53 protein-coding genes (2 of these 53 only partly in view) are annotated in these 57145 nt (G+C 72.7%); 9 read left to right on the top strand and 44 right to left on the bottom strand.

Going from position 1 to position 57145, the window contains the following annotated elements; translation table 11 throughout:
- The 11 genes from coaBC to carA form a co-directional block, all read right to left on the bottom strand.
- Positions 1 to 683, bottom strand: partial view of a bifunctional phosphopantothenoylcysteine decarboxylase/phosphopantothenate--cysteine ligase CoaBC gene (coaBC, locus tag MUB56_RS15050; RefSeq protein WP_244927835.1) — the 5' portion only. 550 nt of this gene lie to the left of the window's left edge; 683 of the gene's 1233 nt are visible here — the first part of the coding sequence; it begins with the start codon at positions 681 to 683; the stop codon falls past the left edge of the window.
- Between the two features lie 37 nt (positions 684 to 720).
- A complete protein-coding gene (rpoZ, locus tag MUB56_RS15045) occupies positions 721 to 1050 on the bottom strand; it encodes a DNA-directed RNA polymerase subunit omega (RefSeq protein ID WP_244927834.1) in 330 nt (109 codons plus the stop codon).
- A gap of 10 nt (positions 1051 to 1060) precedes the next feature.
- Positions 1061 to 1636 carry a guanylate kinase gene (gene gmk / locus MUB56_RS15040; protein ID WP_244927833.1) on the bottom strand — a complete coding sequence of 192 codons (576 nt, stop codon included), beginning with the start codon at positions 1634 to 1636 and terminating at the stop codon, positions 1061 to 1063.
- Positions 1637 to 1703: 67 nt separating this feature from the next.
- Positions 1704 to 2030, bottom strand: coding sequence for an integration host factor, actinobacterial type (gene mihF, locus MUB56_RS15035; RefSeq protein WP_244927832.1), 327 nt, complete (start codon positions 2028 to 2030; stop codon positions 1704 to 1706).
- A gap of 102 nt (positions 2031 to 2132) precedes the next feature.
- On the bottom strand, positions 2133 to 2594 hold the full coding sequence (locus MUB56_RS15030; protein WP_244927831.1) for a hypothetical protein: 462 nt from the start codon (positions 2592 to 2594) through the stop codon (positions 2133 to 2135).
- 10 nt (positions 2595 to 2604) lie between these two features.
- Positions 2605 to 3420 carry an orotidine-5'-phosphate decarboxylase gene (pyrF, locus tag MUB56_RS15025; protein WP_244927830.1) on the bottom strand — a complete coding sequence of 272 codons (816 nt, stop codon included), beginning with the start codon at positions 3418 to 3420 and terminating at the stop codon, positions 2605 to 2607.
- Positions 3421 to 3433: 13 nt separating this feature from the next.
- Complete coding sequence (locus MUB56_RS15020; protein ID WP_244927829.1) at positions 3434 to 4234, bottom strand: HisA/HisF-related TIM barrel protein; 801 nt, start codon at positions 4232 to 4234, stop codon at positions 3434 to 3436.
- Positions 4231 to 5034: a hypothetical protein gene (locus MUB56_RS15015; protein WP_244927828.1), complete on the bottom strand. Its 804-nt coding sequence runs from the start codon at positions 5032 to 5034 to the stop codon at positions 4231 to 4233. The genes MUB56_RS15020 and MUB56_RS15015 overlap by 4 nt, the downstream gene beginning before the upstream one ends.
- A complete protein-coding gene (locus MUB56_RS15010) occupies positions 5031 to 6107 on the bottom strand; it encodes a quinone-dependent dihydroorotate dehydrogenase (protein ID WP_244927827.1) in 1077 nt (358 codons plus the stop codon). Before MUB56_RS15010 ends, MUB56_RS15015 begins: the two co-directional genes overlap by 4 nt.
- A gap of 42 nt (positions 6108 to 6149) precedes the next feature.
- Positions 6150 to 9491: a carbamoyl-phosphate synthase large subunit gene (gene carB, locus MUB56_RS15005; protein ID WP_244927826.1), complete on the bottom strand. Its 3342-nt coding sequence runs from the start codon at positions 9489 to 9491 to the stop codon at positions 6150 to 6152.
- 3 nt (positions 9492 to 9494) lie between these two features.
- The gene (carA, locus tag MUB56_RS15000) at positions 9495 to 10646 is read right to left on the bottom strand and encodes a glutamine-hydrolyzing carbamoyl-phosphate synthase small subunit (protein WP_244927825.1); all 1152 of its coding nucleotides are present in this window, start codon (positions 10644 to 10646) and stop codon (positions 9495 to 9497) included.
- 94 nt (positions 10647 to 10740) lie between these two features.
- Between carA and MUB56_RS14995 the strand changes: the two genes are divergently transcribed.
- Positions 10741 to 13332, top strand: a complete 2592-nt coding sequence (locus MUB56_RS14995; protein WP_244927824.1) for a LuxR family transcriptional regulator — start codon at positions 10741 to 10743, stop codon at positions 13330 to 13332.
- 73 nt (positions 13333 to 13405) lie between these two features.
- On the opposite strand, the gene MUB56_RS14990 is transcribed toward MUB56_RS14995, so the two are convergent.
- The 3 genes from MUB56_RS14990 to hrpB are packed head-to-tail and all read right to left on the bottom strand — an operon-like array spanning position 13406 to position 18328.
- Positions 13406 to 13594: a YbdD/YjiX family protein gene (locus tag MUB56_RS14990; protein WP_244927823.1), complete on the bottom strand. Its 189-nt coding sequence runs from the start codon at positions 13592 to 13594 to the stop codon at positions 13406 to 13408.
- Positions 13591 to 15789, bottom strand: coding sequence for a carbon starvation CstA family protein (locus MUB56_RS14985; RefSeq protein WP_244927822.1), 2199 nt, complete (start codon positions 15787 to 15789; stop codon positions 13591 to 13593). Before MUB56_RS14985 ends, MUB56_RS14990 begins: the two co-directional genes overlap by 4 nt.
- 31 nt (positions 15790 to 15820) lie before the next feature.
- Positions 15821 to 18328, bottom strand: a complete 2508-nt coding sequence (gene hrpB / locus MUB56_RS14980; protein WP_244927821.1) for an ATP-dependent helicase HrpB — start codon at positions 18326 to 18328, stop codon at positions 15821 to 15823.
- 150 nt (positions 18329 to 18478) lie between these two features.
- Here hrpB and MUB56_RS14975 point away from each other — a divergent pair, with 150 nt between their 5' ends.
- Positions 18479 to 19318, top strand: coding sequence for a methyltransferase domain-containing protein (locus tag MUB56_RS14975; RefSeq protein ID WP_244927820.1), 840 nt, complete (start codon positions 18479 to 18481; stop codon positions 19316 to 19318).
- Between the two features lie 208 nt (positions 19319 to 19526).
- The gene (locus MUB56_RS14970) at positions 19527 to 22220 is read left to right on the top strand and encodes a glycoside hydrolase family 3 C-terminal domain-containing protein (protein ID WP_244927819.1); all 2694 of its coding nucleotides are present in this window, start codon (positions 19527 to 19529) and stop codon (positions 22218 to 22220) included.
- Positions 22221 to 22267: 47 nt separating this feature from the next.
- Here MUB56_RS14970 and MUB56_RS14965 read toward each other — a convergent pair whose 3' ends face one another.
- The 4 genes from MUB56_RS14965 to MUB56_RS14950 all read right to left on the bottom strand — a co-directional run bounded on the left by MUB56_RS14965 (position 22268) and on the right by MUB56_RS14950 (position 25510).
- Positions 22268 to 23572: a dihydroorotase gene (locus MUB56_RS14965; RefSeq protein WP_244927818.1), complete on the bottom strand. Its 1305-nt coding sequence runs from the start codon at positions 23570 to 23572 to the stop codon at positions 22268 to 22270.
- Positions 23569 to 24519 carry an aspartate carbamoyltransferase catalytic subunit gene (locus MUB56_RS14960; RefSeq protein WP_244927817.1) on the bottom strand — a complete coding sequence of 317 codons (951 nt, stop codon included), beginning with the start codon at positions 24517 to 24519 and terminating at the stop codon, positions 23569 to 23571. Before MUB56_RS14960 ends, MUB56_RS14965 begins: the two co-directional genes overlap by 4 nt.
- Positions 24516 to 25100 carry a bifunctional pyr operon transcriptional regulator/uracil phosphoribosyltransferase PyrR gene (gene pyrR / locus MUB56_RS14955; RefSeq protein WP_280637288.1) on the bottom strand — a complete coding sequence of 195 codons (585 nt, stop codon included), beginning with the start codon at positions 25098 to 25100 and terminating at the stop codon, positions 24516 to 24518. Before pyrR ends, MUB56_RS14960 begins: the two co-directional genes overlap by 4 nt.
- A gap of 68 nt (positions 25101 to 25168) precedes the next feature.
- Positions 25169 to 25510: a hypothetical protein gene (locus MUB56_RS14950; RefSeq protein WP_244927816.1), complete on the bottom strand. Its 342-nt coding sequence runs from the start codon at positions 25508 to 25510 to the stop codon at positions 25169 to 25171.
- A gap of 385 nt (positions 25511 to 25895) precedes the next feature.
- Between MUB56_RS14950 and MUB56_RS14945 the strand changes: the two genes are divergently transcribed.
- A complete protein-coding gene (locus MUB56_RS14945; protein ID WP_244927815.1) occupies positions 25896 to 26627 on the top strand; it encodes a dienelactone hydrolase family protein in 732 nt (243 codons plus the stop codon).
- Positions 26620 to 27636 (top strand): LLM class flavin-dependent oxidoreductase, encoded by a 1017-nt coding sequence (locus MUB56_RS14940; RefSeq protein WP_244927814.1) that lies wholly within the window; start codon positions 26620 to 26622, stop codon positions 27634 to 27636. The genes MUB56_RS14945 and MUB56_RS14940 overlap by 8 nt, the downstream gene beginning before the upstream one ends.
- Before the next feature lie 46 nt (positions 27637 to 27682).
- Here the strand turns inward: MUB56_RS14940 and MUB56_RS14935 are convergent, their stop codons facing one another.
- From MUB56_RS14935 to MUB56_RS14915, 5 genes are read right to left on the bottom strand one after another with little or no spacing between them, the layout of a single operon-like run.
- Positions 27683 to 28849 (bottom strand): lipid-transfer protein, encoded by a 1167-nt coding sequence (locus tag MUB56_RS14935; RefSeq protein WP_244927813.1) that lies wholly within the window; start codon positions 28847 to 28849, stop codon positions 27683 to 27685.
- Positions 28846 to 29223, bottom strand: coding sequence for a MaoC family dehydratase (locus MUB56_RS14930; protein ID WP_244927812.1), 378 nt, complete (start codon positions 29221 to 29223; stop codon positions 28846 to 28848). Before MUB56_RS14930 ends, MUB56_RS14935 begins: the two co-directional genes overlap by 4 nt.
- Positions 29223 to 29666 carry an OB-fold domain-containing protein gene (locus MUB56_RS14925; protein ID WP_244927811.1) on the bottom strand — a complete coding sequence of 148 codons (444 nt, stop codon included), beginning with the start codon at positions 29664 to 29666 and terminating at the stop codon, positions 29223 to 29225. Before MUB56_RS14925 ends, MUB56_RS14930 begins: the two co-directional genes overlap by 1 nt.
- Complete coding sequence (locus MUB56_RS14920) at positions 29663 to 30154, bottom strand: MaoC family dehydratase N-terminal domain-containing protein (RefSeq protein WP_244927810.1); 492 nt, start codon at positions 30152 to 30154, stop codon at positions 29663 to 29665. The genes MUB56_RS14925 and MUB56_RS14920 overlap by 4 nt, the downstream gene beginning before the upstream one ends.
- The gene (locus tag MUB56_RS14915) at positions 30151 to 32355 is read right to left on the bottom strand and encodes an acyl-CoA dehydrogenase (RefSeq protein ID WP_244927809.1); all 2205 of its coding nucleotides are present in this window, start codon (positions 32353 to 32355) and stop codon (positions 30151 to 30153) included. Before MUB56_RS14915 ends, MUB56_RS14920 begins: the two co-directional genes overlap by 4 nt.
- A 102-nt stretch (positions 32356 to 32457) precedes the next feature.
- Between MUB56_RS14915 and MUB56_RS14910 the strand changes: the two genes are divergently transcribed.
- Positions 32458 to 33369 (top strand): alpha/beta fold hydrolase, encoded by a 912-nt coding sequence (locus tag MUB56_RS14910; RefSeq protein WP_244927808.1) that lies wholly within the window; start codon positions 32458 to 32460, stop codon positions 33367 to 33369.
- Positions 33370 to 33562: 193 nt separating this feature from the next.
- Here MUB56_RS14910 and MUB56_RS14905 read toward each other — a convergent pair whose 3' ends face one another.
- Entirely contained in the window at positions 33563 to 34996 is a 1434-nt protein-coding gene (locus MUB56_RS14905) for a wax ester/triacylglycerol synthase family O-acyltransferase (protein WP_244927807.1), read from the bottom strand.
- Positions 34997 to 35087: 91 nt separating this feature from the next.
- Between MUB56_RS14905 and MUB56_RS14900 the strand changes: the two genes are divergently transcribed.
- The gene (locus tag MUB56_RS14900; protein ID WP_244927806.1) at positions 35088 to 36350 is read left to right on the top strand and encodes an alpha/beta hydrolase; all 1263 of its coding nucleotides are present in this window, start codon (positions 35088 to 35090) and stop codon (positions 36348 to 36350) included.
- On the opposite strand, the gene yidC is transcribed toward MUB56_RS14900, so the two are convergent.
- The 4 genes from yidC to MUB56_RS14880 form a co-directional block, all read right to left on the bottom strand.
- Complete coding sequence (gene yidC, locus MUB56_RS14895) at positions 36299 to 37090, bottom strand: membrane protein insertase YidC (protein ID WP_244927805.1); 792 nt, start codon at positions 37088 to 37090, stop codon at positions 36299 to 36301. The genes MUB56_RS14900 and yidC overlap by 52 nt on opposite strands.
- 55 nt (positions 37091 to 37145) lie before the next feature.
- The gene (locus MUB56_RS14890) at positions 37146 to 37418 is read right to left on the bottom strand and encodes a hypothetical protein (protein ID WP_244927804.1); all 273 of its coding nucleotides are present in this window, start codon (positions 37416 to 37418) and stop codon (positions 37146 to 37148) included.
- A 9-nt stretch (positions 37419 to 37427) separates the two neighbouring features.
- The gene (locus tag MUB56_RS14885; protein WP_244927803.1) at positions 37428 to 38057 is read right to left on the bottom strand and encodes a 2'-5' RNA ligase family protein; all 630 of its coding nucleotides are present in this window, start codon (positions 38055 to 38057) and stop codon (positions 37428 to 37430) included.
- A 427-nt stretch (positions 38058 to 38484) separates the two neighbouring features.
- Positions 38485 to 40563 (bottom strand): acyl-CoA dehydrogenase, encoded by a 2079-nt coding sequence (locus tag MUB56_RS14880; RefSeq protein ID WP_244927802.1) that lies wholly within the window; start codon positions 40561 to 40563, stop codon positions 38485 to 38487.
- Positions 40564 to 40672: 109 nt separating this feature from the next.
- Between MUB56_RS14880 and MUB56_RS14875 the strand changes: the two genes are divergently transcribed.
- Positions 40673 to 41326 (top strand): class I SAM-dependent methyltransferase, encoded by a 654-nt coding sequence (locus MUB56_RS14875; RefSeq protein ID WP_244932415.1) that lies wholly within the window; start codon positions 40673 to 40675, stop codon positions 41324 to 41326.
- Here MUB56_RS14875 and MUB56_RS14870 read toward each other — a convergent pair.
- Genes MUB56_RS14870 through MUB56_RS14860 form a run of 3 tightly spaced genes read right to left on the bottom strand, consistent with a single transcriptional unit; the run spans position 41297 to position 44415 of the window.
- On the bottom strand, positions 41297 to 42391 hold the full coding sequence (locus MUB56_RS14870) for a prenyltransferase (RefSeq protein ID WP_244927801.1): 1095 nt from the start codon (positions 42389 to 42391) through the stop codon (positions 41297 to 41299). The two genes, MUB56_RS14875 and MUB56_RS14870, sit on opposite strands and share 30 nt — an antisense overlap.
- Complete coding sequence (locus MUB56_RS14865) at positions 42384 to 43130, bottom strand: class I SAM-dependent methyltransferase (protein ID WP_244927800.1); 747 nt, start codon at positions 43128 to 43130, stop codon at positions 42384 to 42386. Before MUB56_RS14865 ends, MUB56_RS14870 begins: the two co-directional genes overlap by 8 nt.
- Positions 43117 to 44415 (bottom strand): glycosyltransferase family 4 protein, encoded by a 1299-nt coding sequence (locus MUB56_RS14860; protein WP_244927799.1) that lies wholly within the window; start codon positions 44413 to 44415, stop codon positions 43117 to 43119. The genes MUB56_RS14865 and MUB56_RS14860 overlap by 14 nt, the downstream gene beginning before the upstream one ends.
- 187 nt (positions 44416 to 44602) lie before the next feature.
- On the opposite strand from MUB56_RS14860, the gene MUB56_RS14855 reads away from it, so the two are divergent.
- Positions 44603 to 45205 (top strand): TetR family transcriptional regulator, encoded by a 603-nt coding sequence (locus tag MUB56_RS14855; protein WP_244927798.1) that lies wholly within the window; start codon positions 44603 to 44605, stop codon positions 45203 to 45205.
- Between the two features lie 44 nt (positions 45206 to 45249).
- Here the strand turns inward: MUB56_RS14855 and MUB56_RS14850 are convergent, their stop codons facing one another.
- The 13 genes from MUB56_RS14850 to MUB56_RS14790 form a co-directional block, all read right to left on the bottom strand.
- Positions 45250 to 45747 carry a PPOX class F420-dependent oxidoreductase gene (locus MUB56_RS14850; protein WP_244927797.1) on the bottom strand — a complete coding sequence of 166 codons (498 nt, stop codon included), beginning with the start codon at positions 45745 to 45747 and terminating at the stop codon, positions 45250 to 45252.
- A 53-nt stretch (positions 45748 to 45800) separates the two neighbouring features.
- Positions 45801 to 46559 carry a glucose 1-dehydrogenase gene (locus MUB56_RS14845; RefSeq protein WP_244927796.1) on the bottom strand — a complete coding sequence of 253 codons (759 nt, stop codon included), beginning with the start codon at positions 46557 to 46559 and terminating at the stop codon, positions 45801 to 45803.
- On the bottom strand, positions 46556 to 47467 hold the full coding sequence (locus tag MUB56_RS14840; RefSeq protein ID WP_244927795.1) for a 3-oxoacyl-ACP reductase: 912 nt from the start codon (positions 47465 to 47467) through the stop codon (positions 46556 to 46558). Before MUB56_RS14840 ends, MUB56_RS14845 begins: the two co-directional genes overlap by 4 nt.
- A gap of 4 nt (positions 47468 to 47471) precedes the next feature.
- Positions 47472 to 47663: a ferredoxin gene (locus tag MUB56_RS14835; protein ID WP_244927794.1), complete on the bottom strand. Its 192-nt coding sequence runs from the start codon at positions 47661 to 47663 to the stop codon at positions 47472 to 47474.
- Between the two features lie 9 nt (positions 47664 to 47672).
- Complete coding sequence (locus MUB56_RS14830) at positions 47673 to 48650, bottom strand: NAD(P)/FAD-dependent oxidoreductase (protein WP_244927793.1); 978 nt, start codon at positions 48648 to 48650, stop codon at positions 47673 to 47675.
- 165 nt (positions 48651 to 48815) lie between these two features.
- Entirely contained in the window at positions 48816 to 49580 is a 765-nt protein-coding gene (locus MUB56_RS14825; protein ID WP_244927792.1) for a hypothetical protein, read from the bottom strand.
- 10 nt (positions 49581 to 49590) lie between these two features.
- Positions 49591 to 50154 carry a hypothetical protein gene (locus MUB56_RS14820; protein WP_244927791.1) on the bottom strand — a complete coding sequence of 188 codons (564 nt, stop codon included), beginning with the start codon at positions 50152 to 50154 and terminating at the stop codon, positions 49591 to 49593.
- Positions 50151 to 51422, bottom strand: coding sequence for an MlaD family protein (locus tag MUB56_RS14815; RefSeq protein ID WP_244927790.1), 1272 nt, complete (start codon positions 51420 to 51422; stop codon positions 50151 to 50153). The genes MUB56_RS14820 and MUB56_RS14815 overlap by 4 nt, the downstream gene beginning before the upstream one ends.
- Positions 51419 to 52846: an MCE family protein gene (locus MUB56_RS14810; protein WP_244927789.1), complete on the bottom strand. Its 1428-nt coding sequence runs from the start codon at positions 52844 to 52846 to the stop codon at positions 51419 to 51421. Before MUB56_RS14810 ends, MUB56_RS14815 begins: the two co-directional genes overlap by 4 nt.
- Positions 52843 to 54078, bottom strand: coding sequence for an MCE family protein (locus tag MUB56_RS14805; RefSeq protein WP_244927788.1), 1236 nt, complete (start codon positions 54076 to 54078; stop codon positions 52843 to 52845). The genes MUB56_RS14810 and MUB56_RS14805 overlap by 4 nt, the downstream gene beginning before the upstream one ends.
- Before the next feature lie 3 nt (positions 54079 to 54081).
- A complete protein-coding gene (locus MUB56_RS14800) occupies positions 54082 to 55065 on the bottom strand; it encodes an MCE family protein (RefSeq protein WP_244927787.1) in 984 nt (327 codons plus the stop codon).
- Positions 55062 to 56210, bottom strand: a complete 1149-nt coding sequence (locus MUB56_RS14795; RefSeq protein WP_244927786.1) for an MCE family protein — start codon at positions 56208 to 56210, stop codon at positions 55062 to 55064. The genes MUB56_RS14800 and MUB56_RS14795 overlap by 4 nt, the downstream gene beginning before the upstream one ends.
- Positions 56207 to 57145, bottom strand: partial view of an MCE family protein gene (locus MUB56_RS14790; protein WP_244927785.1) — the 3' portion only. 366 nt of this gene lie beyond the right edge of the window; only the last 939 of its 1305 coding nucleotides appear in the window; its start codon lies beyond the right edge, outside the window; the stop codon is at positions 56207 to 56209. The genes MUB56_RS14795 and MUB56_RS14790 overlap by 4 nt, the downstream gene beginning before the upstream one ends.

Below are 57145 nucleotides of genomic sequence, written 5' to 3'. Positions count from 1 at the left end.
GCGCGGGCCAGGGCGTAGCCCTGCAGGCCCGAGGAGCGGTTGCCGAGGAAGCGGACCGGGTCGAGGTACTCGCGGGTGCCGCCGGCGGAGACCACCACGTGCCGCCCGGCGAGGTCTGGTGCAACGGCCCCCCGGGTCAGGACCTCGAGCGCGAGCTCGAAGATCTCGCCCGGCTCCGGCAGCCGGCCCTTGCCGGTGTCGGCGCCGGTGAGTCGCCCCTCCGCGGGCTCGATGACGATCGCGCCGCGAGCGCGCAGCGTGGCGACGTTGGCCCGGGTGGCCGGGTGCTCCCACATCTCGGTGTGCATCGCCGGGGCGAACACGACCGGGCACCGCGCGGTGAGCAGGGTGTTGGTGAGCAGGTCGTCGGCCAGGCCGTGGGCGGCCTTGGCCAGCAGGTCGGCGGTCGCGGGCGCGACCACGACCAGGTCGGCGCTCTGCCCGATCCGCACGTGCGGGACCTCGTGGACGGCCGACCAGACGTCGCTCGCGACCGGCTTGCCGGACAGCGCGGCCCAGGTCGGTGCGCCGACGAACTCCAGCGCGGATGCGGTCGGGACCACCGTCACGTCGTGGCCGGACTCGGTGAAGCGCCGCAGCAGCTCGCAGGCCTTGTACGCCGCGATCCCGCCGGAGACGCCCAGGACGACCCGCGGCCGCGACCCCGAGGGGGTCGCGGCCACGTGGTCAGAACCGCCTGCAGTCAACTGAGTCAGCGAACTACTCGCTCGCGGGGAACGCGTCCGAGGCCCCAGCCTTGGCCGCGGCCTCCTCGGCGGCAAGCTCGGCAGGGTCGATGTCCTCGCAGGTGAGCAGGTCATCGTTGATCTCGCGCAGCGCGATGGAGAGCGGCTTCTCCTGGACGTGCGTGTCCACGAGTGGACCGACGTACTCCAGGAGGCCCTCGCCCAGCTGGGAGTAGTACGCGTTGATCTGCCGGGCGCGCTTGGCGCTGTAGAGCACCAGCTTGTACTTGCTGTCCGTCTTGGTCAGCAGGTCGTCGATCGAGGGGTTCGTGACGCCCTCGGCGGCGATTTTCGGAGAAGACACGCGGTACGCCTCACAGATCTGTTGGGGGTTGCATCATCAAGGTTACCAACTCGTCCGCAGCAGCGTGAACTTCGTGGTTGACGATGGTCACGTCGAACTCCGGTTCGGCGGCCAGTTCCTCGCGCGCGGTGACCAGGCGCCGCTCGCGTTCCTCGGCCGTCTCGGTGCCGCGACCGACCAGCCGGCGGACCAGCTCGTCCCACGACGGCGGCTTGAGGAAGACGAACAATGCGTCCGGCATCGTCGTACGCACCTGGCGCGCGCCCTGCAGATCGATCTCGAGCATGGCGGGGTGGCCGGAGGCCAGGGCGAGCTCGACGGGCTGGCGCGGCGTGCCGTAGCGGGCCCGCTGGTGCACGACCGCCCACTCCAGCAGGTCGTTCTCGGCGATCATCTTGTCGAACTCCTCGTCGGAGACGAACCAGTAGTGGACGCCGTTCTCCTCCCCCGGCCGGGGGTTGCGGGTGGTCGCCGACACCGAGATCCAGACCTCGGGGTGGGCGGCACGCACGGCGGCGGCGACGGTCCCCTTGCCGACGGCCGTGGGGCCGGCGAGTACGACGAGCCGGGAGCGGTGCCCGATCACGTCGGGGTCTCCGCACCATCGTGCGCGGAGGAGCGCAGCGGAGGAAGCGCGCGATTGCGGGGGGCGGTCACGCGGGGTCGCGAGGCGCGAACTCGGCCTCGAGGGCGGCGACCTGCTTGGTGCCGAGCCCCCGGACACGGCGGCTCTCGGCGATGCCCAGGCGCTCCATCACCTGACGCGCCCGCACCTTGCCCAGGCCGGGCATCGACTGCAGCAGGTCCACGACCCGCATCTTGCCGACGACCTCGTTGGTCTGGCCCTGGTGCAGAACGTCGACGATGGAGGCACCGGAGTTCTTCAGCCGGTTCTTCACCTCGGCCCGCTCCCGCCGGGAGGCGGCGGCCTTCTCGAGGGCCGCCTGGCGCTGTTCGGGGGTGAGAGGGGGCAGTGCCACGTGTCGGGGTCCTTCGTGAGGGGGCGGCCGGTGCGAGGTCAATCTAGTCAGAACCGGCAACGCCGGGCAATCGGCGACCAGGAACAAGTTCTACCCATTGGCTTACAGCGTGAGCGGCGTTTTGCAGACGTCACGGGCCTGTTGCTGCAGGCCTTCGAGGGCCTGGCCGGTCTCCGCGGAGACCAGGGCCGACGCCGCCGCCTCGATGCGCGCGCGCTCCCCGGCGTCCAGGCCCGGGGGCGGCGCGTCCCGGTCGTAGGTCGACGGGTCGACGTCCGCGGAGTCCAGCTCGTCCTCGAGATCCGTCAGCCGGCCGACGACCTGCTGCCACTCGTCGGCGATGTCGGCCGGGGCCCGGTCCTGGAGGTCGCGGAACGCGTCGAGCGCCGCCAGCAACGCGGTCGGCCCGCCGTCCGCGGCGATCTCGGTGAGCTCCTCCTGATGCTGCTTCACCGTCGCGCAGTAGTCCTCGACCGGGTCGCCTCCGCAGCCCGTCAGCGGGAGCACGGCCAGCGCGACGAGGGGTGCGAGCAGACGCGCCCGGGCCCGCCGTCGTCTGCTCATCACGCCGAGGCTACGCGGTCAGCTCGTCGTTGGTCCGACGTACGGCGTCGCGCATCGCGGCGGCGTCCGGACCGAGCCGGAGCACCTCGCGCGAGGAGCTGGCCAGCACGGCGCCGGCGGTCGGGCCGAAGATCCGGCGGAGGTCGGCGGTGGTGCCGCCCTGGGCGCCGTACCCGGGGGCGAGGACCGGGCCGTTGAACGCGAGGTCCTCGTCCGACTCGCCGATGGTCGCGCCGATCACGGCGCCGAAGCTGCCGAGCGGCTCGGCGTCGGCGTTGAGCCGGCGCAGGTGCTCCAGGACGGTGCCGGCGACGGTGGGACCGGCGTCGGTGCGGGCGTGCTGCACCTCCGGGCCCTCCTTGTTGGAGGTCAGGGCGAGCACGAAGACGCCCGCGTCGTGGCGACGGGCGGTGTCGATCATCGGGTCCAGCGAGCCGAAGCCGAGGAACGGGCTGGCGGTGATCGCATCCGAGGCCAGCGGCGAGGCGGGATCGAGGTAGGCATCGGCGTAGGCCTGCGAGGTGGAGCCGATGTCCCCGCGCTTGACGTCCAGCAGCACCAGCGCACCCGCGGCCCGCGACTCGGCGATCACCCGCTCGAGGACGGCGACGCCGCGGCTGCCGAAGCGCTCGTAGAACGCCGACTGCGGCTTGACGACCGAGGAGTACGGCGCCACCGCCTCCACGACCGTCAGCGCGAACCGCTCCAGCCCGGCCACGTCGTCGTCCAGGCCCCAGTCGTGCAGCAGGGCGGCGTGCGGGTCGATGCCGACGCAGAACGGGCCGCGGGCGGCGATCGCGGCGTGCAGGCGCGCTCCGAAGGTCATGGGGGGGTTCTCCTCAGGTGAGCTCGGCGGCGATCCGCGCGGCGGTGGTGGGGTCGTGGAGCAAGGCGGTGCCGAGCTGGACGGCGACGGCGCCGGCGTCGAGGAAGCTGCGCGCGTCGGCCGCGGTGGTGATGCCCCCAGCGCCGACGACCTGGGCGTCCGGGAGCGCGGCGCACACCTCGGTGACGCAGCGCAGGGCCACCGGGCGGATCGCGGGCCCGGACAGTCCCGCGGGGCGGCCGTCGGGCAGCGCGGCGGCCTGGGCGTCGGCGAGCACGACGGCGGCGGCACCGGCCTCGAGGACCGCTCGCGCGGTCTCGACGACGCGCAACAGGTCGGGTCGCAGCTTGGCCAGCACCGGCAGCCCGCGCGGCAGGTCGCGGACGACCGCCGCGACCAGGCTCGCCGCGTGGAACGGCTCCCCGCTGACCCCGACCTCGATCGCCGACAGACCCGGCGCCCGGCCCAGCAGCCGGGCGAGCTCGGCGTGCTCCCCCAGCGTGCGGCCGGTGATCGAGACGATCACCCGGGTGCCGGAGCGCACCAGCCACGGCAGCTCGGTGGCGAGGAACGGCTCCAGGCCGGGGTTGGCCCCCTCGGCGTGCAGCAGCCCCGACGGGGTCTCCACGACCCGGGGCTGCCGGGCACCGGGCCGCGGGTCGAGGCTGATCGACCGGGTGACGAAGCCGCCGAGACCGGCGAGCCCGTCCTCGCCGAGGTACGGCGTGAGCTCGCGGCCGGTGCCGCCGCAGCCGGAGGCGACCAGGACGGGGTTGGGCAGCGTCAGCCCGGCGAGGGTCGTGGGGTTGCTCATGCCAGCTCTCCCCAGCGGACCCGGTCGCCGCGGACGACCGGTCCCTCGGTGCAGGCGCGGACCGTGCGGGCCACCCCGTCCTCACCGACCACCGGCAGGGCGCAGCCGTGGCACAGCCCGGTGGCGCAGGGCTGGGGCAGCTCCACGGCGGTCTGGCTCCAGGCGCCGTGGTCCTCGGCGGCCGCGGCCACGGCGTGCAGGGTGTCGTGGCGGCCAGCGGCGTACACGACCTCCGCGCGGGCGCGGCCCAGGGTCTCGGCGATCACGTCGGCGACCCGGCCGCGCTGACCGACCGAGCCGTCGGCGGTGACGACCGTGACGGCGCGCGCCGAGCGCCGCGCCTCCAGGGCCGAGAGCAGGTGTGCCTCGTCGCGCCCGGCGACGAGCAGGGTCACCGCGCAGCCGCGCTCGCGCAGCCGCTCGGCGAGGGGGAACAGCGGAGCGGCGGAGTGGTCCTCGCCCACCAGCAGGCACGAGACCGGCTCCTTCGGCAGCGCGAACGGCCGACCCAGCGGTCCGGTCAGCTCGAGCTTCGAGCCGACCGGCAGTCCGGCCAGCCAGCTGCCGCCGCCGCCGACGGGCTCCACGACCAGCTGCAGCGCGGGGCCGTACCCTCCCACGGGCCGGACCTGGTGGATCCAGTACGACCGGCGAGCCAGCCGGGCCGAGTCGGCCAGGGTGATCGCGACGAAGTTGCCGGGCCGGAACCGCTCCGCCACCCCGGGCGCCACCAGGGTGAGGTGGCGGTAGGCACCGGTCCGCTTGGTGTCGAGGACCTCCCCGGTGACGTGCAGGGTCATGACCTGGCCCGGAGCCCTCGGACGATCCGTCGCGGCCACCCCGGGCCCTCGTAGACGAACGCCGTGTAGCCCTGCAGCAGGTCGGCACCGGCATCCAGGCGGTCCTGGGCCTCCTCGACGGTGGTGATGCCGCCGACGCCGATCAGGGTCAGGTCGGGACCGACCCGGCCGCGGAGCAGCCGGATCACCTCCAGCGACCGCTGGGTGAGCGGTCGGCCGGACAGGCCGCCGGCGCCGATCGCCTCGACCTCGGCGTCCGGACTGGCCAGCCCCTCGCGGGAGATCGTGGTGTTGGTCGCGATGATGCCGTCGAGGCCGATCGCCACGGCCAGGTCCGCCACGCCGAGCACGTCGTCGTCGGCGAGGTCGGGAGCGATCTTGACCAGCAGCGGCACCCGGGCGGCCGTCGCCTCGTCGGCGACCCGGCGGACGTGCTCCAGCAGCGGCTGCAGCTTCTCGACCGCCTGCAGGTTCCGCAGTCCCGGGGTGTTGGGCGAGCTGACGTTGACCACCAGGTAGTCGGCGTGGGGTGCCAGCAGCCGCGCGGACCGCTCGTAGTCGGCCTCGACCGCGGCCTGGTCGTCGTCGGGCACGACCTTGGTCTTGCCGATGTTCACGCCGAGGACCGGTCTCGATACGCCCGCCGCTCGTTCCTCGCGACGGCCTACTCGACCACCGAGAGACGCCGCGCGCGCGGCGAGGCGACGCGCCACCGCCTCGGCACCGTCGTTGTTGAAGCCCATCCGGTTGACCACCGCACGGTCCTCGGGGAGGCGGAACAGCCGCGGCGTGGGGTTGCCGGGCTGGCCGTGGCCGGTGACGGTGCCGACCTCGACGTGCCCGAAGCCGAGCGCGGCCAGCGCGTCGATGCCGACGGCGTTCTTGTCGAAGCCGGCCGCCAGGCCGAGGACGTTGGGGAAGGTCAGCCCGAGGGCCTGCACCGGCGTGCCGGGCGTGTGCCGCCGGGACAGCACCGGCCGCGCCGCCCGGACCGCCCGGAAGCCCAGGTGGTGGGCCCGTTCCGGGTCGATCCGGGTGGCGACGTGGTCGAAGAGGACGTCGTACGCCGTCACGCGGGCGTCCTGGGGTTTCGAGACGGTCGCTGCGCGACCTCCTCAACCACCGGCGACCTCGACCCCCGTGCGACGCGCTGCCCACTCCTGCAGGCTGCGGACACCGATGTCGCCGCGCCGGACCGCCTCGATGCCCTGCACGACCGCGCCCAGGCCCTGGACGGTGGTGATGCACGGGACGTTGGCGCGCACGGCGGCGGTGCGGATCTCGTAGCCGTCCAGGCGGGCGTGGCCGCCCGTGCCGGCGCCGTACGGCGTGTTCACGATCAGCTGGATCTCGCCGTCGTGGATCAGCTGGACGGTGGTCCGCTCGCCGTTGGGCCCCTCGCCCTCGAAGTGCTTGCGCACCACCGTCGAGGGGACGCCGTTGCGGCGCAGCACCTCGGCGGTGCCCTGGGTCGCGAGGATCTCGAAGCCCAGGTCCGCGAGGACCTTGACCGGGAAGATCATCGAGCGCTTGTCGCGGTTGGCCATCGAGACGAAGACCTTGCCCGAGGTCGGGAGCGGGCCGAACGCCGCGGCCTGCGACTTCGCGAACGCGGTGCCGAAGTCGTCGTCGAAGCCCATCACCTCGCCGGTCGACTTCATCTCGGGGCCGAGCACGGTGTCGACCTGGGCGCCGTCGGGGGTGCGGAACCGGTTGAACGGCATCACCGCCTCCTTGACCGCGATCGGCTGGTCGGCGGGCAGGTTGCCGCCGTCGCCGGTCGCGGGGAGCAGGCCGGCCTCGCGCAGCTGCGCGATCGTCTCCCCCAGCATCACCCGGGCCGCGGCCTTGGCCAGCGGCGTCGCGGTCGCCTTGGACACGAACGGCACCGTCCGCGACGCGCGCGGGTTGGCCTCCAGGACGTAGAGGATGTCCGAGCTGAGCGCGAACTGGATGTTGAGCAGCCCGCGCACCCCGACCCCGCGGGCGATCGCCTCGGTCGCTTCACGGATCCGACCGATCTCGTGGTCGCCCAGGGTGATCGGCGGCAGCGCGCACGAGGAGTCGCCGGAGTGGATGCCGGCCTCCTCGATGTGCTCCATCACGCCGCCGAGGAAGAGCTCGTCGCCGTCGAAGATCGCGTCGACGTCGATCTCGACCGCGTCGTCGAGGAACCGGTCGACCAGCACCGGTGCCTCGCGCGAGATCAGCCCGGCGGCGACGTACTTCTCCAGGTAGGCCTGCAGCGCGTCGTCGCCGTACACGATCTCCATGCCGCGGCCGCCGAGGACGTACGACGGACGCACCAGCACCGGGTAGCCGATCTCGGTCGCGATCGCCTGCGCCTCGGGGTACGAAGTGGCCGTGCCGTGCTTGGGCGCCACCAGACCGGCCTCGGCGAGCACCCGCCCGAAGGCGCCGCGCTCCTCGGCCAGGTCGATGGAGTCGGGTGAGGTGCCGACGATCGTCACGCCGTTCGCCGCGAGACCCTGCGCGAGCCCGAGCGGGGTCTGGCCGCCGAGCTGGCAGATGACGCCCGCGATCGGCCCGGCCAGGGTCTCGGCGTGCACGACCTCCAGCACGTCCTCGAGCGTCAGCGGCTCGAAGTAGAGCCGGTCGGAGGTGTCGTAGTCGGTGCTGACCGTCTCCGGGTTGCAGTTGACCATCACGGTCTCGTAGCCGGCCTCGCTGAGCGCGAGCGAGGCGTGCACGCACGAGTAGTCGAACTCGATGCCCTGCCCGATCCGGTTCGGCCCGGAGCCGAGGATGATCACCGCCGGCCGCTCGCGCGGGGCGACCTCGCTCTCCTCGTCGTACGACGAGTAGTGGTACGGCGTCGCCGCGGCGAACTCGGCCGCGCAGGTGTCGACGGTCTTGAAGACCGGGCGGATGCCGAGCGCGTGCCGGACCCCGCGGACCACGTCGGGGGTCATCCCGCGGATCTTGCCGAGCTGGACGTCGGAGAAGCCGTGCCGCTTGGCCAGGCGCAGCAGCTCGGGGGTGAGCTCGGGCGCGGCGGTCACCTCGGCGGCGACCTCGTTGATCAGCATCAGCTGGTCGACGAACCACGGGTCGATGCCGGTGGCCTCGAAGATCTCCTCGGGCGTGGCGCCGGCGCGGATCGCGTCCATCACCCGCTTCAGCCGGCCGTCGGTGGGGACGGCGATCTCCTCCAGGAGGGCGGCCTTGTCCAGCTCGACGTACTCCTGGTGCCAGTCGAAGACGGCGTCCTTCGACTCCAGCGAGCGCAGCGCCTTCTGCAGCGCCTCGGTGAAGTTGCGACCGATGGCCATCGCCTCGCCGACCGACTTCATGTGCGTCGTCAGCCGCTTGTCGGCGCCGGGGAACTTCTCGAAGGCGAACCGCGGCACCTTCACCACGACGTAGTCGAGGGTCGGCTCGAAGGCGGCCGGGGTGCTGGAGCCGTCCGCGCGGACCGTGATGTCGTTGGGGATCTCGTCGAGGGTGTAGCCGATCGCGACCTTGGCGGCGATCTTGGCGATCGGGAAGCCGGTGGCCTTCGACGCCAGCGCGGACGAGCGCGAGACCCGCGGGTTCATCTCGATGACGATGACCCGGCCGTCGGCGGGGTTGACGGCGTACTGGATGTTGCAGCCGCCGGTGTCGACGCCGACCTCGCGGATGATGCCGATGGCCAGGTCGCGCAGGTGCTGGTACTCGCGGTCGGTCAGCGTCATCGCCGGGGCGACGGTGATCGAGTCGCCGGTGTGCACGCCCATCGGGTCGAGGTTCTCGATCGAGCAGATGATGACGACGTTGTCGGCCTGGTCGCGCATCACCTCCAGCTCGTACTCCTTCCAGCCGATGATCGACTCCTCGATGAGGACCTCGGTCGTCGGGCTGGCGGACAGTCCGGAGCCGGCGATCCGCTCCAGGTCGGTCGCGTCGAAGGCGATGCCGGAGCCGGTGCCGCCCATCGTGAACGACGGCCGGATCACGACCGGGTAGCCGAGCTCGCCGACGGCCTTCTCGCAGTCGTCCAGCGAGTGGCACACGAAGCTGCGGGCGGTCTCGCCGCCGACCTTCGCCACGATCGCGTTGAAGAGCTCGCGGTTCTCACCGCGGTGGATGGCCTCGAAGCTGGCGCCGATCATCTCGACGCCGTACTTCTCCAGCACGCCGTTCTCGTGCAGCGCGATCGCCGCGTTGAGGGCGGTCTGGCCGCCCAGGGTCGGCAGCAGCGCGTCGGGGCGCTCCTTGGCGATCACCTGCTCGACGAACTCCGGGGTGATCGGCTCGACGTACGTCGCGTCCGCGAACTCGGGGTCGGTCATGATCGTGGCCGGGTTGGAGTTCACCAGGATGACCCGGATGCCCTCGTCCTTCAGGACCCGGCAGGCCTGGGTGCCGGAGTAGTCGAACTCGCAGGCCTGGCCGATGATGATCGGGCCGGACCCGATCACCAGGACGGACTTGATGTCCTCGCGCTTGGGCATGGCTCAGGCCTCGCTTCCGGTGGTCGAGCCCGGTCGGGACTCCATGAGTTGGACGAACCGGTCGAAGAGGTACGCCGCGTCGTGCGGGCCGGCGGCGGCCTCGGGGTGGTACTGGACGGAGAAGCTCTTCAGGGCGCCGGCCTCGTCACGCAGCTCGAGGCCCTCGACGACGTCGTCGTTGAGGCAGACGTGGCTGACGCTCGCGACGCCGTACGGCGTGGTCGTCTCGCCGGTCAGCGGTGCGTCGACGGCGAACCCGTGGTTGTGGGCGGTCACCTCGACCTTGCCGGTGGTGCGGTCCATCACGGGCTGGTTGATGCCGCGGTGGCCGTACTTCAGCTTGTAGGTGCCGAAGCCCAGCGCGCGCCCGAACAGCTGGTTGCCGAAGCAGATGCCGAAGTAGGGCAGGTCCTGGGCGAGCGCGCCCTGGAGCACCTCGATCTGCTGGGTGGTCGCGGCGGGATCGCCGGGGCCGTTGGAGTAGAAGAGCCCGTCGGGCTGCACGGCGAGGACGTCGGCGAGGGTCGAGCCGGCCGGCAGCACGTGCACCTCGATGCCGCGCTCGGCCATCCGGTAGGGCGTCATGGTCTTGATGCCGAGGTCGAGGGCGGCGACGGTGAGCTTCTTCTCACCCTGCGCCGCGACGACGTACGCCTCCTTCGTGCTGACCTCGGTGGCGAGCTCGGAGCCGCTCATCTCGGTCGAGGCCCGGACCCGCGCCAGCAGGGCCGCCGGGTCGGTCTCGACCGAGGAGATGCCGACCCGCATCGCACCGCGCTCGCGCAGGTGGCGGGTGAGCGCGCGGGTGTCGATGCCGGAGATGCCGACGACACCCTGGTCGCGCAGCTCGTCGTCCAGCGAGCGCCGCGAGCGCCAGTTGGACGGGCGGCGGGCGGGGTCGCGGACGACGTACCCGGCCACCCAGATCCGCGAGGACTCGGTGTCCTCGTCGTTGACGCCGGTGTTGCCGATGTGCGGGGCCGTCATCACGACGACCTGACGGTGGTACGACGGATCGGTGAGCGTCTCCTGGTAGCCGGACATGCCGGTGTTGAAGACCGCCTCGCCGAACGTCTCGCCGGGGGCGCCGTACGCCTCGCCGGTGAAGGTGCGACCGTCCTCGAGGACCAGGATCGCGGGGGCATGCAACGGCACGCCGACCTCCTTCTCCGCCTCTCAGGACGGATCGTTAAAGGATGTTCGAACAGGGCTGACCCTATCAGCGGCGGGTCGGACCTACGATCAGCCCATGCTGTCCCGGACGGCGGTGCTGGAGCGCGACGACGAGCTCGCGGCACTGGCCCGCGCCGCGCGGCTGGCCGCGGGCGGCGCGGGCTCGGTGGTGCTGGTCTCCGGCGAGGCCGGGATCGGCAAGTCCAGCCTGGTCGGTGCGCTGCACGACGCACTCCCGGACGCCCGACTGCTGACCGGTCGCTGCGACGACCTGGCCACTCCCCGGGTGCTCGGCCCACTGCGGGACCTGTCCGGAACGGTGGGCGCCGACCTGGCCCGGGCGCTGCGGTCGCCGGGCGAGCGCGACGCGCTCTTCACCGCGCTGCACGAGGAGCTCGACTGGGCCGGGCACGCGACGGTGCTGACGGTCGAGGACGTGCACTGGGCGGACGAGGCGACCCTCGACCTGCTCCGGTGGCTGGCCCGGCGGGTGTCCGACCTGCCCGCGGTGCTGGTGCTGACCTACCGCGACGACGAGCTCGACCGGGCCCACCCGCTGCGCCGGCTGCTCGCGGCCATCGCGACCGCCCGGTCGGTCGTCCGGCTCCCCCTCGGTCCGCTCTCGTCCGACGCGGTACGCACCCTGGCCGGCCCCGGGTGGGCCGACACGGTGCTCGCGGCCACCGGCGGGAACCCGTTCCTGGTCCACGAGCTGCTGGCGTCGCCGGACGCCGTACCGTCGAGCGTCGTCGACCTGGTGCTGGCCCGGCTGCACCGGCTCGACCCGGACTCGCGCGACGCGGTCGAGCGGCTCAGCGTGATCACCTCGACCGCCGACCGGCCGCTGGTGGACGCGCTGGTCCCGGGCGGGCTCGCCGCGCTGGCGGGCGCCGAGGAGCACGGGCTGCTCCTCGTCGAGCCGCGGCAGGTCGGCTTCCGCCACGAGCTGACCCGGCGCGCCGTCGTCGACGCGCTGCCCGCCGCCCGTCGTACGACGCTGAACGCGGCCGCGCTCGCCGTCCTGGAGGCCCGGCCCGACCACGACCCGGCCCAGCTGGTGCACCACGCGATCGAGGCCGGGGACGCCGTCGCGGTGGTACGGCACGGCCCGGCGGCCGCGACCGCCGCGGCGACCGGCCGGGCGCACCGCCAGGCGGCCGACCACCTGCGAGCGGTCCTGGCGCACCGTGACGAGCTCGCTCCCCCCGAGCTGGCCGACCTCCTCGAGGCGTCGGCCCGGGCCTGCTACACCGTCGGCGACCGGGAGCGCAGCGCGCTCGCCGACCAGGACGAGGCGGTCCGGATCCGGCGCGACCTCGGCGACCCGGTCGCCCTCGGCGCCTCGCTGCGGTCGCTGTCGCGGATCGCCTGGTGGGTCGGCGACCGGCGGCGGGCCGAGACTGCGGCGGTCGAGGCGGTCTCCGTCCTGGGTGGCACCGAGGACCGTCGGGAGCTGGCGCTCGCGCTGAGCAACGTCTCCCAGCTGGCGATGCTGGCCGAGCGGATGACGGAGGCACGGGAGACCGCCGAGCACGCGATCGCGCTGGCCCGCGAGGTCGACGACCGGGCGGTGCTCTCCCACGCGCTCAACAACCTCGGCACCGCCCAGTGGGCGCAGGGCGACCCCACGGGGCGCGAGCTGGTCGAGGAGTCCCGCGACGTCGCACTCGAGGCGGGCCTGTCCGAGCACGCGAGCCGGGCCTGGTGCAACGTCGTGTGGCAGCTGCTCGTGCACCTGCGCCCCGACGAGGCGGGCGAGGAGCTGGTCGCGGGGATCGAGCACGCCGAGGCCGACGAGCAGGTCGTCTTCTGGAAGTACCTCACCGTGGAGCGCGGGCTGGTCGCGCTCGCCGGCGCCCGCTGGGCAACGGCCGTCGCCGACGCGGAGGTCGGCCTGGACGCCACCAGCCCGATCCGCTGCACCGCCCTGTTCGTGCTCGGCCGGGTGGCGCTGCGCACCGGGGAGCCGGCCGACGAGCTGGTCGAGGAGTGCTGGCGGCTGGGCCGCGAGCTCGACGAGCTGCAGCGGACCGCTCCGGCCGCGGCGCTGGCCTGCGAGGCCGCCTGGCTGCGTCGCGACGACGAGCAGGTCCGCCGCATCGGCCGCGAGGTGTACGCCGAGGCCTGCCGGGTCGGCTCGCTCCCCTGGCGGGTCGAGCTCGCGCACTGGCTGCGGCTCGCCGGCGACCCGGTCGACCCGGCGGACCTCGCGGGAAGCACCCACCCGCACGCGCTGTCGGCCCGCGGCGACTGGCGCGGCGCGGCGGACGCCTGGGCCGCGGCCGGCTACCCGTACGAGGCGGCCGCGGCACTCACCTGCAGCGACGACGACACCGTGGTGCTCAGCGGGCTCGCGGGCCTGGACGCGCTCGGCGGGGTCCGGCTCGCGGACCGGGTCCGCGAGGACCTGCGCCGCCGGGGCGCCGTCCGGGTTCCGCGTGGGCCGACCTCCACGACCCGGGTCAACGTCGCCGGGCTGACCGCTCGGCAGGTCGACGTCCTCGCGCTGCTCGCCGAGGGCCTGCCCAACGCCGCGATCGCCGAGCGGCTGGTGCTCTCGGTGCGCACCGTCGACCACCACGTGGGCGCCCTGATGGCCAAGCTCGGCGCGGGCTCACGGCACGAGGCGGTCGAGCGGGCCACGGAGCTGGGCTGGTCGGCGGGGTAGGGAGCAATGCCGAGTCAGCACCAGTGGTGCTGACTCGGCCCACTACTTCTGCTGACTCGGCGGGGAAATGGGGTCAGCAGCACCGGCCCTGCGTCGAGCGCTCCCGGTGCTCGTCGCGGTGCCGCTCGAACGCCCGCCGGCTCATCGGCTCGGTGCCGTCGCGCTCGCACCGCTCCAGGTAGGCGTCCCACTTGGCCTCGCCGCTGAGCTCGCGGAGGTACCAGCGGACGCCGGCCAGCACGCCAGGCCGGCCCGCGGTCATCGCCGCCCCCCGATCTTCTCGCGGCGTTCGGCCTCCCAGGCCGACACGGCGGCCTTCTCCTCGCGGGTGGCGATGAACCCGGCCGGCGCCACGAGGTGCGAGGGCTGTGCCGGGACCTCGGTGGTCGGCAGCGAGCCGGCCTTGACGGCCCGCACCCAGATCAGCGCCGCGTTGGCGACGATCACCAGGACCAGTACGGCGAAGGCGGCCTGCAGCACGCCGTTGACGGTGGAGTTGAAGACGACCGTGTCCATCTGCGCGGCATCGGTTGCCGGCGCGAGGACCTCACCGGCGTCGCGCGCCTCGCGGTAGCGGTCGGCCTGGGCGAAGTAGCCGATCGCCGGGTTGGACGAGAAGACCTTCTCGTAGCTCGCGGTCATCGTGGTGATCAGGTCCCAGACCAGGGGCACGGCCGGCACCCAGACCCACCGCAGCCACCCGTGCTTGAGGAACACGGTCACGCAGAGGGTCAGCGCGATCGCCGCCAGCAGCTGGTTGGCGATGCCGAACAGCGGGAAGAGCTGGTTGATGCCGCCGAGCGGATCGGTCACGCCGACGTACAGCATGTAGCCCCAGCAGGCGACGACCACCGCGGAGGCACTCCAGGAGGCCGGCTTCCACGAGGTGTCGGCGTACCGATTCCAGACGTTCCCGACGGTGTCCTGCAGCATGAAGCGGCCGACCCGGGTGCCGGCATCGACCGCGGTCAGGATGAACAGCGCCTCGAACATGATCGCGAAGTGGTACCAGAACGCCGCCAGGCCGCCGCCGAAGGCGTCGCTGAAGATCGTCGAGATGCCGAGCGCGAGGGTCGGTGCGCCGCCGGTGCGCGAGACCAGCTCCTCCTCGACGGAGGCGGCAGCCGCGTTGAGCTGGTCGGGCGTCAGGGTGAAGCCGAGGCCGTTGACGAACGACACCGCCCCCTCGACGGTGCCGCCGGTGGCGCCCGCGGGGGCGTTCATCGCGAAGTAGAGGCCCTGGTCGATGACCGAGGCGGCGATCAGCGCCGAGATGGCGACGAAGGACTCCATCAGCATGCCGCCGTAGCCGATCATCCGGACGTGGCTCTCCTTGGCCACCATCTTCGGCGTGGTGCCGGAGGCGATCAGCGCGTGGAAGCCGGAGAGCGCGCCGCAGGCGATGGTGATGAAGAGGAACGGGAAGAGCTTGCCGGCGAACACCGGCCCGTTGCCCTCGGTGGCGAAGGACGTGACCGCCTCGTTCTGCAGGACCGGGGTGGCCAGCACCAGCCCGACGGCGAGCAGCACGATCACGCCGATCTTCATGAACGTCGACAGGTAGTCGCGCGGCGTCAGCAGCATCCAGACCGGCAGGATCGAGGCGACGAAGCCGTAGACCACCAGGCAGAGGGTCAGCGTCTCCTTCGACAGCGTCAGCGCGCCGTCCAGCCCCCAGGCCTCGACGTACCCGCCGCCGACGATGGCCAGCAGCAGCATCACGACGCCGATCGCGGTGACCTCCAGGACCCGGCCGGGACGCCAGAACCGCAGGTAGAAGCCCATGAACAAGGCGATCGGGATGGTCAGCCCGATCGAGAACACGCCCCAGGGCGACTCGGCGAGCGCGTTCACGACCACCAGCGAGAGCACCGCGAGGATGATGATCATGATGGCGAACACAGCGATCAGCGCCGCGGTGCCGCCGACGACCCCGATCTCCTCGCGGATCATCTGGCCCAGGCTCTTGCCGTCGCGCCGCAGCGAGAGGAAGAGCACGACCATGTCCTGCACAGCGCCGGCGAAGATGACGCCCACGATGATCCACAGGGTGCCGGGCAGGTATCCCATCTGCGCCGCGAGCACCGGGCCGACCAGCGGGCCCGCGCCCGCGATGGCCGCGAAGTGGTGGCCGAAGAGCACCCTCCGGTCGGTGACCTCGAAGTCGGTGCCGTTCTCCAGGCGTTCGGCCGGCGTGGCCCGGCGGTCGTCGAGGTGGAGCACCCGGCGGGCGATGAAGCGGGAGTAGAAGCGGTAGGCGATGAGGTACGACGAGAGCGCCGCGAACAGGATCCACAGTGCGGAGACGTCCTCGCCGCGGCTGAGGGCCAGCACCGCCCAGCAGACGGCGCCGACGACGGCGACCAGCGCCCACAGGGCGATCGTCCGGGGTGGCATCCGGTCGGAATCGGGGCCGGCCGGAGCGGGTTCCTCCGGTGGTCGGGTGGTGGTGGTCATGCGGGGCCTCCAAGCCGAGATGTGAGCGCCGTCACCTCCTTATACCCCGTGTGGGCGGCGCTGACCACGGGTCCTCGGGCCAGGCGTGCTTGGGGTAGCGCCCGCGCAGCTCGGCGCGCACCTGCGGGTAGCCGTTCGCCCAGAACGACGCCAGGTCGGCCGTCACGGCGACCGGCCGGCGCGCGGGCGAGAGCAGGTGCAGCAGGACCGGCACCCGCCCGTCGGCCAGCCGCGGCGTCGCCGCCCAGCCGAAGGTCTCCTGCAGGCGTACGGCGAGCACCGGCTGCTCGCCGTCGTACTCCACCCGGACGGCGGAGCCGCTCGGCACCGCCAGCCGCTCCGGGGCGAGCTCGTCGAGCCGGCCCGCCTCGGGCCACGGGAGCAGCCGCCGCAGCGCGGTGAGCACGTCGACCCGGGCCAGGTCGCGGGTCGCGCGGATCCGGGCCAGCTCGGGGCCGAGCCAGGTCTCGACGCTCGCCGCCAGGGCGTCGTCGGAGACCTCGGGCCAGGGCTCCCCCAGGGTCCGGTGCAGGAAGGCCAGCCGCCGGCGGAGCGCCTGCGCGGACTCGGTCCAGGGCAGCACGGCGAGCCCCTCCTGCCGCAGCCCCTCCCGCACGGCGGCGCCCACTCGCTCGGCGGGCGGGGGCGCGAGGGTCACCGACGCGAGCTCGATCGCGCCCAGGCGGGTGACCCGGCGGGCCACGACCCGGCCGGCGGCCCAGCCGACCTCGTCGTCCTCGGCCCAGCGGGCTGCGGCGGCCTCGAGCGCCAGGTCCTCGTCGATCGGGGCGGCGGACCGGATCGTCGCGTCCCGCTGGCCGGGTCGCCGGTCGACGTCGGCGACGGCCAGCCAGTCCACCCCGGCCAGGCCGGACTCGCCGCGCGGCAGCACGGCGCCCGTGCCGCCGACCATCAGGTACGACGCGCCGCCGGGCCGGCGGCGGGCCACCCGGTCCGGGTGCGCCAGCGCCACCACCGCGCCGACCGCGAGGTCGTCGGTCAGCCGGTCGCTCGGCTCGGCCCGCTCCGAGAGGTGCGTCCTCAGCTGGTCGACCGTCGTCCGCCAGGCGGGCGTCCCGGGACCACCGCGGCGCAGCGACCGGAGCGCGGCGACCAGGTCCCCGCCGGGTGCGCGGACATCCTCGGCGAGCAGCGCCACCACCTCGGCGGCCCGGCGGGCGCCGACGATCGCCGCGCCGTCGAGCAGGGCGCGGGCCAGCCGGGGGTCGGCCGGCACCCGCGCGATCGCCCGGCCGCGCTCGGTCACCGCGCCGTCCGGGCCGACCGCACCGAGGTCGGCCAGGGTCGCGTGCGCGACCGCGAGCGCCGCCGCGGGCGGCGGGTCGAGGAGCGCGAGCCCGGTGCCGCCCGGGCTCCCCCACACGGCCAGCTCCAGCGCGAAGCCGGTCAGGTCGGCCACCGCGATCTCGGGCTCGGGGTGGGCGGCGAGGTGGGCGTGCTCGGCCTCGGTCCAGCAGCGGTACGCCGTGCCCGGGCCCTCCCGGCCGGCGCGTCCGGCCCGCTGCTCGGCGGCCGCCCGGCTGACCGGAACCGTGATCAGTCCGGCCAGCCCACGCCGGTGGTCGGTGCGCGGCTGCCGGACCAGGCCCGCGTCGACGACGCTGCGCACCCCCGGCACGGTCAGCGACGACTCCGCCACCGCGGTCGAGACGACGACCCGGCGGCGCTCGCCCGGGGTCAGCGCCAGGTCCTGCTGGGCGGCCGGGAGCCGGCCGTGCAGCGCCCGGACGTCTGCATCGACACCACCCAGCCGGCGGACGACGCCGTCGACCTCGGCCACCCCGGGCAGGAAGACCAGCACGTCACCGGTGCGCTCGGCCAGCGCACGGCGGACCGTCGCGGCCACGTGGTCGAGGAAGGCGGGGGTGATCCCGCGGTCGTCGGAGCGTCGTACCCCCGGCGGCGGAGCCGCCCAGACCTGCTCGACCGGGTGCAGCGTGCCGGGCACCTCGATGACCGGCACCGGGGTCTCGCCGAGCAGCGCGGCGGTGCGGCCGGCCTCGACGGTCGCCGACATCGCGACCAGGCGCAGGTCGTCGCGGAGGTTCGCCCGCACGTCGACCAGCAGCGCCAGCAGCAGGTCGGCGTCGAGCGCCCGCTCGTGCACCTCGTCGAGCACCACGGCGGCGACGCCCGGCAGGTCCGGGTCGCGCTGCAGCCGCCGGAGCAGCACACCGGTGGTCACCATCTCGACGCGCGTCTGCGGCCCCGAGCGTCGGTCGCCGCGGACGGCGTACCCGACCGTCTGGCCGACCGGCTCGCCCAGCAGGTGCGCCAGCCGGCGGGCCGCGGCGCGCGCGGCGATCCGGCGCGGCTGGGTGACCACGACGCGCCCCGACCCGGCCGGGCCGAGCGTCGCGACGGCGGGCGGGACCAGGGTGGTCTTGCCGGTGCCCGGTGGCGCCTGGACCACGACCGCGCCCCGGTCGCGCAGCCCGGCGAGCAGGGCGTCCAGGCCCGCCGCCACCGGCAGGTCGGGCGGCGCCGCGAGCAGGCGCTGGATCGGGTCGGCGGGCACGGACCCAGTGTCTCCAACGGTGACCCGGGGGGCTGATCTGGGCGGCTGATCTGGGCAGTGCTGCGCACCGAGATGGGCAACGACTGCGGATCCGGCCACCCCGTGCGGGCGCCTAGAAACGGAGGCACCAACCGACGAAGGAGAACCAGCATGACCAGCCCGACCAGTACCGCCACCGACCTCGCCGCCGATCAGGCCCTGAAGGCCAAGCACCGCGCCATGTGGGCGCTGGGCGACTACCCGGCCGTCGCGACCGAGGTGATCGCCGACCTCGGACCGACCCTCGTCGAGGCCTGCCGGATCGGCCCCGGCGACCGGGTGCTCGACGTCGCCGCCGGGTCCGGCAACGTCGCCGTACCCGCCGCCGCGACCGGCGCGCGGGTGATCGCCTCCGACCTGACCCCCGAGCTGTTCGACGTCGGCCGTCGGCTCGCCGCCGAGGCGGGTGTCGAGGTCGAGTGGGCCGAGGGCGACGCCGAGGCGCTGCCGTACGCCGACCGCACCTTCGACGTCGTCGCCTCGTGCGTCGGCGTGATGTTCGCGCCGCACCACCAGGCCGCCGCCGACGAGCTCGTCCGGGTCTGCCGCCCGGGGGGCCGGATCGGGCTGGTCGCATGGACCCCGGAGGGCTTCATCGGGCAGATGTTCGCCACCATGAAGCCGTACGTCGCTCCCCCGCCGGCCGGCGTCCAGCCACCGCCGCTGTGGGGCTCCGAGGACCACGTCCGCGGGCTGCTGGGCGACCGGGTCGTGGACGTGGTCGCCGAGCGGCGGCTGCTGCCGGTGACGCGGTTCGCGACCGGCGCGGAGTTCCGCGACTTCTTCAAGGCCCGCTACGGGCCGACGATCGCTGCGTACCGCCAGATCGCCGATGAGCCCGACCGGGTGGCCGAGCTCGACGCGGCACTGGCCGCGCTGCCGGACCGGTTCGGCGGGGTGCGGGAGATGGGCTGGGAGTACCTGCTGCTCACGGCTCGCACCGCGGGCTGAAAGTCCCCCGGTGGGGGGAGCCACGGCGGGCGATCCGGATCTACGGTGAAGGGTCGTCCGCCACTCGGTGCGGGCGAGAAGGGAGTCCCGAGCGCGAGCAGCCACAGACCCCGCAGGGAGCTCCGCCGAGCTCGATCGCACGACGCCGCGTCCTCCCGGCCGCGTGGGCGCAACGCCCCGGACTCGATCGATCGGATCGAGGGTTCTCATGCAGAACAGCAGGCAGCTCATCGCAGTGATGGCCGGCGCGCTCGTGCTGGCCGCCGTCCCCGGACCGGCGCTCGGCGAGCCCCCGGGAGGTGACGACGTCCGCGACCGTTTCACCGGTCAGCGCAGCCCCGTCCCCCGCGTCCCCGCCCGACCGGACGGCCAGGCCTACCGCGCGTCGGGAACCGACTGGGACCGCAGCGCCGCGGTCGAGCGGCGGGTGAACACCCTGCTCGACCAGATGACCGACGCGGAGAAGGCCGACCTCGCCACCGGCGAGCTCAACAACAACTTCGGCTTCTACAACAACCCGATCCCGCGGCTGGGGATCCCGGCCCAGACGATGGCCGACGGACCCGTCGGGGTCCGGGTCGCCGACCCCGGCGTCGACAAGCGCACGACCCAGCTGCCGGCGGGCAGCGCCCTGGCGGCGACGTACGACGACCGCCTCGCACAGCGCTACGGCCGACTGATCGGCGTCGAGGCCCTGCACACCGGGCACAACGTCTCGCTCGCCCCCTCGGCGGACATCGCCCGGACGCCCCTGTGGGGCCGCGCCTTCGAGGGCTTCGGCGAGGACCCGCTCCTGGTCGGGCGGCTGGCCGGCGAGGTCGTGCGCGGGATCCAGGCGAGCCCCGTGCTGGCGACCGCCAAGCACCCGTTCGCGTACAACCAGGAGACCGACCGCTTCAACGTGGACGTCCAGGTGGCGGAGCGTGCGCTCCAGGAGGTGTACCTCCGGCCGTTCGGCATTCTGCAGCGGCTGGGCCGCCCCGGCTCGATGATGTGCTCGTTCAACCGACTGGGCGGCACCTACGCGTGCGAGAACGCGGCCCTGACGACCCTGCTGAAGGACCAGCTGCGCTTCCGCGGCTTCGTGATGAGCGACTACAACGCGACGCCGAGCACGGTCCAGGCGGCCAACGCCGGCCTCGACCAGGAGCAACCGGGCGACCAGGGTCCCGGCTCGGCCAACTTCGGTCAGCGGCTGCTCGACGCCGTCGCCGCCGGCCAGGTGAGCCGCGCGCGGCTCACCGACATGGCGCGCCGCATCCTGCGCCCGATGGTCGGCCTCGGCCTCTTCGACCGACACCCCGACAACGCCGGGTTCGCGACGGCCAGGCACCGGGCGCTGGCCCGTCGGGTGGCGGCCCGCGGCATGGTGCTCCTGCAGAACCGCCGCGACGCCCTTCCGCTGACCGGCCGGGCCCGCTCGATCGCCGTACTCGGACCCGACGCCGACAACACCTCCGCCCAGGGCGGCGGGTCGTCGGCGGTCACGGTGCCCACCGCGTCGGTCAGCCCGCTCGCCGGCATCCGGGACCGTGCGGGCTCCCGAGCCCGGGTCCGCTACCAGCCCGGCACGGACGGCATCAACGAGGGCGACATGCTGCCGGGACCGGCGCCGCTGCCGGCCTCGATGCTCGCGCCCGCCGCCGGCAGCACCGCCGAGGGGCTCCAGGCCCGCTACTGGTCCAACCTGGATCGCTCGGGCACGCCGGCCCGCTCGGTGGTCGACCCCAACGTGAACGTCAACTTCGGGTTCCAGACGTTCCCGGGCTTCAACGTCGCCTCACCCAAGATCCCGACCCCCGTCGGCCAGTTCGCGCTGTTCGGCGACCTGTCGGCCGAGTGGACCGGCGTGATGACCGCTCCCGGCACCGGCACCATCGGGCTCGGGCTCACGGCTCGCGGCGACGCGAGGCTGTACGTCGACGGAGCCCTCGTCGTCGAGCACACCGGCGCCCTGTCGTCCACGAGCGCTCCGCTCGACCTCGTCGCCGGCCGCACCTACGACATCCGGGTGGAGTACGCCGCCCCCGCCAAGAACAGCTACCAGGGCGGTCAGATCCGGTTGTTCTGGACCCACCCCGACAGCATGCTCGCGCCGAAGATGGCGCAGGCGGTGCGGACGGCCGACCGGGCCCGGGTCGCCGTGGTCGTCGTCCGCGACTACGAGACCGAGGGGTACGACCGGCCGCACCTGCGGCTGCCCAAGGAGCAGGACCTGCTCATCCGCACGGTGGCCGCGGTGAACCCGCGCACCGTCGTGGTCGTCGAGACGGGCGCGGCGACGGTGGTGCGACCGTGGCGACGCCAGGTCGAGGGCATCGTCCAGGCCTGGTACCCGGGCCAGGAACAGGGCCGGGCGATCGCCGACGTCCTGTGGGGCGACGTGAACCCGTCGGGACACCTGCCCGCGACGGTCCCCCGGCGCGAGTCCCAGGTCCCCGGCACGCCGGAGGGCGTGGCGTCGTACACCGAGGGCGTGAACGTCGGGTACCGCGGCTACCTCGCCACGGGCGAGCGTCCGGAGTTCCCGTTCGGGCACGGCCTGTCCTACACCCGGTTCCGCTACGACGATCTGCGGGTGCGCGCGGCGGCCAACGGTCGTGGCGCCGTCGCTCGGTTCCGGGTCACCAACGTGGGTGACCGGACCGGAACGGCCGTGCCGCAGGTCTACGTGGGTCGGTTGCCGACCCCGGTGACGACCCCGCGGCGCCAGCTCGCCGGCTACGACACCGTCCGGCTGGCCCCCGGACGCAGCCGGACCGTGAAGGTGCGGATCGGCCGGGAGTCGGTGTCCTCCTGGGATGCCGCCGCCGACGCCTGGGTCACCCCGCGCGGCCGCGTGCGGGTCTTCGTCGGGAAGGACGTGACCGCCACGCTGAGCCGACCGGTGCGGATCGGCTGATCCGCACCGCCCGACGGTCTGGGCCCGCTCCTCGAGGAGGAGCGGGATCAGACCAGCTTGCCGTCGAGGACCGTCGGCGTACCCCGCAGGAAGGTCGCGACGACCCGGCCCGGCAGCTCCATGCCGCGGTACGGCGTGTTGCGGCTCAGGCTCGCCGACTCGGTCGGGTCGATCGTGCGGCGGGCGGCCGGGTCGTAGAGCACCACGTTGGCGGGCTCGCCGACCGCGATCGGCCGCCCGTGGTCGGCGACCCGCCCGATCCGGGCCGGGGCGTACGACATCCGCTCGGCGACGCCGGCCCAGTCGAGCAGGCCGGGGTCGACCATCGTGGCCTGCACGATCGACAGCGCGGTCTCGAGGCCGAGCATCCCGAACGCGGCGGCCGCCCACTCGCAGTCCTTGTCCTCGTGCGGGTGCGGGGCGTGGTCGGTGGCGACGATGTCGATGGTGCCGTCGGCCAGGCCGGCGCGCAGCGCCTCGACGTCGGCGGCGGTGCGCAGCGGCGGGTTGACCTTGTAGATCGGGTCGTAGGTCGCCGCCAGCTCGTCGGTCAGGATCAGGTGGTGCGGGCACGCCTCGGCGGTGACGTTCCAGCCCTTGCGCTTGGCGTCGCGGACGATCTCGACGGAGCCCGCCGTACTCACGTGGCACACGTGCAGCCGGGAGCCGACGTGGGCCGCGAGCAGGCAGTCGCGGGCGATGATCGCCTCCTCGGCGACGGCCGGCCAGCCGGTCAGCCCGAGCTTGCCCGAGAGCTCGCCCTCGTTCATCTGCGCGCCCTCGGTGAGCCGCGGCTCCTGGGCGTGCTGGGCGATCACGCCGTCGAAGGCCTTGACGTACTCCAGCGCCCGTCGCATCAGCACCGCGTCGCTGACGCACTTGCCGTCGTCGGAGAAGACCCGCACGCGGGCGGCCGAGTCGGCCATCGCGCCGAGCTCGGCGAGCTTCTCGCCCTGCAGCCCCACGGTGACCGCGCCGACCGGGTAGACGTCGCAGTAGCCGGCCTCGCGGCCCAGCCGCCAGACCTGCTCGACGACGCCGGCGGTGTCGGCGACCGGCTCGGTGTTGGCCATCGCGTGCACGGCGGTGAAGCCGCCCATCGCGGCGGCCTGGGTGCCGGTCTCGACGGTCTCGGCGTCCTCGCGGCCCGGCTCGCGCAGGTGGGTGTGCAGGTCGACCAGGCCGGGCAGCGCGACCAGGCCGGTCGCGTCGACGGTCTCGACACGCTCGCTGGCGCTCGCTACTCGACCACCGAGATCTGCTCCGATCTCGGCGACGACGCCGTCCTTCAGCAGCAGGTCGGTCGGCTCGCCGCCGAGGACGGACACGTTCTTGATCAGGTAGGTGCTCACTCTTCTCCTCCGGGCGTTGCGCCGCCCAGCAGCAGGTACAGGACGGCCATCCGGACGGCGACGCCGTTGGTGACCTGCTCGACGATCACCGAGCGGGTGGAGTCGGCCACGTCGGCCGTGATCTCCATGCCCCGGACCATCGGGCCGGGGTGCATCACGATCGTGTGCTCCTGGAGGGTCGCCATCCGGCGCCCGTCCAGGCCGTAGCGGCGGGAGTACTCGCGCGCGGTCGGGAAGTACCCGCCCTGCATCCGCTCCCGCTGGACGCGCAGCATCATCACGGCGTCGACCTTGGGGATCACCGAGTCGAGGTCGTACGACGTCTCGACCGGCCAGGACTCGATCCCCACCGGCATCAGCGTCGGCGGGGCGACCAGGGTGACCTCCGCGCCGAGGGTGTTCAGCAGCAGCGCGTTGGAGCGCGCGACCCGGCTGTGCAGCACGTCGCCGACGATCGCGACCCGGCGGCCCTCGAGCCCGCCGGGCTTGGACCCGCCGAGGTGCCGCCACATCGTGAAGGCGTCCAGCAGCGCCTGGGTGGGGTGCTCGTGGGTGCCGTCGCCGGCGTTGACGACGCTGGAGCGCACCCAGCCGGAGTGGGCCAGCCGGTGCGGGGCGCCGCTGGCGCCGTGGCGTACGACGACCGCGTCCGCGCCCATCGCCTCCAGGGTCAGCGCGGTGTCCTTCAGGCTCTCGCCCTTGGAGATGCTTGAGCCCTTGGCCGCGAAGTTGATGACGTCGGCGCTCAGCCGCTTGGCCGCCGCCTCGAAGGAGATCCGGGTGCGGGTCGAGTCCTCGAAGAACAGGTTGACGACCGTGCGGCCGCGCAGGGCGGGCAGCTTCTTGATCGGCCGGTCGGCGAGCTCGCGCAGCTCGGCCGCGGTCGAGAGGATCAGCTCGGCGTCGTCGCGGGTCAGGTCGCCCGCGCTCAGCAGGTGCCGCTTCACGGGGCCACCACCTCCCCGTAGATCGTGACGGCGTCGGCCTCGTCGATCCCGTCGAGGGTGACCTTGACCCGCTCGACCAGGCTGGTCGGCAGGTTCTTGCCGACGAAGTCGGCCCGGATCGGCAGCTCGCGGTGACCGCGGTCCACCAGGACCGCCAGCCGCACCGCGCGCGGGCGACCGATGTCGTTGAGCGCGTCGAGGGCGGCGCGGATCGTGCGGCCCGAGAAGAGCACGTCGTCGACCAGGACCACCGTCTTGGCGTCGATGCCGCCGGGCGGGAGCTTGGTCGGGAGCAGCGCGCGGGCCGGCTTCATCCGCAGGTCGTCGCGGTACATCGTGACGTCGAGCGAGCCGACGGGGACGTCGTACCCCTCGACCGACGCGATGCGCTCGGCGATCCGCTCGGCCAGGGGCACGCCGCGGCTGGGGATGCCGAGCAGGACGAGGTCCTCGCCGCCCTTGTTGCGCTCGAGGATCTCGTGGGAGATGCGGGTCAGTGCTCGGGTGATGTCACGAGCGTCGAGGACCACGCGGCCGGCGGCCGGTCCCTCGGACTCAGGGGATGCAGGCTGGGCACACACGAGTGTTGCCGGACCTCCTTCTCCGCCTCACAGGACGGCTCGTTAAAGGATGTCGATCGCGGCCGACCCTACCGCACCCGCCAGCCCTCGGGCACGGGTCGACCATCGCGCAGGCAGTCGTCGTCCTCGCCGTTCGTGACCTCCCGCCAACCCCAGCGACCGTCGCAGGAGAACGGCCGGTTGCCCAGCGGGTCCAGAGTCGCGCTGGCCGGGGGCTCCTCGCCCTCGGCGATGCACGCCGACCCGCCCTCGGGGTAGGAGACCGGCACCTCCCCGTCGGAGCACTGCCACTCGTCGATGAGCGGCACCCCCCGGACGAAGCGGACGTAGCCCGCCCACCCGGCGACCGCGGTCAGCAGCAGCGCGGCGAGGATCGAGGTGACGATCAGGGTCTTGGTACGGCGGCTCATGGGCACCACCCTGCTCGATGCCGGTGCTCGCCACATCCGTTCGCGTACTCAGGTCGCCAGGGCCGCAGCAGGGCAGCCACCACCTCGTCGTCCACGTCCAGCGCGTGCAGTCGGAGCGTGCCCCGATCCTGACCCATCGGCCTGATTGGTCGGCACCGGGTGGGGTGGGCGGGCGGCTAGGCGAGCCGGCGGTGAGCTGTCCACCGTTCGCCGACTACGGAGGGTGGCTGACGCACCGCCGGTACGGCGCGCCCGCGCGACACGCCGGGCAGGCGGTGAGCTGTCCACCATCCACCGGCAGCCGACGGTGGATAGCTCACCGCCCGCCTGCGACGCCGAGGCGGCGTCTGCCAGCGCCGACGGGCCGCACGCTGGATACTCAGGCATGGCCCTCGACGACTGGACCCTCGGCAGCCACACGGACGCCGACGCGACCACGCACCCGACGTACCGCCGTGGCACCGGACCGGGCGTGGTGGTGATCCACGAGATCCCCGGGATCACCCCCGACGTCCTCGCGTTCGCCGAGGAGGTGGTCGGGGCGGGGTTCACGGTGGTGCTGCCGCACCTGTTCGGCCGGCCCGGCGCGCCGATGTCGGTGCCGGAGGTGGCGCGGTCGTTCGCGCAGGTGTGCGTGAGCCGCGAGTTCACCAAGCTGGCGACCGGCGAGACGACGCCCGTCGCGGGGTGGCTCCGGAGCCTGGCCCGCTCGCTGCACGAGGAGCTCGGCGGACCCGGGGTGGGGGCGCTCGGCATGTGCTTCACGGGCGGTTTCGCGCTGGCGATGATGGTCGACGACGCGGTGGCCGCGCCGGTGCTCTGCCAGCCGTCCGCGCCGTTCCCGGTCGGTCGGAGACGGGCCGCCGACCTCAACCTCTCCCCCGGCGACCTGGACGTCGTACGACGCCGCGCCGGCACCGGCTGCCAGGTGCTGGGGCTGCAGTTTGCGCAGGATCCCGCGACCGGGACCCGCTTCGACACCCTGGACCGCGAGCTCGGCGCGGCGTTCCTCCGCGTCGACCTGCCCGGCAAGGGGCACTCGACGGTCACCGCGCAACGCAGCGACGAGGCCGTCGCGCGGGTGCTGGGGTTCTTCGAGGAGAAGCTCCGTGGCTGAACCGCGCCCCCTCCGCAGACTCGGCTTCCTCACCATCGGCCTGTTCGATCCCGCCGATCCCGGGCCGGGCCACGAGGCGACGCTGCGGCTGATCGAGCTCGGCGAGGACCTCGGCCTCGACAGCGCGTGGCTGCGGCACCGGCATCTCCAGCACGGCATCTCCTCCCCCGTCGCGGTCCTCGCCGCCGCCAGCCAGCGCACCCGCCGGATCGAGCTCGGCACCGCCGTGACCCCGCTCGGGTGGGAGAACCCGCTCCGGCTCGCCGAGGACCTCGCCACCGTCGACGTACTTTCCGGCGGCCGCCTCAACCCGGGCCTCAGCGTCGGGCCGCCGATGCGGTACGACGACGTCCGGGACGCGCTCTACCCCGGCACCGCCGACGTCGAGGATTTCACCTACGCCCGGGTCGAGCGGCTGCTCGGCTTCCTGCGGGGCGAGCCGGCCAGCCCGTTCGAGGGCCGGGTCGGCATCGAGGAATTCTCCCGCCTCGTGCAGCCGCAGGCTGCCGGTCTCGCGGACCGGGTCTGGTACGGCGCCGCCAGCATCGGCTCGGCGAGGTGGGCCGGCTCGCAGAGGCTGAATCTGCTGACCAGCAGCGTGATGAAGGCGGAGTCCGACGAGACCGACTTCGCCACGATCCAGGCCGCCCAGATCGACGCGTTCCGGGCCGCCCACCCGCTCGGCGACGCGGCCCGGGTCTCCCAGGGACTCGTCGTGATCCCGACCGACTCCGCCACGGCCGACCAGCGGGCGCGCTACACGGCGTACGCCGACTCCCGCCTGGCGCGCACCCGCGAGCCGCAGGGACCGGCCCGGCTGATGTTCGCCCCCGACCTGGTCGGCCCGTCGGACGAGCTCGCCGATCGGCTGCGCGCCCACGCCGGGTTCCAGCGGGTCGACGAGGTGGCCTTCGCGCTGCCGTTCACCTTCGCCCCCGAGGACTACGCCCAGATCCTCACCGACCTGGCCACCCGGCTCGGCCCGGCCCTGGGCTGGACCCCCGCCTGACCCGCCCACGACGCCGAGTCAGCACTACTAGTGCTGACTCGGCCCCTTAGCGGCTGAGGACCAGGCCGCTGGTGGGGACGCCGGTGCCGGCGGTGACGACGAGGTGCTCGACGTCGTCGACCGGGTTGACCGAAGTGCCACGGAGCTGGCGGACGCCCTCGGCGATGCCGTTCATGCCGTGGATGTAGGCCTCGCCGAGCTGGCCGCCGTGGGTGTTCAGCGGGAACGCGCCGTCGACCTCGATCCGGCCGTCGGCCACTAAGTCGGGGGCCTCACCGCGACCGCAGAAGCCGAGCTCCTCCAGCTGCATCAGGACGTACGGCGTGAAGTGGTCGTACAGGATGCCCATCCGCATGTCGGCCGGCCCGAGCCCGGACTGGCGCCACAGCTCGCGGCCGACCACGCCCATCTCGGGGATGCCGATGTCGTCGCGGTAGTACGACGTCATCACGAACTGGTCGGCGCCGCTCCCCTGCGCGGCGGCGGCGACGTACGCCGGGGTCTGGCGCAGGTCCTTGGCCCGCTCGGCCGAGACCACGACCAGCGCGACCGCGCCGTCGGACTCCTGGCAGCAGTCGAGCAGGTGCAGCGGGTCGGCGATCATCCGCGAGGCCTGGTGGTCCTCGATGGTGATCGGCTTCTCGTAGAAGAAGGCGTTCGGGTTGGTCGCGGCGTGCCTCCGGTCGGCGACCGCGACCGCGCCGAAGTCGCGCGACGTGGCGCCGTACTCGTGCATGTAGCGCCGTGCCTGCATCGCGACGGTCGCCGCGGGCGTGCCGAGCCCCATCGGGTAGGTCCAGGCGTTGTCGAGGCCGTTGGTGTTGATCTGCGTCGCGGCCGCGACCGAGAACTGCCCGAACCGGCTCTCCGAGCGCTCGTTGAAGCCGCGGTAGCAGACCACCACGTCGGCCACCCCGGTCGCGACGGCCATCGCCGCCTGCTGGACGGTCGCGCAGGCCGCGCCGCCGCCGTAGTTGATCCGGCTGAAGAACCGCATCTCCTTCATCCCGAGCTCGCGGGCCACCGCGATCTCCGAGGAGGTGTCCATCGTGAACGTCGTCAGCCCGTCGACGTCGGCGACCGTGAGGCCGCAGTCGGCCAGCGCGTGCCGTACCGCCTCCACCGAGAGCTGCAGCTCCGAGCGGCCGGACGCCTTGGAGAACTCCGTCGCGCCGATCCCGACGATCGCGGCCTTCCGCGACAGCCCGCTCACACCGCCACCTTGACCGTGCCGGTGACGTGCTCGCCCAGCGACACCGACCCGACGACCGCGATCACCGCGACGCCGTCCTCGACCGACTCGACGCTGCCGCGGAAGCTCAGCGTGTCGTAGGGGTACGCCGGCGCGCCGAGGCGGATCGCGATGCCCTTCAGCTGGACGTCGTGGCCGGCCCAGTCGGCGACGTACCTCTCGACCAGCCCGTTGGTGGTCAGGATGTTCATGAAGATGTCCTCAGAGCCGGCGGCCTGGGCGATGTCCCGGTCGTGATGGACGTCCTGCCAGTCGCGGGTCGCGATGGCGGTGCTCACGATCGTCGTCGGGGTCAGCGGCAGCCGCCACTCGGGGAGTTGGTCTCCGGGGTTCATCACACGTCCTCCGGTCGTCGAGTAGCCGAGGGACGAGGCGTATCGAGACGCCAGATCGGCAGGGTCAGGTCGTCGTCGACCCGGTTGAAGTCGACGCGCAGCCGCGTGCCGATCTCGATCTCGGCGTCGCCCGTCTCGTCGGAGACCGCGTCCACCACCTCAGCCACCATCCGCACGCCCTCGTCGAGGTCGACCAGCGCGATCACGATCGGCAGCTCCTTGCCGGGCACCGGCGGGTGCCGGTGCACGACGTACGAGAAGACGGTCCCGGTGCCGGCGGCGACCACGTGGCCGCGGTCGAACGCGCCGCAGTCGGGACAGGCCGGCCCGGGCGGGAAGCGCAGCGCCTCGCAGGCGTTGCAGCGCTGGATCCGCAGCTCCCCGACGGCGGTGCCGTCCCAGAAGAACTGGGAGTCGCGGTTCATCATTGGGCGGACGCTCAAGACTGCTCCTTGGGGACGAACTTCAGCACCCGGAACAGCATCGTCGCGACGATCTCGTCGGCGACGTACCAGGTGTTGCGCGAGGTCACGAAGTAGCCCTCGCCCATCGCGGTGCGCTTCGGCCCGACGACGGCGTCCAGCGCGCTGGTGACCCGCACCTGCTCGCCGACGCGCAGGTAGCGCTCGTAGCTCTGCTCGCAGTTGGTGCCGAGCACGGCCGTGAAGCCCTCCGCCGTCAGGAAGTCGGTCATCCGACTGAGCGGGTCCTCCGGCGGCCGCTTGCGGCCCAGCCCCGGCATCGTCCAGACCTGGGCCATCGACGGGGGCGCCTCGCCCTGCCGGAAGCGCTCGTTGTCGTAGCCCATCGCGTCCAGCCAGGTGCCGATGGTCGCCTGGTTGACGGGGTACGGCGCCTGCGACTCGCTCGCCTCGCCCTCGGCCATGATCCGCTCGGCCTCGGCCATGATCCGCTCGTGGGTCCCACTCATCGGGGCACCCGCGGGAGACCGAGCCCGAACATCGCGATCAGCTCGCGCTGCACCTCCTGGACGCCGCCGCCGAAGGTGAGCACGAGGTTGCGCTTGGCCTGCCCGTCGAGGTAGGCCAGCAGGTGGTCGGTCTCCGGGTCGGCCGGGTCGCCGTACTTCTGCACCAGCCCGACCAGGGCGGCCAGCAGGTGCTGGACCTGGTCGGCCGCGAAGACCTTGGACGACGAGGCGTCGCCCACCGAGACCTCGCCGGAGGCGCCGGCGCGGGCGACCTCCCAGTTGAGCAGCTCGTTGACCCGGAACACCGCTGTCGTCTGGCCGAGCACCTGCCGGACGTCGGGGCGGTCGAGGACCCCTGCCTTCGCGCACCACTCGGCGACCCGGTCGCGCAGCCCCTCGATCCGGCCGGCGGGCCCGAGCATCACCCGCTCGTGGTTGAGCTGGGTGGTGATCAGCTTCCACCCCTGGTTCTCCTCGCCGACGAGCATGTCGACCGGGACCCGGACGTCGTTGAAGTACGTCGCGTTCACGTGGTGCGAGCCGTCGGCGGTGATGATCGGGGTGAAGGAGTAGCCCGGGTCGGTGGTGTCCACGATCAGGATCGAGATGCCCTTGTGCTTCGGGGCGTCGGGGTCGGTGCGCACGGCCAGCCACACGTAGTCGGCCTGGTGGCCGCCGGTGGTCCACATCTTCTGGCCGTTGACGATGAAGTGGTCGCCGTCGCGGCGGGCGGTGGTGCGCAGCGAGGCCAGGTCGGTGCCGGCGTCCGGCTCGCTGTAGCCGATCGCGAAGTGCACGTCGCCTTCGAGGATCCGCTTCAGGAAAAGGTCCTTCTGCTTCGCGGTGCCGTAGCGGATCAGGGTCGGTCCGACCGTCTGCAGCGTGACCGCGGGCAGGTGCACGTCGGAGTACTGCGCCTCGTTGGCGAAGATCGTCTGCTCCACCTCGCCGAGCCCGTGCCCGCCGTACTCCTTCGGCCAGCCGACACCCATCCAGCCGTCGGCGCCCATCTGGCGGACGACGCGCTGGTAGGTCGGGCCGTGACGGTCCACGCCCATGTCGCGGTGCTCGTTGTCGTCGGCGAGGCCGCTGAAGTAGCTGCGCAGCTCGGCCTTCAGGTCGCGCTGGGCCTTGCTGAGCTCGAGGTTCTTCGACGCGGGGCTCTCGACCGGGACGTCCTCGGCGCGCGCACCGAGAGCGTGGGCCAGGTCGGTCGCCCAGGAGAAGTAGTGGTGCAGCGGATAGGTCTCGTCGACGCCCATCCCGCCGTGCAGGTGGTGGCAGATCCGCAGCGCCTGCGGCGCCTCGGTGGTGACCCAGTACGCCGCCACCGCGAGGTCGTCGGTCGCGTCGAGGCCCTGCACGACCCGCCAGGCGGCGTTGTCGGCCGCCAGGTCGAGCGTGCGCGAGGCGATGTAGACGTCGGCGATCTGCATCGCGACCGCCTGGAACTGCGCCAGCGCGCGCCCGAACTGCTCGCGGCCCTTGATGTAGGTCGCGGTCAGGTCGCGGGCTCCGGTCACGACGCCGGCGGCGGTGAGTGCCAGGCCGGCGACCGCGAGGTCGCCGAGCAGCCGGTCGGCACCGTCACCGAGCAGCTCGCCCGGGGCGCCGTCGAGGACGACGGTGTGCTGGGGCTCCTTGCTGGAGGTGGTCGACGGGAGCAGCTGGACCCCGGGGCCGCTCGGGTCGACCAGTGCGACGGCCGGCCGGCCGTCGACGGTCACCGTGACGAGCAGGCGGGCCGCGTCCTCGGCGTACGAGACACCGATCTTGCGGCCGCTGACCGTGCCCCGCCCGTCGACGACGGAGTACGTCGTCGCCGGTGCTGCGGTGCTGGCCGTGCCGACCTCGCGCAGGGCCGGCGTCAGCACGATCTCGCCGGCGACGACCCCCGGGAGCAGCTCGGCCTGCTGCTCGTCGGTGCCGTGCGCGGCCAGGGTCAGCGCCCCGCAGCACAGCGTCTCCCAGATCGGCAGGTGGACGGCGCGGGCGGCGGTCTCGCGGAGCAGCACCCCGACCTCGGCCAGGCCGAGCCCCTCGCCGCCGTACGTCGGCGGGACCGGCAGCCCGAGCAGGCCCGCGGCGGCCAGGGCCGGCCAGTCGGCCGACCGGTCGAGGGCCTCGCGGATCACCGAGCGGACCGCGTCGAGCGACTCCGCCGACTCCGCACCAGCCTGGATGAAACCGTCCGAGCTCAAGTCCGTCTCCTCATCGCCTGGGGTCGCTCCCGGGCGGAACTGTAACGTGTTCTATGTTGAAGCGGCAGCCAGGCCGAGGGAGGTCACCCGATGGTGCCATCTGTGCCCCTGCCGTCCCCGCGTGAGCTGCTGCGCCGGGTCTACCTGCCCTGGGCCCGGATCCCGCGGGGTCGCACGATCGAGCTGGCGGGCCGCGGCACGACGTACGTCACGGACACCCCCGGACCCGATCGTGACGCCCCGACCATCGTGCTGCTGCACGCCCTGGGCTGCACGGGCCTGCTGACCTGGTACCCCGCGGTCGAGCCGCTCTCCCGGCGCTTCCGGGTGGTCACCCTCGACCAGCGCTGGCACGGCCAGGGCATCGACAGCCCGGAGTTCTCGCTCTACGACTGCGCCGACGACGTCGCGGCCCTGCTCGACGTGCTGGAGCTGGAGCGCGCCGTGGTGGGCGGGTACTCGATGGGTGGCGTGGTCGCGCAGCGGGTCTGGCGCCAGCACCCCGAGCGCGTGCAGGGCCTGGTGCTCGCCGCGACCAGCGACCGGTTCCGGCTGAACCTGGCCGAGCAGGTGTTCTTCGCCGGCATGGGCGCCACGATGCTCGGCACCCGCAGCGTCTCCCGGTCGCGTACGGCGGTGCGCGCGGCCCGGTCCGCGGCCCGCGCCCTGTCCCTGGAGCCGAGCGACATCCACGACTGGGCGATGCACGAGTTCCGCAGCACCAGCCCGTGGGCCGTCGGCCAGGCGCTCGCCGCGCTCGGCCGCCACCACTCCCGCCCCTGGCTGGGACGGATCGACGTCCCCACCGCGGTGGTGGTGACCGGCCGCGACCACGTCATCCCCCCGGCCCGCCAACACGCCCTCGCCCGGGCGATCCCAGGGGCGACCGTCCACGACGTCGACGGCGGGCACGCCGCCTGCGTCCTGGAGGCGGAGAAGTTCGTCCCGGCCTTCGTCGAGGCGGCGACCACCGTGCACGCCCGCCGGAGGGACATCTCGCGCGAGGTCTCCTGACCTGGCCTGAGAGCCCACCCGGCCTGGGAGACCACCTGGCCTTGGGATGCCCACCCGTCACTTTCTCGGCGCTTTTGGCGGCGTGTCGCGGCAAGACTGACGGGTCGCTCAGCGGACGTCGTACGACGCTCACCGAACCGTCAATGCTGCGACGACACTCCGCAGAAAACGCCGAGAAAGTGACGGGTCGCGCTCAGGTCCGGGCAGCCACGGCGGCTTTGAGGGTCGCGAGCTCGGCCGGGAATCGCCGTACCAGGTCGTCGACGTCCGGCATCGACTCGCGGCAGGCGATGACCCCCACGTGCACCTTGCCGTCGTTCGACATCACCGTGACGTTGAGCCCGGCGCCGTGGAACACCGGCCCGAGCGGGTGCAGGGCCTCGATCCGGGCCCCGGCGAAGTAGAGGGGCACCGGCGGGCCGGGCACGTTGGAGATCACCAGGTTGTGCACGACCGGGTGCCGTTCCGCGAGCCGCAGGTTGGCGTAGGCGCGCACCGCCAGCCCGAAGGTCCGGGCCGCGGCGAACTCGGCCCAGTCCTGCAGCGCGTCGGCACTGATCGCGTTGTGGTGCTCCTTGGCGTGCCGGTTGTGCTCGGACAGCTCCGCGAGCCGCTCGAGCGGGTCCGCCACGTCGGTGCCGAGCCTGGTGAACAGCGCCGAGACCTTGTTCGCCCCGCGGGCGTGCCGCGACGACTCGTGGACCGAGACCGGCACGGTCGCGAGCAGCGAGTCGGCGGGCAGCTCGTCGCGGTCGGCGAGGTAGCTGCGCAGCGCGCCACCCGCGATCGCGAGGACGACGTCGTTGACCGTCGTGGCCGTGGCCCGCTTGATCGCGCGGACGTCCTCCAGGTCGAGATCGGCGATCCCGATCGTGCGGCGACTGGTGATGGTGCCGTTGAACGACGTGCGCGGGGCGGTCAGCGGCGCCGACATCGCCGTGCCGGCGCGGGCCCGCCCGACCGTGCGGGTCACCATGGTCGCCGACGGCGCCAGCAGGCGTACGACGTTCAGCGGCCGCGTCAGGGACGTGAGGACGCCGCGGCCCAGGAGGGCGAGCTGGCCGGGATCGGAGCCGTAGGACCCGGGCTCGTCGAGCTGGAGCGGCTCCGCCTCGGGCTCCAGGCTGCACAGGTGCGAGACCAGGTTGGCGCCCGAGACCCCGTCGACGGTCGCGTGGTGCATCTTCGTAAAGACGACCACGTGATCGGGCTGGTCGGCGCGGTCGGACTCCGAGCGCTCGCCGCCGGCGTACCCCTCGATCACCCACATCTCCCACAGCGGCCGGGACCGGTCGAGCGGCAGGCCGGCGAGGTGGCTGGTGAGGTCCATCAGCTCGCGGTAGCCGCCGGGCGCGGGCAGCGCGAGCCGGTGCACGTGCCGCTCGATGTCGAACTGTTTGTCCTGCACCCAGATCGGGTGGTCGAGTCCGAGCGGCACGCGACGGAGCTTGCGGGTGAACTCCGAGACGTCGCGCACCCCGGCGTCGATCGAGGCCCGCGTCCTCGCGAAGGAGTAGCCGCCCGGGACCGTACTGGGGTCGAGCACGATCACCCCACAGACGTGCATCAGCTGCGCGTGCGTCTCCAGGTAGAGGAAGCTCGCGTCGAGCCCCGACAACCGGTCCATCACCATGGCACTCCGCTCATCTCGAAAATGTAACGTGTTCTACTTCTCAACGAGCGCCATTGCCTCGGGTTCCGCGTCTAGCCTGGGCGCCATGTCCTTCCTGCGCCGCCAGGTCGTCACCGCCGTCCTCACCGCCAACGCGATCCGACCGGCGCCCGGCTACCGGGTCGGGATCCCCTCCTTCATGGCCGGCTGGCTGATCGGGGAGCTCGCTCCGCACGCGCTCGCCCTGACCGCGGCCGACGCCACCACCCACGCGACCGGGCGCCGCCGGAGCGGCCTCGGCCTCGTTCTCGCGGCCGCGAACGCCGCCGGGCTCGCGTTCCTGATCGACCAGGGCCGGCGGGTCGGCACCCAGGCGGAGGAGTCGCTGACCGAGGGACTCGGCGTCGACTACGCCGAGCAGCTCGACGCCGCACCGACCCCGGCCGAGCTCGCCGTGCCGTGGCGCAAGCTCGTCAACCCGTTCCGGATCCGCAGCACCGAGGTCCACAAGCAGCGCGACATCGTCTACGACGACCGGCACGGCAGGCGTGGTCTGCTCGACGTCTACTCCCCCGCCGACGGCGTACCCGAGGGCGGCGCGCCGGTGCTGCTGCACGTCCATGGGGGCGCCTGGACCATCGGCGCGAAGGAGCAGCAGGGGATCCCGCTCATGCAGCACCTCGCCGCCAAGGGCTGGGTGTGCGTCTCCATCAACTACCGGCTCGCGCCCCGCGACCCGTTCCCGGCCCAGATCATCGACGTCAAGAAGGCGATCGCCTGGATCCGCGAGCACATCGAGGAGTACGGCGGCGATCCCGACTACCTGGCCCTCACCGGCGGCTCAGCGGGCGGCCACCTCGTGGCGCTCGCCGCGCTGAGCCCCAACGACCCCGCGTACCAGCCCGGTTTCGAGGACGCCGACACCACGGTCCAGGTCGCCGTGCCCCACTACGGCGTCTACGACCTCGCCGGCTCCACCGGCCTGGCCAGCGCCGAGCTGATGCGGGACAGGTTCCTCGCGCCGCGGGTGTTCAAGCGCCGGTGGACCGAGGATCCGCAGGCCTTCGAGGACGCCTCCCCGATCCTGCGCGTGAGCGCCCACGCACCCGACTTCTTCGTGCTGCACGGCTCGCTCGACACGCTCGTCGGCGTCGACCAGGCCCGACTCTTCGTCGAGCGGCTGCGCCAGGTCTCCAAGCGGACCGTCGTGTACGCCGAGCTGCCGGGCGCTCAGCACGCCTTCGACGTCTTCCCCTCGATCCGCAGCTCCCACGTCGTGCGGGCGATCGACCGCTACCTGCACTGGCACTGGAACGGCTACCGCCGCGAGCGCGCCGCCGGCGTACCTGGGGTGGGGAACCAGCGGTAGACGACCGCGCTCTGCCCGAGCGTCCACAACCCGTTGCAGAGCCAGTAGCCGATCAGCGCGACCGGGACGACCGCGCCGGCCACCAGCAGCCCGACCGCGGAGAGCGCGGGCATCAGCTGCTGCGCGCGACCGACCGCCTCGGGCAGGTCGTCGACGAGGGTGTTGGGTGCGACCAGGAAGCGCTGGGTGAGGTACGACAGCGCGGCGGCCGCTCCCGCGAGCCCGGCCACCACCGCGAGGTGCGCGGCGCCGCCGCCGAGGTAGCCCCGGTCGGCGAGCTGGACGCCGACCAGCGTCGCGGAGCCGAGCGAGGCGACCAAGCCGCCGTCCATCGCCCCGACCGGGGTGCTGGATGCGAGGTCGCTGAGCAGGTGGTAGAGCGCGAGCCACACCGGCAGCTGCAGCAGCAGCGGCAGGCAGCCCAGGCGCGAGGTGCCGTGCTCCGCGCCGATGCGGCGGCGCGCCTCGGCGTAGGCCTGGAGACTGGCCGCGTCGGTGCGGCCGCGGTAGCGCTTCGCGAGGTCCCGCAGCTGGGGCCGGGCACGGGCGGTGGCGTGCGCGCTGCGAACCCCGTGGACGGTCAGCGGGAGCAGTGCGACCCTGACGACGACCACGACGGCGGCGATGCTGAGCAGCCAGGTCGGGCCGGCGTCGGGGGCGGCGCCGAGGGTGGTGAGGGAGTGGTGGGCGGTGGCGACGACGGCCGCCAGGGCGTGCGAGACAGGGTCGAGAACGGACACGGGTGCTCCTGGAAGGTACGGACGGTAAGGGACCTGGGCTCGCGCGGGGCGAGCGTCAGGCCGCTTCCGGAGCACGCGGGCGACGCGGGTGGCTGACCGGGTCGGTGACCCGGTCGCGCGAGGACCACACCGCCTCGCCGCGGTCGGGCCGCACGAGGCGCGGCCCGACCAGCACGACACCGCGCAGCGGGGCGTCGGTGAGCACGGCGACGAGGACCGACGCCACGACGGCCAGCCCGGCGAGGGCCGGCGAGTCGTTGGTCAGCAGCAGCGCCGGCAGCACCACGAGCAGGACGGCGCCGAGCGCTGCCTGCAGTCTCGCGGTCATGGCGCGATCCTACGGTGCCGCGAGCTCGACCTCGTCGAGCACGCGCCACTGATAGTGCCGGTCCCGGCGGGTGACCTCGGCCAGCGTGATCCGGTCGACGACGACCGAGGACGGACCCGCCGGCGCCTCGGCGAGCCGAGCACCCACCTCCGCGGCCGGCACGTGACGGTTGAGGTAGGCCAGGCTGACGTGCGGTCGGAAGCGGGTCGGGTGCACGACGGGCCGGTCGGCGCCGAGCACCGCCTGCGTCCGCTCCCGCGCCACCGCCTGCACCTCCCGGAGCGCTGCGTCCGGTCCGGCGACCAGGGCGATCGCGGTCCGGAACGACACCACCGGGCCCAGCTCGACCCGCAGCGGGCCGGGCTGCCCGACCGCGCTCCGCACCGCGCTCGACACCTCGGCGAGCAGGCCGGCGCCGAGGTCCTCGACGTACCCGACCTCGGTCAGCGTGAGGTGCCACCACCGCGGCGGCACGGTGTCCAGCCACGGCACCGCGTCGAGCGCGTCGCAGTAGCGCTCCAGGCCGGGCGCGCGGACCTCGTCGGGAGGGACCGTGAGGTACCAGAAGGCGCAGGCGCGCTCGTCCGACCACTCCGGGCGCCAGCCCCAGTGGTCCGCGCCGTCCTCGGTGGTGTCCACGACCGCCGAGGTTAACCGAACCCGCGCGCTCCTACTCCCGTCGGCGACCCTCCCGCCCCGGGTCGTCGCTCATCCGCGCGAACGCCCGCGAACCCGATTTCCTCGTGCTGCACGGCTCGCTCGACACCCTCGTCCAGGCTCGGCTCTTCGTCGAGCCGCTGTGCCAGGCCTCGGAGCGGGCCGTCGTGTACATCGAGCTGCCGGGCGTCGAGCGCCACCTGCACTGGCACTGGAACGGCTTCCGACGCCGCGAGATTCGCTCCGCGTGCGCCGCCGGCGGGGCACCGATGAGCTCGGAGTCTGGTGCGCACCAGGTGCGCACCAGACTCCGAGACAACCGACAACGTGGCCAGCGGACCGGTAGGCACCGACCAGTGGTGCCTTGGCACCGTGTCCCTGACGTAGGGACCGCTGAGACCCGCCGATCTCAGCGCGGGAGACCCAGGATCCGCTCGCCCGCGACGTTGCGGAGGATCTGGGTCGTGCCTCCGGCGATGGAGAGGCACCGGGTGTTGAGCATCTCCCAGACGTCGGCCGCGACCTCCTCGTCGGCCCCGGCGACGACCGCCCGGTCGCCGTGCAGCGCGACCACCAGCTCGGAGCCCTCCTGCCGGTTGCGGACGCCGAGCAGCTTGGCGACCGACGACTCCGGGCCGGGCCCCTGACCGGAGAGCGAGCGCAGCACGGTGCGGACCCCGAGCAGCGAGCACACCGTCGACAGGGCGACCGAGCGCCCCACCGCGACCCGCTGCGCCGGCGAGGCCGAGGCGGCCAGGGCCACCGCCCGCTCGGTGGACTTGCTGAGCCGGCTGGTGGCCATCGCGACCCGCTCGTTGGCGAGCGTGGTCCGGGCGAGCTTCCAGCCGTCGCCCGGTCGGGCCACCACCATCTCGTCGGGCACGAAGACCTCGTCGAGGAACACCTCGTTGAACAGCGCCTCGCCGGTGATCTCGCGCAGCGGCCGCACGTCGATGCCCGAGGAGTTCTTCATGTCGACGAGGAAGTAGGTGATGCCGCGGTGCTGCGGGACGTCGGCGTCCGTGCGGGCCAGGCAGATGCCCCAGTCGGCCTTCTGCGCGACCGAGGTCCACACCTTCTGCCCGGTGAGCTTCCAGCCGCCGTCGACCTTGACGGCCTTGGTGCGCAGCGACGCGAGGTCGGATCCCGAGCCGGGCTCGGAGAACAGCTGGCACCAGATCAGCTCGCCGAGGAGCGAGGGCCGCACGAACCGCTCCCGCTGCTCGTCGGTGCCGTGCTCGAGGATCGTCGGGAGCGCCCAACCGGCGATCACGATGTCGGGCCGGGTGACGTCGGCGCGGGCCAGCTCCTGGTCGATGACGATCTGGGTCACCGCGTCGGCGCCGAGACCGTACGGCGCGGGCCAGTGCGGCGTCAGGTAGCCGGCCTCGACCAGCGCCGCGCGGCGCTCCTCGTCCGGCAGCCCCGCGATCCGCTCGGCGCTCGCCCGCACCTCGTCGCGGATGCCCGCGTCGCGTCCGTCGAGGTCGACCGCGAGGCGGCGTCGTACGCCGTCGACGGCGCGCTCGGTCAGCCGCGCGGCGGCGTCGTCGGAGGAGCCGAGGAGCGCGCGCAACGCGGCGGCCCGGCGGTAGTAGAGGTGCGCGTCGTGCTCGAAGGTGAAGCCGATCCCACCCAGGACCTGGATGCAGGACTTCGCCGCCGAGAGGGCGCCGTCGAAGACGGTCGCCGCGGCGACGTCGGCCGCGAACGCCCACTGCTCGTCGTCGGGGCCGAAGGCCACGGACGCGACGTCCCACGCCGCGGCGGTCACCGACTCGGCGGTCTCGAGCATCTCGGCACACAGGTGCTTGATCGCCTGGAAGCTGCCGATCTTCTGCCCGAACTGCTCGCGCACTCCTGCGTACTCGACGGCCGTCTCCAGGCACCACCGCGCCACGCCCGCGGCCTCGGCGGCCCCCAGCGTCACGGCGGTACGTCGGACCAGCTCCGCGTCCAGGCCGGGTACGCCGAGGCCCGCGGTCGCCTCGTCGACCCGCACCGAACCGAAGCGGCGGCTCAGGTCGATCCCCGGGTGCGATGTGACGGTGACGGCGGACCGCGGGTAGACCGTCCAGGTGCCGGCGGAGTCCTCGAGCAGCACGTGGGTCGCGGACGGGACGTCCCAGACCACGTCGGAGAGCCCGAGCGCCACCACCGCGCCCTCGCCCAGCGCGGCGGCCACCGGCGACTCCCCCAGCAGCACCGCGGCGACGGCCGGACCGAGCAGCGGCCCCGGCAGCAGCTCGTGCGCACAGGCCTCCAGCGCTACGGCGACGTCGAGCACGGAGCCGCCACCGCCGCCGGCCGACTCCGGCAGGCCGATGGTGGCCACGCCCAGGTCGCCGACCGCGCTCCACACGTCACCGAAGGCCGCTCCCGCGTCGTGCTCGGCGGCGCGGACGACGGTCGGACCGTCGAGCGAGGCCGCCCACTTGCGCAGGCTGTCGGCCAGCTCGACGTGCTCGTCGGAGATCCCGATGGACATGGGGCAACCACCTTGGTTTTCGAGGCTCGTTGCGCTCCCGCCCCAACCGGCGATGAGCACAGAAACTAGAACGTGTTCCAATACTACTAGGCTGAGACCCGTGACGGACATGCCGGCTGACCTGCTCGACCACGCGCTCGCCGCCAAGGGTTTCATGCCCGAGGACGAGGGCCTACTGCTGCACCGCGCTGCGCGGGAGCGGCTCCCCCACGGCCCGGCCCTCGAGGTCGGCACCTACTGCGGCAAGTCCGCGATCTACCTGGGGGCTGCGGCCCGCGAGGTGGGTGGCCCGCAGGCGGTGGTCTTCACCGTCGACCACCACCGCGGCTCGGAGGAGAACCAGGCCGGCTGGGAGCACCACGACACCGAGGTCGTCGACCCCGAGACCGGCCGGATGGACACCCTGCCGTTCTTCCGCCGTGCCCTCGCCCGGGCGGGCCTGGAGGAGCAGGTCGTCGCCGTGATCGGGAGGAGCACCACGCTCAGCGCCCATTGGCGTACGCCGCTGTCGCTGCTGTTCATCGACGGCGGGCATGCCGAGGAGCACGCGCAGAACGACTACGCCGGCTGGGCACCGTGGGTGATGCCCGGCGGCTTCCTGGTGATCCACGACGTGTTCGCGGATCCCGCCGAGGGCGGGCAACCGCCGTACCACGTCTACCTGCGCGCGCTCGCGAGCAACTGCTTCGAGGACGTCGAGGCGCTCGGCTCGATGCGGGTGCTGCGTCGTACCTCAGGCGTGGCCGGAGACCCGGTCGGCTGAGGGGCAGCCGCACTCCAGCGCGAGCTCGGTGAAGTGCGGCGGCATCGACGTCCCGCGCATGATCCCGGAGCCGGCGGTGCTGTGCCCGGCCACCTCGCCGAGCGCGTCGACGGCGAGGATCACGGCCGCCGCGGTGTACGTCGTGTGCTCGACCGGCCAGTGCACCGGCGCGTTGTCGCCGCGGTAGACCCAGCCGGTCCAGTACGCGCCGGCCTCGCCGCGCAGGTGCTGCATGTCGGCGAGCAGCGCGAGCGCCCGCCGGTGGTCCCCCAGGCAATCCAGGGCCATCGCCAGCTCGCAGGTCTCCGCGCCGGTGACCCACGGGTTGGTGTCGACGCAGTGGATCCCGAGCCCGGGCACCACGAAGTCCTCCCAGCGCGAGTCGAGCAGCTCGACGGCCTCCGCCCCGCGGACCGCGCCGCCGAGGACCGGGTAGTACCAGTCCATGGAGTACGTCGACTTGTCCTCGAACAGGTCGCGATGCTCGCGCACGGCGTGGCCGAGCCGGCCGCCGGCGAGCTCCCACTCCGGCTGCGGGTCGTCGAGCAGGTCCGCGAGCGCCACCCCGGCGCGTAGCGAGTGGTAGATGCTCGCGTTGCCCGTCAGTAGGCAGAACGACTCGGTCGGCGTCCAGTTGATGCCTCCGAAGGCGACCTGCTGCCCCACGACCCAGTCGAGCCCGGCCCGCACCGACGGCCAGAACCGCTGCACGAAGTCGAGGTCGCGTCGTACCAGCCAGTGGTGCCACAGCCCGACGGCGAAGTACGCCGACATGTTCACGTCGCCGCGCTCGTCGTCGGCCACGCCGCGGACGATCTTCATCGGCCAGGAGCCGTCGATGCGCTGCAGCGTCGGGATCCAGGCGTAGGCGCGCTCGGCGGCCTCCACCTGGCCACCGACCAGGAGCGCCATCGCGGCCTCGACGTGGTTCCAGATGTCGACGTGCTCGCCCACCGCCCACGGGATCGCCCCGCACGGCTCCTGCATGGTGACGATCGACCGCGCCGTCTCGGCGACCTGCTCGGCGGTGAGGACGCCCTCGACGTAGGGCAGCGCCTCAGGCATGTGGCTTCCGGAAGTACAGGACCATGCTCTTGCCGATGATCGGGTCGAGGACCTTGCCCGCGAGCTGGAGCGTCCTGGGCTGCTTCATGATCTCCCAGACCAGCAGCTTGTGGTACGCCTTCGCGAGCGGGTGGCCGTCGTTCTCGACGCCGACCGCGCACTTGATCCACCAGTACGGCGCGTGCAGGCCGTGGGCGTAGTCCTTGCTCTCGAAGATCATCGCGTCGCCGGGGGTGCCGTCGTTGAAGCGACCGGCCTTGGTCACCTTGTCGATCAGCTCGTGGTCGGTGTAGATCCGGATGTGCCCGCCCTGGGCGTTGTGGTAGTCGTCCGAGAGCTTCCAGTTGATGACCTCGGGCAGCCAGCGCGGCACCGAGATGGCCAGCGTGCCGCCCGGCCGCAGGACGCGGACCAGCTCGGTGATGGCGTCGACGTCGGCGTGGATGTGCTCCAGGACCTCGGCCGCGACGATCCGGTCGAACTCCCCGTCGGCGAAGGGCAGCTGCAGGGCGTCGCCCTGCTTGATGTCGGCCGAGGCACCCTCGGGCACCTCGCCCTTCTCCTTCATCGCCCCGAAGATCTCCAGCACCCCGGCCAGCTCGTCGGCGTCCATGTCGAAGGCGACGACGTCAGCGCCGCGGCGATACATCTCGAACGCGTGCCGGCCACCGCCGGCTCCCATGTCGAGCACCCGCTCCCCGGCCTGGAGACCCAGGCGGTCGAAGTCAACGGTCAGCACGGTGGCCCTCCTCTTGTTCGCGCCGGTAGTCGGCGATCACTTCGTCGTACGCCGCCGCCACGGTCACGGCGACCGCCCGCCAGCTGAACAGCTCCTCGACCCGCTTGCGCCCGGCGGCGCCGTACCGGTCGCGCCGCTCGGGGTCGTCGAGCAGGGCACCGATGGCGGTGACCAGCTCGCCCACGTCTCCGGGGGGGACGAGGTCCGCGCAGAGGCCGTCGGGGCCGACGACCTCGGGGATCGCACCGGCCCGCGAGACGACCAGCGGGGTCGCGCAGGCCATCAGCTCGGCGGTCGGCAGCGAGAAGCCCTCGTAGAGCGAGGGCACGCAGGCCAGCTCGGCCGAGCCCATCAGCTCGACCAGCTGCGCGTCGCTGATGCCGTGCACGAACCGGACCGAGTCGCCGATGGCGAGCTCGCTGATCAGCCGCTCGGTGCGCCCGCCCGGACGCGGCTTGGTGACCAGCACCAGCTCGATGTCGCGCTCGGTGCGCAGCTTGGCGAACGCCTCGAGCAGGGTGGCGATGCCCTTCATCGGGGCGTCGGCGCTGGCCATCGCCAGGATCCGGCCCCGGACCCGCGGCTTGGTCGGCGGCACGAAACCGTCGTCGACGCCGAGCAGGATCACCTGCATCCGGTCGAGATCGACGCCGAAGTCCGTGGCGATGTCGCGCTTGGACGTCTCCGAGGGGGTCAGGATCTTGCGCGCCCGGCGGGCGACCCGGGCCTGCATGCGCAGGAAGCCGTACCAGCGGCTGATCGTGAGCTTGCGCCACGGGTTGCGGGTCTGGCTGATGTCGATGCGCCGGTCGAAGGTGATCGGGTGGTGCAGCGTCGTGATCAGCGGCAGCCCGAGCTTCTCGATGTCGAGCATGCCGTAGCCGAGCACCTGGTTGTCGTGGACGATGTCGAAGTCGTCGACGCGGTCCTTCAGCACGCGCGCGACGCGGGTGCTGAAGGTCTTCGGCTCCGGGAAGCCGGCCGTGCACATGGTCGCGAACTCCTCGACGTCGACCAGGTCGCGGAACTCGCGCAGCTTCGGCACCCGGAACGGGTCGGGCTGGCGGTACAGATCCAGGCTCGGGACCTCGGTGAGCTTCACGTCGGGGTGGTCGAGCTCGGGGTACGGCTGGCCCGAGAACACCTCCACGCTGTGCCCGAGGTTGGCCAGCTCGCGACTCAGGTGTCGCAGGTAGATCCCCTGGCCCCCCGTGTGCGCATGGCTCCGGTAGGACAGCAAGGCGACACGCATCTCGTCGCGACCCTCTTTCGTGGTGGTGCTCATGAACGGCATCCGGACACTTGCCGGAAACGGTGACCCGCGGGGCCGGACGAAGTGGAACGTGTTCCTATCATGTCCCACCGATTGCTAGCCTAGCCGCGCCATCTGCTTTCCTCGTCCACACACAGGCGACAGCGCTGTCGCCCGACCGTGTCGATGACCCTGACTCCAAGACCGCCTGGGGGCCCTTGTGAGCACCGCCAACTCGCTCAGCGTCGACGACCTCGGCTCCGCCGCCCAGCGCGACCGCCGCAAGCGCATCCTCGATGCGACCATCGAGCTGGCCTCGACCGGCGGCTTCGACGCGGTCCAGATGCGCGCGGTCGCCGAGCGTGCCGACGTGGCGCTCGGCACGCTGTACCGCTACTTCCCCTCGAAGATCCACCTGCTGGTCTCCGCGCTGGGCCGCGAGCTCGAGCGTGCCGACGCCGCGATCCGCGAGCGGCCGGCCGTCGGCGACACCGCCGCCGAGCGGGTGATCCAGATCCTGAAGCGCACCACCCGCGGCATGCAGGGCGACGCCCACCTGACGGAGGCGCTGACCCGGGCGTTCATGTTCGCCGACGCCTCGGTGAAGGCCGAGATCCACTCGGTCGGCATGCTGCTGACCCAGATGATGACCCGCGCCATGCACCCCGGGCAGGCCGAGCTGACCGAGGAGGACGTCGCCATCGCGCGCGTCATCGGCGACGTGTGGCTCTCCGCCCTGGTCGCCTGGGTGACGGGTCGCTCCACGGCGGCCGACACCGCCGTCCACATGGAGACCGCGGTCAAGCTGCTGCTGCGTGACTGAGCTCCGCTCAGGACCGCGCCGGATCGGCGGTGTCATTCTCGGCGTCACTCGAGGAAGGCCGCCGTCGAGCCGCCCAGCTCCATCGGCTCCATGCCCAGCTTGCGGTGGTCCCAGCTGCGCGTCCGCTCGGCGTCGAGGCGGACCACCACGCGGTTCTTGGCCATCAGCTCCACGAACGGCCGGAGCTCCTCGGTGTACGGCGCGTTGTAGCGCTCGAAGATGTTGAGGCACACGTCGAAGACCAGCTGCGGGTCCTCCAGGATGACGCCCGTGCCCTCGAGCGAGACGCCCCGGAGCTGGTCGTAGGTGTGCCCGGCCTCGACCATGAAGCTCATCCGACCGTCGCGGCGCAGGTTGACGACCTTCTGCGACTTCGCCTTGGTCTCCAGCCACACGTGACCGTCGAGCCAGGCGTACCACATCCCGACGAGGTGGACCTGGCCGTTGGCACCGACGGTCGCCACGGTCGAGCTCCGCTGCTGGGTCAGGAAGTCGTCGACCTCGTCTGAGGACATCACGATCTGGGCGCGCTGGTTGGCCATGCCTCAGACTCTCACAGTTCCACTGTCAGGATCGAGCAGAGTAAGCATCTGTCTCATCCGCCGAAGGCGTGGGTCGCGGTGACCCCGCCGTCGATGGCGATCTCCGCGCCGTTGATGTACGACGACTCGTCGCTGCCCAGGAAGACGTAGAGCGGCGCGACGTCCTCGGGATGACCGACCCGGCGCAGCGGCACCTTCGATGCGCCGTACTCCATCGCGGCGTCGCCGCCGTGCACCCGCGTCATCGGGGTGTCGATCATGCCGGGGTGGACGGAGTTCACCCGGATGTTGTGCTTGCCGAGCTCGTGGGCGGCGCCCTTGGTCATCCCGCGGACCGCGAACTTGGTCGCGCCGTAGGCGACCGTGCCGGCCATCCCGCCGAGCCCCTCGGTGGAGGAGGCGTTGATGATCGAGCCGCCGCCGTTCTTGCGCATCGTCCGGGCGACCGACTTCATGCCGAGGAACGGGCCGAGCTGGTTGACCCGGAAGAGCAGCTCGAGGTCGGCGAGGTCCTGCCGCTCGATCTCTCCGAACCGCAGCACGCCGGCGTTGTTGGCCAGGATGCTCACCGGCCCGAACCGGGCGTTGGTGTCCTCGACCAGGGACACCCAGGACGCCTCGTCGCTCACGTCGTGGGCCGTGAAGTGCGCACCGGGACCCAGCTCGTCGGCGAGCGCCTGGCCCTCGTCCTTGGCCACGTCGGCGATGGCGACCTTCGCGCCCTCGGCGACGTAGGCGCGCGCGATCGCGGCGCCCTGCCCCATGGCGGCGCCGGTGACGATGGCGACCTTGCCGGCCAGCCGGCCGGTCATGCCCCGCCCCGAGCCTGGAGCTTCATGATCGAGTCGGCGGCGAAGCCCCGCATCGGGTCCCGGCCCTCGAAGTAGGAGCCGACCTGCTTGTCGAGGTCGTCGAGGTCCCACACGGACCCCGAGGAGTCGAAGCGCTGCTCGAGGGTGGGCGGGGCGATCAGCGCGACCATGCCGCCGTACACGACGAAGACCTGGCCGGTGATGTTCGCGGCGGCGGGTGAGCTGAGGTAGGCCACCAGCGGCGCGACGTGGTCGGCCGAGTACGGGTCGACCTGCTCGCCGGAGGTGTCCTCGCCGAAGACCTGCGCGGTCATGGCGGTCCGGGCCCGGGGGCAGATCGCGTTGGCCCGGACGCCACTGCTCGCCATCGCACGAGCCGTCGAGACGGTCAGGGCGGCGATGCCGGCCTTGGCGGCGCCGTAGTTGGCCTGTCCGGGAGGGCCGCTGAGGAACGCCTCGGAGGCGGTGTTGACAACGCTCGCGCCGACCGGGGCACCGGTCTCCTTCGCCTTCGCCCGCCAGTACGCCGAGGCGTTGCGGGTGAGCAGGAAGTGGCCGCGGAGGTGGACGTGCATGATCGCGTCCCACTCCTCGTCGGACAGGTTGAACAGCATCCGGTCGCGGGTCATGCCGGCGTTGTTCACGACGATGTCGAGCCCGCCGTACCCGTCGACCGCGGCCGCGACCATCGCGTCGGCCGTGGCCCGCTCGCCGACGTCGCCAGCGACCACCGTCGCCTCGCCGCCGCGCGAGCGGATCTCCTCGGCTGCCTCGTCGGCACCGCCGGGCAGGTCGTTGAGGACCACCCGGGCCCCGGCGTCCGCCAGCGCGAGCGCCTCGGCTCGGCCCAGGCCCGCGCCGGAGCCGGTGACGACGGCGACCTTCCCGTCCAGGTTCGTGCTGCTCACAGATTCAGTCCTTCAGCGAGATAGCGGCGCGCGGGCAGGCCGCCACGGCGCGCTTGACGTTGTCGATGTTCTCCGGCGTGGTCTCGTCGGTCTTGAGCTGCAGGTAGTCGTCGTCGTCGAGCTCGAAGACCTCCGGTGCCATCGCCTCGCACAGGGCGTTGGACTCGCAGAGGTCGAAGTCCACCTTGATCTTCATGGCGGTCTGTCACGTCCCTTCACTGGAGTGGCCTGGGAACACGTGGGCGCTCGGGTCGATCGCCACGGTCGCGTTGTTGACGGCAGTCGCGGCCTCACCGAAGCCGACGGCGATCAGCCGGACCTTGCCGGGGTACTCGGTGATGTCGCCGGCCGCGAAGACCCGCGGCAGGCTGGTGCGCATCGCCGGGTCGACCACGACGTGCCGCTTGTGCACCTTGATCCCCCACTGCTGCAGCGGGCCGAGATCGGCCAGGAAGCCGAGGGCCGCCACCACCGCCTGGGCGGGGTACGTCGTGGTCTCGCCGTCGACGCTCACGTCGACGGACTCGACGGTCGACCCGCCGTTGATCGCTGCGATCTCGGCCCTGGTCACGATTCGCACCGAGGAGTCGCGGACCTGCTGGACCGTGCGCTCGTGGGCCCGGAACGCGTCGCGGCGGTGCACGAGGGTGACCGACCGGGCGATCGGCTCCAGGTGCAGCGCCCAGTCGAAGGCACTGTCGCCGCCGCCGACGATGACGACGTCCTTGCCGGCGTACGGGGCGAAGCTCGGCACGAAGAACTCCAGCCCGCGGCCCAGCCAACCCTCGCCCGCGGGCAGCGGCCGGGGACTGAACTTCCCGATGCCGGCGGTGATCAGCACCGCTGCGGCGTGCACCACGGTGCCGTCGTCGAGGCCGACCGTGACCCCGTCGTCGTGGTGCTCCAGGGTCTGGGCCGTGCGGTCGAGGAGGTAGTCCGGCTTCGCGGTGTTCGCCTGCTCGACCAGGCCCGCGACCAGGTCGCGGCCCTTCACGCTCGGGAAGCCGGCGACATCGAGGATCTGCTTCTCGGGGTACATCGCCGTGACCTGCCCACCGAGCTCCGGCAGCGAGTCCACGAGAGCAACCCGGTGGCCACGGAACCCGGCGTAGTAGGCGGCGAACAGGCCGGTAGGACCAGCGCCGACGATCAGCAGGTCGGTCTCGACAATCTCAGCAGTCACGGGCGCGATCCTGCTCCTTCCTACTGACGACGCCAAGTGGAACGTGTTCTAGTTCGGTGGAAACCTAACCGGCGACCCACCCCTTGTCCAGCAGCAGATCGCCGAGCCGGCGCAAGTTTGCGCCGGGTCGGCACCAAACTTGCGCCGGGTCGGCGGCAGGAGAGGTCACTTGGTCTGCAGGTCGGAGACCAGCCAGCCGCCGTCGGTGTTCACCACGGTCACCAGGGCGCGGTAGGGCGAGTACGTCGTTTCTCCCCCGTCGCGGGTCGTGTACTGGTTGAGGAAGACCAGCGCCTGGACCTCCGAGGTGTTGGCGCGGACCACGCTCTGCGCGACCACCCGGGCGTCGACGTCGACCTTGCCGTCCACGACGCCGGAGCGGACCTCGTCCTTGGTCGTGCGGAACTCCTCGGCGAACGACGGCGTCATCAGCGCGGTCGCCTTCTCCACCTGCTCGTCGTACTCCTGCCATGACGTCTTGACGATCGTCGTCGCCGCCTCGGCCGCCGCAGCGGCCGCGCGCTGGGCGTCCGCCCACGGCAGCAGGATCGGCCGGTCCTCGGGCACCGCGATGGCGCCCGCGACCGGCGGCGCGACGGCGGCGGACGGCTCGTCGTCGGTGACCCCGAGGTAGACCCCCATCGCGAGGGTGACCACGGTGAGCGCGACGATCGCCGCGAGCAGGACCCGGGTGACCCGGCCGCCCGCGAAGAGTCCGGGCGCGCGCTCAGCCGGCTTCGGCTCGTCGGCCCGGTCCTCGGCGACCAGCCCCTCGTCGACCTGGCTCCCGTCCGGCTCCCGGAGGGGTTCGTCGAGCGATTCGTCGAGCGGCTCGGACGCAGGCGGAACGGGATCCGTGCCGCTCCTCCCCGCGAGCTTGCGCGGGCGGGAGGCGGGCGTGCGGGACGTCCCGCGGGGTCGGTCGGTCATCTGGTCCCCCTCACGGCACGAACTGCAGATCGCGGGTCAGCCAGGCGCCGTCCTCCAGGACGAGCTCGAGCTGCACCCGGTAGTTGCGCGCCGTCGGCTCCCCCTTGGTCGCCTTGTTGGCAACCGTCCCCGACGCCGCCACGGCCACCGTGGCGGAGTCGGCGTCGGCGGCCACGACGCCGGTCCACACGACCTCGCTCTCCTGGATCGACTCCTGCTTCTTCATCAGCTCCAGCAGCCCCTCGGTCGCCTTCTCGTACTGCTCACGGAACTCGCCCGTCGCCCCGCTCAGCACGGCCGCCACGGACTTCTCCTCGTCGTAGCGCACGTTGAGCAGCGCCTCCACCTCGGCGCTCGCGGACTCGACGACCGCGGCGAGGCGCTGCTGCTCCTCGTCGTCGGACTCCTCGAGCGCGACGGCCTGCACGGCGCCGTCGGCGGGTAGCGAGGACGGCGCCGGGTCGTCGCGCACCCGGTCCACGACCGACACGCCCACGACCACCACCGCCACACCCGCGACGAGGGCGAGCACGTAGAGCAGCAGGTTCAGCCGGACCCGGCGCGACTCGCTCACTTGCTGGCCACCGGGCCTACCAGGAGCCACTTCCACGAGTCCCCTCCCAGGATCGACAGATTGCCCGGGTCGACGTAGCGCACCGGGTCGCCGTCGCTGTCGACGGCACCCTCCAGCACACCCGAGACCGGGTCGTACGACGTACGGTACGCGCGGCCGGACGACGCGTTGCCGTCCCGCGCGCCGGGCACGTGGTTGGCGCCGCGAGCGGCGTACGGGAGCCCACTCTCGCAGCGGGCCGGGAAGATCGGACCGTCCTTGAGGTCCTGCGTGCCGCGCCAGTCGTTCGGCGGCACGTAGCCCTCGGTGCAGGGCGGCTGGCTGTAGTCGAGCTGCAGGTTGACGTGGCCGTAGCCGTCGCCGGGGGTGCCGGTGAAGCCCGACGAGATCACCCGCGGGTAGGTGACGAGCAGCTGCTCGACCCCGGCGAGGTGGGAGACCACGACCTGGTTGACGCTGACCGCGTTGCCGAGCAGCACCGGCAGCGTCGGCTCGAGGTCGCGCAGCAGCCGGCGTACCTCCCGGGCCGTGCCCGGCGTGCCGTCGAGGGTGGCGCGCAGGTCCCGGTCGCTCTCCCGCAGCGCCTGGGTGATCAGCTTCAGGTCCCGCGAGAAGCCGCGGATGTTCTCGCCCTCGTCCTGCTGGGTGTCGAGCACGGTGAGCCCGCTCTCCAGCAGCGCGACCGTCTCGTCGGTGTGCGCCGCCGCCTCGCCGACGAAGAGGCGGCCGTTGTCGATCAGTCGCTGCAGCGGGACGCCGGTGTCGTCGAACATCGTGCCGAGCTCCTCCACGACGACCTGGAGGTTCTCCTTGTCCACCGACCCGACGAACTGGTCGACCTCGACCAGCAGCTCGGCCTCGTCGACCGGCAGGGAGGCCTCGGAGCCGTGCAGGGTCGCGCCGTCCTGGGCGTACGGGCCGTCGTCGTCGGGCGGCTCGAAGTCGAGGTACTGCTCCCCCACCGCGGAGAGGTTGTGCACGAACATCGAGGAGTCCATCGGCAGCCGGGTGCCGTCCTCCAGCGCCAGGTCGAGGCGGACGCCGTCCCGGGTCGCGTGCATGGCGCGGACCTTGCCGACCTTGACGCCGCGGTAGGTGACCTCGCTGCCCTCGAACAGGCCTCCGGAGGCGGGCAGGGTCGCGTGCACCGTCAGGCCGCGGCCGAGCAGCCGGTCGACGAACCCGAGGTAGGTCGCGGTGATGTAGACGATGCCGACCGCGCTCAGGACCAGGAACGCCGCGATCCGGATCCGGTTGCCCCGCGTCATCGCGCACCTCCCAGCAGCGCCGAGAGCGACGGCTCGTCGGAGGGGCGTTCGGCGTCGCCGCCGAGCACCATCGACGACTGCAGCCGCGCGAGCCCCGAGAGTCCGGGGATCCCGGGGATCGAGGGCAGGTCGATCCCCGAGCTGTCGACGCCGGGCAGACCGGGCATGCCGAGCAGCTCCAGGATGTTGTCGAGCAGCTGGACGACGCCCTCCAGGTCGGGGTTCGGCGGGAGCAGGTTGACGACGACGCACACGGGGCGGTCGTCGTACGCCGGCTTCCGGCAGTCGCGGAGCAGCTTGCCGAGCAGGTCGAGGTCGTCGAGGACCTTCGCGCACTCGGCGCTCCCGAGGCTGCCGCTCTGGATGCAGCGGAGCACGTCGTCGATGACCTCGCCCGGGTCCGGGACGTCGATCGGGGGCAGCAGGCCACCGTCGGGCAGCACGTTCTCGAGGTTGATGTCGAGGCGGATCGAGGTGTTCGCGTAGTCGCCCCGGACGATCTCGGAGGCCTCCTTCGGGAACGGGAAGCTGACCAGCAGGTTCAGGCCCGGCGCGAGCGCGTCGCCCGCCTCGCTGATCCGGGCCAGCACCGGCTGCAGGTGGCGCAGCGAGTCGAGCAGGTCGTCCTTGCTCCGCCCGATCACTCGGGCCCCCACCTCGCCGAGCTCGTCGAGGGCGCTGAGCATGCCGACGAGCTCCTCGTGCTGGGCCGCGAGCACCTGCACCGCCGGACCCGCGACGTCGAGGGCGCCGGTGATCGTCCTGCGCTCCTGGTTCAGGGTGCGGGTCAGGCCGTTGATCGACTCCAGCGCCCGGACGATGTCGAGCTTCTGCGCGTCGAGGGTGCTGACGACGCCCTCCAGGTTGCCGAGCAGGTTGCGCATCCGGTCAGTGCGCCCGCTCATCACCTCGTTGAGCTCGGAGGTGATGGTGCCGAGCTGGGCCACGCCGCCGCCGGAGAGCAGGAAGGACAGTGCGCCGAGCACCTCCTCGACCTCCGGGTTGCGGCCGGTCGCGGCGAGCTCGATGGTGTCGCCCTCACCGAGCCGCCCGGTGGCCGGCCTTCCGGTCGGGGCCTCCAGGGAGACGTACTTCTCGCCGAGCAGGCTGGCCTGGCGGATGTCAGCGAGGGCGTTGTCGGGCAGCTCGACGTCGTCGCGCACGCGCATCTTGATCCGCGCGTGCCAGCCCACCCGCTCGACGTCGGTGACCTCGCCGACGGTCACGTCGTCGACCATCACCGGCGAGCGCGGCACCACGTTGAGGATGTCCTCGAAGTCGGCGGTGATCTCGAACGAGCTGTCGTCGTCGACCGGCGACCCGGGCAAGGGCAGGTCGTAGGCACCGTCGAAGTCGCAGCCCGACAGCACCAGCGCGGCGGTGGCCGCGACTGCGGTGAGCCGGCGCAGGCCCCGGGCGGTCACGGTGTTCCCCCCAGCAGGCCGGCGAGCGTCGGGTCCTCGACGCTGAGGTAGCGGCTCTGGTCGAGCGCGGGCTCGGCGGACCGGCCGGCCCGCTTGCCCTGCTTGTCCCCGCTCCCCGACGGCGCCGCGTCGCGACCGGCCGGCCCCGGCGGGAGGAACGGCAGGTTGCCGGTCGCCGGCTCGAGGAGCTGCTCGAAGAGCCCGCAGGCGGCGTCCTTGAGCCGGCGCGCCAGCTGGGACTGCTGGACGACCGCGCACAGCAGACCGTCCGCGTCCCAGACGTTGCCGCCGACGCCGATCCGGGAGCCGATGGAGCCGCTCTTGCTGTTGTAGGCGATGGTCAGGTTGCCGATCGCGACCGGCGCGACCCGCAGCGCGGTGTCGATGCTGTCCCGTTCCGAGTTGATCGTCTTCAGCACCCGGGTGAGCTGCTCGACGTCGCCGACCAGCGCGGCGCGGTTGTCCTTGACGAACGACTCGACGGTGCCCACGGCCCGGGCGACCGAGGCGAGCGCGGCCTGCAGCTCGGTCCGCTCGGTCACCAGCGACGAGGAGACTCCGGCGAGGTCCCGCATGAACGCCCGCACCAGCTCGTCGTTCTCGGCGAGCGTCCCGGTGAAGGTGGCGAGCTCGGTGACCGTGTCGAACAGCGGCCCCGCTCCCTTCCCGAAGGTCTCGGCCGCCAGGGACAGCTCGCGGATCATCTGGTTGCCGGCCGCGCCCTGGCCCCCCAGCCCCTGCGCACCCGCGCGGAGCAGGTTGTCCAGGGTGCCGTCGGCGTTGACGCCGTTGGGTCCGAGGGCGTGGGTGAGGTCGCGCAGGCCGGCGTAGATCCGGTCCAGCTCGACGGGCACGCCGGTGTCGGGCAGTGCGATCTCGGCACCGTCCGCGAGCACGTGGTCGCCGTCGGTGTACGCCGGGGTCAGCTGCACGAACCGGTCCGCCACCAGCGTGGGCGTCACGATCGCGGCCTTCGCGTCGGCGGGGACGTCGACGGCGGCGTCGTACTCCATCTCGACGCGCACCGAGTTGCCCGCGGGCACGACCGCGGTGACCCGCCCGACGTTGACGCCGAGGATCCGGACGTCGGTGCCCTCGTAGACGCTGACCGCGCGCGGGAAGTGCGCGGTGACCTTCTTCAGCTCGGCCGGCTGCCGGACCGTGAAGAAGGTGGCGGCGAGCAGCAGCACGGCCACCGCCGCGATCACTGCTCGGGTGTTGATCCGTGCCATGGGTCAGTCCTCCAGCGGCCCGGGCAGGAACTCGCCCGTGGGGATCGCGAGCAGGTTCGAGGCGTAGGCGTCGAACCACGGCCCGGTGCCGATGATGTTGCTCAGGATGTCGACGTACGGTCCGAGCGCGTTCAGCGTCGCCTTCAGGTCCTTCTCCTTGTCGACCAGCAGGCCCAGCAGGTCGTCCACCTCGGCGAGCGCCGGCGCGAGCTGCTTCTGGTTGTCCCTCGCCAGCCCCCGCAGCTCGTCGGCGAGGCTGCGGGCGTTGACGAGCAGCCGGTGCACCGCGTCCTTGCGCTTCTCGACCTCGCGGAAGACCAGGCCCGCGTCCTTCATCAGGTCGACGACGTCGTCGCTGCGGGCGGCGAGCACCTTGCTCACCTCGCGGGAGCTGAGCAGCAGCGCCTGGACCTGCTCGTCGCGCGAGGCCACGGTCCGGGAGAGCCGCGTGATGCCGTCGAGGCTCGCCGCGATCTCGGGGCCGGCCGCGTCGACGGTGTCGGCGACGACGTCGAGCGCCTCGGAGAGCTGCGCGGTGTCGATCCGCTCCGTGGTGGTCGTCAGGTCGCCGAAGGCCGCCACGATGTCGTACGCCGAGCTGGTCCGCTCGACCGGGATGGTGTCCTCCGGGTCGAGGTCACCCTTGCCGGCCGGCGTGAGCTCGAGGTACTTCTCACCGAGCAGGCTGAGCACCTCCACCGACGCCTGGCTCTCGGGTCCGAGCTCGACACCGTTGTCGACCTCGAACTTCACCCGGACCCGGTCCTGCTCGAGCGTGAGGTCCTGGACCCGGCCCACGCGGATGCCGCCGACCTGGACCATGTTGCCCTTGCGCAGGCCGCTGGCGTCGGCGAACTCCGCGGTGTACGACGTGCCGCCGAACCCGGGGAACTTGGACAGGTTGAAGGCCGCGGCCATCACCACGAGCATCACCACGACGGTGATCGCGCCCAGGCGGAGGATCTGGGAGTCGGTGTAGCGACTCATTCGCTCGCCCCCTCTGCGGCGCCGTTGCAGCGCGGCGCGGACGAGTGGAAGTCCAGCTTGTTCAGCGCGGCCTGGATGTCCCTCAACCCCGGCACGTCGCTCACGACGGGGAGGGTGATCTTCCCGGAGAAGCCGCAGACGTAGTAGTTGTACCAAGAGCCGTAGGTGCCGGTCCGGGTCTGGTCGGTCATCGACTCCGGCAGCCGGTCGAGGAGCTCGACGAGGCTGGCGCGGTTCTTCTTCTCGTTGAGCAACGCGGCCAGCTTGCGCAGCTCGGCGATGTCGGCCTTCAGCACCGGACGGCCCTCACGGAGCAGGTCGGCCACGACGACCGTCAGGTCGGAGACGTTCTCCAGCGACGAGCCGATCGTGTCGCGGTCCCGGGCGAGATCGGCCATCCAGCCCTTCAGCTCCACGATCAGCTGGCTGAGCTGCTGGTGGCGCTCGTCGACGGTCGCGAGGGTCTGGCCGAGGTTGTCGACCACCTCGCCGACCAGCTGGTCGCGGTCGGCCAGGGTGGTGGTCAGCGACGCGGTCTTGGCGAGCAGTCCCTGCACCGTGCCGCCCTCCCCCTGGAGCACCTGGACGAGATTGAGGCTCAGGTCGTTGACCTGCTTCGGGCTGAGGGCCTGGAAGAGCGGCTGGAAGCCGTTGAACAGCACGGTCAGGTCGAGGGCGGGCGTGGTCTGCGCGACCGGGATCCGGCCGTCCGCCTTCAGCGGTCGGGCGGCGCCGGCCGCCTCTGCCGTCCCCTCCTCCAGCGCGAGGTAGCGGTCGCCGACCAGGTTGAGGAAGCGGATCTCCGCCCGGGACGCGGTCGTGAGCGGGACGTCCGACTTCACCCGGAAGGTCACCAGGGCTCCCGTGCGCTCGTGGTGCTCGACGTCCTTGACCTCGCCGACGCTCACGCCCGCGACGCGGACGTCGTCGCCCTTCTGCAGCATCGAGGCGCTGGTGAACACCGCCTGGTACTCCGTGCCGGCGCCGAACCCGACGTTGCCCATGATCGCGGCCAGCAGGCCGGTGACCAGGACCGAGACCACGGTGAAGATCGCGAGCTTGATGCCGGCAGCGATGGTGACCGCGTTGCGCCGGTGGCGCAGCCGAGCCGCGTGCGCCGCCGCCTTCTCGGGCTCCGTGCTCACGAGTCGTCACCGCCCCGGACGACCGGACCGTAGAGCAGCGAGCCGAGGGAGCCGTAGGTGTCGGCCGGCCGGCCGCTGCGCTCGGCCAGGAGCGCGTTGAGGATGGCCTGCTCGCCCTCGCTCCCGGCGTTCCCGCTGGACGTGGTGGCCGCCCGCCCGGGGCTCGGCAGGACGCCGGTCGGCGGGTTGTCGTCGAGATCCGTGCCGTCCTTGAAGGAGTTCGGCGCGATGGGGACCTGGGGGTCCGGCAGCCCGGCGCACCAGGGCCCGTGACCGACCTCGCCGTACTCCGGCAGGTCGCGCTCGTCGTAGCTGCGGTACTGCGGGGTCAGCAGCTCGACGTACTGCTTGACCTGGTTGCCCGCGAACGTCTCCGCGAGTCTCGGCGCGTAGCGGGCCGCGCCCTGGAGCAGGCACGGGAACTCCGAGGAGTACGTCGCGAGCAGCTTCAGCACCGGCTCGGTCACCTCACCGATGCGGATCAGGTTGGCCTCGTTGTCCCGCAGGACCCTGGTGGAGGTGGTCGCCAGGCCCTGGACGTCGGTGAAGAAGACGTCGAGCTCCTCCTGCTTCTCGACCACGGTCTTACTGGTGACGGTCAGGTTGCCGAGCACGTCGACGAGATCGGGAGCGGCGAGCTGGTAGGTGTCGGCGACGTCGGCGAGCTTGACCAGGTCCCGGCGCAGCGTCGGCAGGTGCGGCCGGATCGTCGTGAGGTAGCCGTCGAGCTCGTCGATCGTCTGTCCCAGCTGGGCGCCGCGCCCGCCGAGCGCGGTCGCGAGCGCGTTCAGGGTCGCGTTGAGATCGGCGGGACGGACCGAGCGCAGCAGCGGGAACAGGTCGGCGAGGATCCGGCTGAGCTCGACGTTGGTCTCGACGCGGTCCGAGGGGATGACGGCACCGTCCGCGATCGGCTCGCTGGTCGGGTCCTCGGG

It is taken from the genome of Nocardioides sp. W7, assembly GCF_022919075.1.
Lineage (GTDB): Bacteria > Actinomycetota > Actinomycetes > Propionibacteriales > Nocardioidaceae > Nocardioides.
This window is presented reverse-complemented; position numbering and strand designations above follow the sequence as displayed.

Coding starts and splice junctions, on each gene's coding strand:
- MUB56_RS15030 (WP_244927831.1), bottom strand. CDS start 2,594: ATGAGCAGACGACGGCGGGCCCGGGCGCGTCTGCTCGCACCCCTCGTC.
- pyrF (WP_244927830.1), bottom strand. CDS start 3,420: ATGACCTTCGGAGCGCGCCTGCACGCCGCGATCGCCGCCCGCGGCCCG.
- MUB56_RS15020 (WP_244927829.1), bottom strand. CDS start 4,234: ATGAGCAACCCCACGACCCTCGCCGGGCTGACGCTGCCCAACCCCGTC.
- MUB56_RS15015 (WP_244927828.1), bottom strand. CDS start 5,034: ATGACCCTGCACGTCACCGGGGAGGTCCTCGACACCAAGCGGACCGGT.
- carB (WP_244927826.1), bottom strand. CDS start 9,491: ATGCCCAAGCGCGAGGACATCAAGTCCGTCCTGGTGATCGGGTCCGGC.
- MUB56_RS14995 (WP_244927824.1), top strand. CDS start 10,741: ATGCTGTCCCGGACGGCGGTGCTGGAGCGCGACGACGAGCTCGCGGCA.
- MUB56_RS14990 (WP_244927823.1), bottom strand. CDS start 13,594: ATGACCGCGGGCCGGCCTGGCGTGCTGGCCGGCGTCCGCTGGTACCTC.
- MUB56_RS14985 (WP_244927822.1), bottom strand. CDS start 15,789: ATGACCACCACCACCCGACCACCGGAGGAACCCGCTCCGGCCGGCCCC.
- MUB56_RS14975 (WP_244927820.1), top strand. CDS start 18,479: ATGACCAGCCCGACCAGTACCGCCACCGACCTCGCCGCCGATCAGGCC.
- MUB56_RS14970 (WP_244927819.1), top strand. CDS start 19,527: ATGCAGAACAGCAGGCAGCTCATCGCAGTGATGGCCGGCGCGCTCGTG.
- MUB56_RS14950 (WP_244927816.1), bottom strand. CDS start 25,510: ATGAGCCGCCGTACCAAGACCCTGATCGTCACCTCGATCCTCGCCGCG.
- MUB56_RS14945 (WP_244927815.1), top strand. CDS start 25,896: ATGGCCCTCGACGACTGGACCCTCGGCAGCCACACGGACGCCGACGCG.
- MUB56_RS14930 (WP_244927812.1), bottom strand. CDS start 29,223: ATGAACCCCGGAGACCAACTCCCCGAGTGGCGGCTGCCGCTGACCCCG.
- MUB56_RS14920 (WP_244927810.1), bottom strand. CDS start 30,154: ATGAGTGGGACCCACGAGCGGATCATGGCCGAGGCCGAGCGGATCATG.
- MUB56_RS14905 (WP_244927807.1), bottom strand. CDS start 34,996: ATGGACCGGTTGTCGGGGCTCGACGCGAGCTTCCTCTACCTGGAGACG.
- MUB56_RS14900 (WP_244927806.1), top strand. CDS start 35,088: ATGTCCTTCCTGCGCCGCCAGGTCGTCACCGCCGTCCTCACCGCCAAC.
- MUB56_RS14890 (WP_244927804.1), bottom strand. CDS start 37,418: ATGACCGCGAGACTGCAGGCAGCGCTCGGCGCCGTCCTGCTCGTGGTG.
- MUB56_RS14880 (WP_244927802.1), bottom strand. CDS start 40,563: ATGTCCATCGGGATCTCCGACGAGCACGTCGAGCTGGCCGACAGCCTG.
- MUB56_RS14875 (WP_244932415.1), top strand. CDS start 40,673: ATGCCGGCTGACCTGCTCGACCACGCGCTCGCCGCCAAGGGTTTCATG.
- MUB56_RS14870 (WP_244927801.1), bottom strand. CDS start 42,391: ATGCCTGAGGCGCTGCCCTACGTCGAGGGCGTCCTCACCGCCGAGCAG.
- MUB56_RS14860 (WP_244927799.1), bottom strand. CDS start 44,415: ATGAGCACCACCACGAAAGAGGGTCGCGACGAGATGCGTGTCGCCTTG.
- MUB56_RS14850 (WP_244927797.1), bottom strand. CDS start 45,747: ATGGCCAACCAGCGCGCCCAGATCGTGATGTCCTCAGACGAGGTCGAC.
- MUB56_RS14845 (WP_244927796.1), bottom strand. CDS start 46,559: ATGACCGGCCGGCTGGCCGGCAAGGTCGCCATCGTCACCGGCGCCGCC.
- MUB56_RS14835 (WP_244927794.1), bottom strand. CDS start 47,663: ATGAAGATCAAGGTGGACTTCGACCTCTGCGAGTCCAACGCCCTGTGC.
- MUB56_RS14825 (WP_244927792.1), bottom strand. CDS start 49,580: ATGACCGACCGACCCCGCGGGACGTCCCGCACGCCCGCCTCCCGCCCG.
- MUB56_RS14815 (WP_244927790.1), bottom strand. CDS start 51,422: ATGACGCGGGGCAACCGGATCCGGATCGCGGCGTTCCTGGTCCTGAGC.
- MUB56_RS14805 (WP_244927788.1), bottom strand. CDS start 54,078: ATGGCACGGATCAACACCCGAGCAGTGATCGCGGCGGTGGCCGTGCTG.
- MUB56_RS14800 (WP_244927787.1), bottom strand. CDS start 55,065: ATGAGTCGCTACACCGACTCCCAGATCCTCCGCCTGGGCGCGATCACC.